This is a genomic window from Ferruginibacter lapsinanis (assembly GCF_020783315.1).
In the GTDB taxonomy this organism is placed as follows: domain Bacteria; phylum Bacteroidota; class Bacteroidia; order Chitinophagales; family Chitinophagaceae; genus Ferruginibacter; species Ferruginibacter lapsinanis.
The window spans coordinates 1,441,785-1,499,455 of the sequence record NZ_CP086063.1 but is presented as its reverse complement, the minus strand read 5'-3'; the positions used below and the strand labels follow the sequence as shown (position 1 = coordinate 1,499,455).

Sequence of the window (57,671 nt, the reverse complement as noted above, 5' to 3'; positions counted from 1 at the left end):
GTGGTTTCCAGATAGCGATGAGAGATCTGGATATCCGTGGCGCCGGTAATATGTTGGGTGGAGAACAAAGTGGTTTTATTGCAGAGATCGGTTTCGAAATGTATCAAAAGATCTTGGATGAAGCCATCAGAGAATTGAAACGCACCGAATTTAAAGACTTATACAAGGAAGAAATATCACAACAAGATGATTTTGTAAGTGATTGCTCAATCGATACAGACCTGGAAATATTGATCCCTGATAGTTATGTGGAAAGTATCACAGAAAGATTAAGTTTATACAGCCGGTTAGACAATTGTGAAACAGAACAGGAGTTAACCGACTTTCATACAGAAATGAAGGATCGATTTGGTCCGATACCAGCTCCTGTGGAAGACCTCTTTACCACAGTTCGATGCAGAAAAATGGCGGTTGAACTGGGCTTTGAAAAAATATTATTGAAAGACGCCACACTCAGATGCTTTTTTGTGAGCAATCCCGATAGCCCTTATTTCCAAAGCGAAACATTTACAGGCATTTTGCAATTTTTGCAAAAGGGAACAAATAAAGCAAAGCTGAAACAAGTAGGCAAAAACGGGATATTGGTTGTAGAAAGTATGTTGAGCATGGAAATGCTACATAAATTTTTGACCAGAATGTTACAGAGTATAAAAACTGTTACCTAACGTTGATATATCACCGATGTTTCATTTCCTGGTAACAGTCCTGATTTTTTTTAATAAAATATCAGGAAATTTCTCCTTCCTCAAATACAGATTTTGTTTATTTTATATATAACAGCTGCACAAAATTCCTTTTTTAGATTTTTTTAAAATTAAAGTTGAAATTTTGATTTTAATGTGTATTTTAGACACAGTATTCTTTAGACGAATTGCTTGAATTGAAAAATTCTACACTGACTTTTTTTATTGAACAGAAATAAGATAGCTTATAATTCAGCTCCACGAAATGCTGTATTCATAAGCATTTCAGAAGATACGAGGTAATTTAAAAAGCATTGAGAGGTTTTCTTTTTTGTAGAAAATCAATTAAAAAAAATCTATATTAAAGTGTATTATTTACACATTAATACAGATTAAAAAGCGTGAAGAATACGTGGAAATTTGATCTCATTTTAAAAATAAAACCAGACTTTTTTTATATAACGCTTGACCATTTTTTAAACCTCAAATGATGAAAAAAACATTACCCACAATCCCATCTTTTAAAACAAAGATGACTTTTTCAATTTTCTTTGTTCTGTTATTATTACTATTAAGCTTTCTATCGGCATCCGCTCAAAACCTGATCACTAACGGCAATTTTGAGAGCGGTGGAGCCGGTACAGGCTTTACAACCAATTATAATCTTACCGCAGGACCTTCCAGTGTTCAAAGGAACTATGCTATTGTAAGCAACCCCAGCACAATTAATGGCAGTTGGAGCGCTTCATGTGTTGACCACACCACCGGTACAGGTAAAATGATGGTAGTAGATGGCTCTTCCGGTTCGGGAGATAAGATATGGGAACAATCCCCAGGTGGTGGTATCACCATCAGTTCAGGTACTGAATATACTTTCAGCTATTGGATACAATCTATTTCTACTACCAATGCAGTAGGTAATCTGGCCAATATCGAAGTTAGAATAAATGGCACAGTTGTTACACCAACTACCGGCAGCACTGTTTGTCCTGAAACATTATGCGGATGGGCCCAGGTAACCTATAAGTGGACTGCAACAACCAACTACGCTCAGATATGGTTATATGATAAAACTACCGGTGCAACAGGAAATGACTTTGCTTTAGATGACCTGTCGCTTACCGCTTCGCCACTTCCACTGGCAGTAAGTTATTCCATTTTCAATCCATCTTGCCCGGGCTCGGCTGATGGCGCCATTGCAGTATATGCCTCAGGCGGAGTTCCTCCTTATACCTACAGTTTGAATGGTGGAGCATTTGGTTCAGATTCTATTTTTACCGGCCTATCAGCATCTATAGGAAATTATGTTTCTGTAAAAGATGCTTCTTCGCCTACACCAACATCTGTAAGCAGCGCTGCAACAATAGCCATAACAGATCCGGCAAACCCACTTGTTGTTAGAACTGATACAACCATTACACAGATAGGCGACGCCGTTATATTATCTGCCAACGGTAGCAGTGGAGGATATAGTTGGGTAGCGGTTCCACCAGATGCAAGTTTAACGGCTCCCAACACAGCAAACCCTACTGTAACCCCGGCTGTAACCACAGTGTATACAGTAACCACTCCTAATACCAATACACCCAATCTGATATTTAATCCGGGTTTTGAAAGTGGCAATACCGGGTTTACATCTGATTATAAATATTATGTAAGCACCCTGAATCAAAAAGCATACGGTATAGTTACAGATCCTAATTCTTTTGATGCCAATTTTGTTTCAACAACTGACCATAGTGGTACGGGCAACATGATGGTGTTTGACGGATCTACTCAAAACCTGGGCAATGACAGAATGTGGTGTCAAACAATTCCTGTAACAACCAACACAGATTATACTTTCAGTTTCTGGCTGCAAACTGTGGCTACACCTAGTCCTGCTCAAATTGAGACACAAGTGAACGGCTTACCTATCAGCGGAAATCAACTAACCAGTATAGCCAATGCAAGCGCTACTCCGGACGGCTGGAGCCAGCATACATTCGTTTGGAATTCAGGATCAAATACCCTTGCACAAATATGTATGTATGACAGAACCACTGATGCAACCGGTAATGATTTTGCCATAGATGATCTTGTATTCAGCAAAAACAATGTGTGCAGTTTGTCAAGATCTGTAACCGTTACTGTAAATGATATTACTCCCGTTACACTTCTTTCTTTTACTGCCGAATGGAGTGATAATAAACAACAGGATGCGATCGTAAGATGGCATACTGTAACAGAGATCAATAGCAAATATTTTGAAGTACAACGTAGTATCGATGGAGTTCATTTCTCTGCAGTAGGAAGTTTACCCGGATCAGGTAACAGCAGTATTCCATTACAATATAATATGCTGGATAACAGACTTACAGGAATCAACGCCGATATATTTTATTACAGACTCAAAGAAGTTGGCACCAATGGCAATGTTTCTTATAGCCCAATTGCATCCATCAGACGCAATAAGTCGATCCAAAGTATTGTGATCTCTCCAAATCCTACAAGTGGAACCATCAATTTATCCGGCAACCAAACAATTAAATCGTTTAGTTTATATGATGCAATAGGCAGATTGATATTTAAAGCAAAAGAAGAGATCAACAATACAAGAAAAGTTGACTTAAGTGTATTGCCGGTTGGTATGTATGCGTATGAGGTAATTTTTAAGAATGAGCAGGTAGAAAGAGGTAAGATTCTTGTTAAGAGAAATAATTAAAAGATAAACCCAACAATATCAGCAGTAATTAAGTATTACTGCTGATATTGTTTATACTGCATTTTCCCAGATCACAGCATCATAGTAGTTAATTATAGGCGACACATAATCATATTATGAATAAAAATTTTATCGATTGTTGATTAATGTGTATTTTACACACAATATTTAACGATCAATAGCTTGTATTTAATAAACCCGTACGAAAAATGTATTACGTACAATTTCATCGTACTTCAACCGACAGGATTTACCTTAAAACCCACAAACTAATTCTAACTAATTAGGTAAAAATTAATATTTATTTTCTGATGAAAAGATTTCCGAAGCGTATTTGCAATGCCATGACAAGAGTTTTGTCCAGGTTTTTTTTACTATCCATAGTTTCACTTATCAGTATACAGGCTTCTGCTCAAATACCTTACTATTGTGATTTTGACACCAACCTTGGCAATTTTGATGGCACTGGTAATAACAATTCTTCCAATTATTCTGTAGGAACTGGTTCAGGAAACTTTCAAATATTAACTGATCCGTATACAATGAATACGGCAAACTTTATTCATTCTACAGACCATACAACCGGAACAGGTAAAATGATGGTAGTAGATGGAGGGAGCTCTGCTGGCAATAAAGTTTGGGCAGCTAACAACAGTAACAGTATCACCGGATTGATCGTTGGCAGTCAATATGTTTTTACTTATTGGATCAAAAATGTAAATACAAATACCACAGCCCCTCAAGCCAATATACAAATTGTAAAAGAAGATGGTAGTGGCCAATCCACTGTACAAACAAATTTATGTCCGGCAGACAACAACTGGACCAAGGTTACTTATACATGGACCGCCGTTGGCACCTGGGTTAAATTCTGGTTATTAGATGCAGAAACAAACACCACAAGAAATGATTTTGCTTTAGACGATCTGTCAATTATTAAAGTGCCTCCACCATTAGCATTAACGTATGCAGCAATTAATCCTACCTGTACAGGTGGCTCCGATGGCTTCATTGTTGGTTATGCAACAGGAGGCACCACTCCTTATACCTATACATTAAATGGAACGATAGTAAATGGCACCGGAATTTTTTCGAGTATGCCTGCTTCTACAAATAATACAATATCTGTTACAGATGCAGCCTCCACACCGGCAACAATAACAAAGACCGGCATTACACTAACTGATCCGGCAAATAATTTAGCCGTAACTGCCAGTAGTCCTATTTGTTCCGGCGCATCCGCTAATCTATCCGCAACTGGTGGTTCCAGCGGTGTATATTCATGGACAGCCTCACCAGCGGACCCAACTTTAGTTACATCCGGAGCCACACCGGCAGCCAATCCTACACAAACTACCACCTATACTGTTTCAACATCTACCAGTGCAACAAAAGAATTGATCTATAATGGCGATTTTTCGGGTGGTAATGTGGGCTTTAATTCTGATTACACAAATATTCAACTGAACACCAGCCTGGCTCAGCAAACATATGGTATACAACCAAACCCTAAAACCTTCGAAACCGGTTTTTCAATTTGCGGAGATCATACTTCCGGAACAGGTAATATGATGGTAGTAGATGGATCAACAGTTGCCAATGACAGAATATGGTATCAAACAATACCGGTAATACCAGGCACTGCTTACACATTTTCTTATTCATTGCAAAGTGTTACAGCTACCAGTCCGGCAATCATAGAAACACAGGTAAATGGCTCCCCTATAACCGGCGTAACTGCTACAAGCAGAAACAATGCGCCGGCAGGCACCTGCCCAAGTCCGGGAGGATGGAACCAGGTTACATACACATGGAATTCGGGTGCAGCTACAACCGCAACAATTGCATTGATAGATAGAAATGTTGCTGCAGGTGGTAACGATTTTGCTATAGATGATCTGTCTTTTTATACAACTACAACTTGCCCGATAACAAAAAGTGTAACGGTAACTGTAAACAACCAGGTATCTCCCACAATCAGTTGCGGAACAGCTACTACAAGTTCTGTTCAATTTACATGGCCTGCTGTTAGCGGCGCAACCGGCTACACTGTTTCTTATAAGATAAATAGTAACCCTGTAGTAAATGTTGGTGCTATTGGTAATGTATTAACCTATTCAGTAAACAGCCTAACGGCTGGGGATAACGTATTAATTACTGTAACCCCAACCGGTGCCGGTGGTTGTTTCACTTCCAATACACAAACCTGTACAGCTGATCCTTGTTATACGATCACAAGTCCAACTGGTGGTCAATCGCTTTGTGCAGGAGGAGATCCATCTGCGCTATCAGTAAATACAACATTCACAGGAGCCAATGCAATCTCATTTGTATATTTCACCACACAACAAACCGGTACGGCAATGTATACCGGCGGAACTTTATTAGGCAATGTAACACCTGCTGCAGGTGTAGCCAGTTATAATCCTCCGGTATTAGGCAATGCAGGATCATTACCAAATACTGCAAATACTTATTATGTATATGCCATCGCCAATCCTACTCCGGCGGGTGCAGGCTGCAGACCATTCCAGGAAATACAGGTGATTGTAAAAGCAAATAATACAGCAGGAGCTGCATCAAGCACACCAACAATTTGTATCAATACTGCATTAACAAGCATCACACATACAACAACCGGTGCTACAGGAATTAATACTGCTGCAACAGGATTGCCTGCTGGTGTAACAGCTTCATGGGCTGCTAACACAATTACCATCAGTGGTACACCTACTGCATCTGGCACTTTTAATTACAGCATTCCTCTAACAGGTGGTTGCGGTACAGTAAATGCTACGGGAACAATTAATGTAACAGCTGCGAATACTGTAACTGCTGCATCAAGTACGCCAACGCTTTGTATCAATACTGCTCTGACAAATATCACACATACAACTACCGGGGCAACAGGAATCAATACTGCTGTAACAGGATTACCTGCAGGGGTTACTGCTTCATGGGCTGCTAATACAATTACCATCAGTGGCACTCCAACAGTGTCTGGCACATTTAATTACAGCATACCATTAACAGGTGGTTGCGGTACAGTAAACGCAACTGGAACAATTAATGTAACGGCTGCGAATACTGTAACGGCTGCATCAAGCACACCAACAATTTGTATCAATACTGCATTAACAAGCATCACACATACAACTACCGGTGCTACAGGAATCAATACTGCTGTAACAGGTTTACCTGCTGGTGTTACAGCTTCATGGGCTGCAAATACAATCACCATCAGTGGTACACCTACTGCATCTGGCACTTTCAATTACAGCATTCCTCTAACAGGCGGTTGCGGTACAGTAAACGCTACAGGAACAATTAATGTAACTGCTGCGAATACAGTAACTGCCGCTTCAAGCACACCAACAATTTGTATCAATACTGCATTAACAAGCATCACACATACGACAACCGGGGCAACTGGAATTAATACAACTGCAACAGGATTACCTGCAGGTGTAACGGCTGCTTGGGCTGCTAACACAATTACCATCAGTGGTACACCAACTGCATCCGGAACTTTCAATTACAGCATTCCTCTAACAGGCGGTTGCGGTACCGTAAATGCTACAGGAACAATTAATGTAACTGCAGCCAATACAGTAACTGCTGCATCAAGCACACCGACACTTTGTATCAATACTGCATTAACAAGCATCACACATACAACAACCGGCGCTACAGGAATCAATACTGCTGTAACAGGATTGCCTGCTGGTGTAACAGCTTCATGGGCTGCTAACACAATTACCATCAGTGGTACACCAACTGCATCCGGCACTTTCAATTACAGCATTCCTCTAACAGGCGGTTGCGGTACAGTAAATGCTACAGGAACAATTAATGTAACAGCTGCTAATACAGTAACTGCTGCATCAAGTACGCCAACACTTTGTATCAATACTGCTCTGACTAATATCACACATAATACAACCGGGGCAACAGGAATCAATACTGCTGCAACTGGATTGCCGGCTGGTGTCACAGCCACATGGGCTGCTAACAAAATCACCATCAGTGGTACTCCAACAGTGTCTGGAACATTTAATTACAGTATTCCTTTAACAGGTGGTTGTGGTACAGTTAACGCAACAGGAACAATTAATGTAACGGCTGCTAATACAGTAACTGCTGCGTCAAGCACACCAACGCTTTGTATCAATACTGCATTAACAAACATCACCCATACAACTACCGGGGCAACAGGAATCAATACAACGACAACTGGTTTACCTGCAGGGGTTACTGCTTCATGGGCCGCTAACACAATTACCATCAGTGGTACACCAACTGCATCCGGCACTTTCAATTACAGCATTCCTCTAACAGGCGGTTGCGGTACCGTAAATGCTACAGGAACAATTAATGTAACAGCTGCTAATACAGTAACTGCCGCTTCAAGCACACCAACAATTTGTATCAATACTGCATTAACAAACATCACACATACAACAACCGGTGCAACAGGAATTAATACTGCTGTAACTGGTTTACCTGCAGGTGTAACAGCTTCATGGGCTGCAAACAAAATAACGATCAGTGGTACGCCTACTGCATCAGGAACTTTCAATTACAGTATACCATTAACAGGCGGTTGCGGTACAGTAAACGCTACAGGAACAATAACAGTGACTGCCGCAAATACTGTAACGGCTGCATCAAGCACACCAACAATTTGTATCAATACTGCATTAACAAGCATCGCACATACAACTACCGGGGCAACAGGAATTAATACTGCTGCAACAGGATTACCTGCAGGTGTAACAGCTACATGGGCTGCTAATACAATTACCATCAGTGGCACACCAACTGCATCCGGCACTTTCAATTACAGCATTCCTCTAACAGGCGGTTGCGGTACAGTAAACGCTACAGGAACAATTAATGTAACTGCTGCTAATACTGTAACGGCCGCATCAAGCACACCAACACTTTGTATCAATACTGCACTAACAAATATCACACATACAACAACCGGTGCAACAGGAATTAATACTGCTGTAACTGGTTTACCTGCAGGTGTAACAGCTTCATGGGCTGCAAACACAATCACCATCAGTGGTACACCTACTGCATCAGGAACTTTCAATTACAGCATACCATTAACAGGTGGTTGCGGTACAGTAAACGCTACAGGAACAATAACAGTAACTGCTGCTAATACTGTAACTGCTGCATCAAGCACACCAACTCTTTGTATCAATACTGCATTAACAAATATCACCCATACAACAACCGGTGCAACAGGAATTAATACTGCTGCAACTGGTTTACCTGCTGGTGTAACAGCCGCTTGGGCCGCAAACAAAATAACGATCAGTGGTACGCCTACTGCATCAGGAACTTTCAATTACAGTATACCATTAACAGGTGGTTGCGGTACTGTAAATGCTACAGGAACAATAACAGTGACTGCCGCTAATACTGTAACGGCTGCATCAAGCACACCAACAGTTTGTATCAATACCGCTTTAACTAATATCACCCACACAACAACCGGAGCAACGGGAATAAACACAACCACAACAGGGTTGCCTGCAGGTGTAACAGCTTCATGGGCTGCTAATACAATTACTATCAGTGGCACACCTACTGCATCCGGAACATTCAATTATAGTATCCCTCTAACCGGAGGTTGTGGCACGGCGAATGCAACAGGAACAATCACTGTAAATCCATCACCAACAGCAACCATCAGCGGCACTACTACAATTTGTTCAGGATCTACTGCATCAATAACTTTTAACGGAACTGCCAACGCAACAGTTACCTATACCATTAATAACGGGGCAAATCAAACCGTTACTTTAAATGGCGCAGGGACTGCTTCTGTTACAACAGCTGCTTTAACAGCAGATGCAACTTACACGATCGTTAGTGTTGCAACAGCGGGATCGCCAAGTTGTTCACAAACTGTTTCCGGACAATCTGCAACGGTTACCGTAAAAGCATTGCCGACAGCTACTATCAGCGGCAGCACTGCAATTTGTACAGGCACTACAACTGTGATCAGTTTTGATGGCACACCAAATGCAACTGTAACTTATACGATCAATGGAGGTGCCAATCAAACAATAGTATTAAATGGTGCAGGCTCTGCAACACTTACTACAGCACCGTTAACCTCCACAACTACTTATGACCTGGTAAGTGTGCAAACAAACGGTACACCTAATTGCTCTCAGGCTCTTAGCGGATCGGCTGTAGTGACCATCGCCACAAACATTACTCCGAAAACAATTTTCAGTTATACCACACCGATCTGTTCTAATGCAATAACTGCATCGCCTGTTACAGAAGCAGGATTCACCTACGGAGGTGTCTTCTCTTCAACAGCAGGATTAAGCATCAATGCTTCTACAGGAGTAATTGATGTAACAGCCAGCACGCCGAATACATATACGATCAATTATGATATCGCTGCCAATGGTTGCCTGGCTGCCGGCAATCATGCTGCTTCCATTACCATCAATCCAACAACAACACCTGTTACAGATTTCAGTTATACACCAGCAGCTGTTTGTTTGAACGGAACCAACCCTACTTTAAACACTGCTGCAGGGTTTACATCAGGAGGTGTTTATTCTGCTACTCCATCCGGATTAAGTATTGATCCATCTACCGGTGCTATCAATGTAGCAAGTAGCTCAGCCAATGTATACACTGTAAAATACAGCGTAGCGGCTTCGGGTTGTATGCTGGCAAAAAGCAGTACAACAACAATTACATTAAATGCCGTTCCGGGAGTTATCACAGTCAATGTTACAGAACCAACCTGTGCAACACCTACCGGTACTGTTACTGTTACATCGTCTAAAACAGGATTGACATTTAGTAACGACGGAATCAATTATACCAACACAACAGGTGTATTTGCTGGCCTGGCACCGGGCAGCAGTTACAGCATCACATCAAAAAATACGGCGGGCTGTATTTCAGCAGCAACAACCGGAAGCATTGGTAGTGTGCCGGGCTCTCCTGCTCAACCGCAAGTAAATATTACAGAGCCAAATTGTACAGTTGCCACTGCTACTATTTCAGTTACTTCGGGCACTGCTGGTTTAACTTTCAGCAATGACGGAATCAATTACACAAATACAAACGGCATCTTCACAGGCATAGCAGCAGGAAGCAACTATAGCATTACAGCAAGAAACAACCTGGGTTGTACTTCTGCTCCTAAAACAGGTGCCATTAACCTGCAACCGCAAACACCTGCAAAACCAACAGTAGCCATCACACAGCCAACCTGTACCAACGCTACAGGAATTATTACAGTTACCTCCAGCACCGCCGGTTTAACTTTCAGTGATGATGGTGCTGATTACTCTAATGCGTCAGGGATCTTCAATGGTGTTATCGCCGGATCTGCATATAGTATCACTGCAAAAAACACAGCCGGTTGTATCTCTCCTGCTGCTATAGGAAATATCAACCCACAACCACAAACACCAACTGCATATGCAGGACCCGACAAACAAATTTCTTTGGGAGAAACGGTTCAACTTGACGGAGTTGCCACTGGTAATAATGTTTCAATTGTATGGACACCAAACAGCACCATTACAAACAGAACCTCTCCTACACCGTTAGTATCACCCATCACAGATCAGATCTATACCATCACAGTAAAATCAATCGAAGGTTGTACAGCAACAGATGATGTAACCGTTAAGATCCTGAAAGAGGTCATTATACCGAATGTTTTTTCTCCTAACAATGACGGCATAAATGATACCTGGAAGATCACTAACATAGAAGATTACCCGAATGCTACGGTGGATGTATTCAACAGGTACGGGCAATTTATTTTCGGCTCTGTTGGTTATCCTGTTCAATGGGACGGAAAATATAAAGGCCAACCGGTACCTATTGGCCCTTATTACTGGATCATTAAATTAAGGTCTGACAAAAAACCAATGACCGGTACTATTTCAGTAGTTAGATAAAAACTTGTTGATTTAAAAATATTCAAATGAAACGGATTGCTTTATTTCTTTTTGTAATGATTGCAGCAAATAGTTTGTATGCTCAGCAGAAGCCTCATTACACCCAATACATCCTGAATAATTATATACTCAATCCGGCATTATCGGGTATAGAGAATTATACTGATGTAAAGTTCAGCCATCGTCATCAATGGACAGGCATCAGGGATGCACCGGTAACCACGTACTTTACCATCCAGGGGCCGATCGGGAAAAAAGATTACAAGACCAATGCTACTACGCAGTTTGATATGTATGGAGAAAACCCTATCGGTCAGCAATACTGGGATGATTATGTAGCATCAGCGCCTCACCATGGTATCGGGTTGCAGATAATTAATGACGATGCCGGACCATTCAATAATTTTTCGGCAATGGGTACATATGCGTATCATTTAGGTATCAATGCCAAAACAAATTTATCAGCAGGCATTGGTTTAGGGGTAAGTAAATTGTCATTGAATTCGAGCAAACTGTTTTTTGGCCCCGATTATCCTGTCGATCCATCGGTATACACCAGCGGAGAATTAGGCAAAACACAAATGGATATGAATGCAGGTTTGTGGTTATACTCTGATAAATATTTTGTAGGACTGGCTGCCAATCAATTGATCCCACACAAGATCGATTTTTCGGATGAAACAGTGACCACAGTTACCAGGGGAAAACTGGTTCCTCATATTTTTGCCACTGCCGGGTATCGCATTTTGTTGAATGAAGACATCAATGTCATTCCTTCCATCATGGTAAAAAAAGTATCTCCCGTTCCTTTACAGATAGACCTGAATGGAAAGTTTCAGTATAGAGACCTGTTTTGGCTGGGAGGAAGCTACCGTTCTAAATACGGATTTGCTGCAATGGCAGGCTTGAATATATTGAACCGGTTCACTGTATCTTATTCATACGATTATTCTACAACAGCCATTCATACGGTAAGCAGTGGTACACATGAGATATTGGTAGGCTTTATCCTGGGTAATAATTATTCAGGCGATACCTGTCCTAAGAACGTGTGGTAAGCCGGCAAAAGCTATACGTAATAAAAAAGCTGCTTTTATCAAGCAGCTTTTTTATTTAATTCGTTCTTCATATTACCAAGCTTTTTTAGCAACACCGTCTTTAACGGCTTCAAGGGCTTTTGCTTCAGCAAGCATGGTGGTCATTTTATTCCCTTTACCATCATGTCCCTGGGCCATATACCCTCCACGGGATGTTTTGGTTATCACCGCATCTTGCATTGGAACATTTTTCTCTTTTGTTTTCATGCAATAAGCTGTTAACATTTTACTCATTTTTTTTATAATTTATGGTTAGTAAATATGGGGTGAAGCCATGCTTCATAGTACAAGCTACTAAAATTATTGGTTTTGCCAAAAAAATGATAGTCACGAAACACCGATAGTTTCCCACAGTTGCGGCGGAATTGGGGATTGAATGATCCATAATACAATTCCGGGGGCTGTGCGCCTGATACCAATAACGGGCATTGGTAAGGGCTGTTCGCTTGTAGTCCTCTCCCAACTTACGTTGGGATCCGGGCTACCGCTTCCATCCCTCAGCCCTTCAGCAGATGAATAACTATCATCCATAATTGTTACCGTTTTACTGCCTGCAACCCCTTTATTGTTGGAAAGATATATTAGTGATAAAAATGTCATTGATGCTATAAACAATACAAAATGTATACAACTAAAAGACTGATTTTTAACTTAGTACATTTTTTGAGAGTGGTGAGGAATATCATATATTTATGTGTTATGCGTAATTAGGATTAACAGCACTATGACAACAACTAGAATATATTATGAAGAGTTGCTTGAATTGTTTTCAAAAATGACAAAAATTCAATCTGATGAATGGCGACTTTTTTTCGACACAAAAGCGGAAATCTTTAATCTTGTCACTCGGATTAAAAATTTCAATTTAATTGGATTGTCATTTACAAGCCACTTTTATGACTTAATTTCCAACGATAAATCTTCCGACTTAATTAATGATAAAATCCTTCTTTGCAACGAACTTCGATATGAGTTATCAGAGTGTCTTTGGGTAACTCGGTTACATTACGGCGGAGAGTTGGGATACTACTCTTATAAAATTAACCATGCGCTATTAAACCTTTCTATATCTGAATTGACTGCGCTAAAAATGATAATTAAAACAACCCAAGATAGTTTTTTACTACCCAATTTAGATTTTGCAACCGTTCAACAAAAGGACGATCAGCAACATACATTTTTGATTAAACAAAAGAAAAATAGCAAGAAGAAAGCTAAACCAACAAGTGAGCAGTATAAGCATATAGAAACAATATTTAATCATAAACTTGAACTATATAAGAGCTATATTTTCGCAAACTACAGTTTTTTAGCTGACAATTTTCAGTTCTATAATAAACGCATTCAAGTCTATATAACCGACGCAATTTCCTCTGATGATTATGAAATCAGAATTCATACATATCCATCACCTAATGGAGATGGTTCAATCACAATAGAACATAAATTTTACGACTTTGTACCATCTTATGGATTTAATCTTGAGGAAATTTCAGAAAAGCCATTAAGTTTTTATGTAACTGGTTATGAATATAAAAATGACAATTTGGAATCAATAACCGAATCTGTATTTGGACAGGTTGCCATACACCATGAATTGAAGAACATTTATATTTCTAATGCAAATAATTATGAAATTAATGAGTTGGTGAGGTTTTTTTATAATATTAAGGGCTTCAAATTATTTAGTAGTTCTAAATCAGAAAATCTAAATCTACTTACAGGTTGGAAAGGGTCAGATCATTACGTTTTACTAGTGCTTCATCAGTATACGTCAGACCTTGATTCAATGGATGAGTATATCAACAGAATTCTTGCGGAAGAAAAAAAATATTTAGAGTTAAAGAATTGGCATAAGCACTATAAATTGGTTGTCTTTTCTACACGAGCTGAAAAAACTATTGAAGTCTTATTTCAAAACAACGGGTTTGATATAGTTTATGTCAATGAAATTATCGAAGAGCAATTTAAAGTAGATAACTCTAAAGTTTTCAGTTGGTATGTAAAATCTATGCTTGCTACTTTCAAAGTAAACAATAAGCAGATTGAAGCATTAAATAAAGGGGAAGCCCTGATTGAACGACTTGCCAAATGTGAAACGGGCGAGAAGCATTGGTCTGACTATGAAGATATATGTATAGAAATTTTTGAGTTTCTGTTTTCAGAGCATTTTGTAAATTATACCTATGATATTCAAGTTGAAACACAACTAAAGAACCACAGACGAGATTTAATTGTACATAATAACTTTAAACATACAACATCTTTTTGGTCTAAAATATATACAGCATATAATGCTAGAATAATTACAATTGAATTCAAAAATTACTCAGATAATATAAAAGCAAATACAGTATTTAATTCCACCAAATACACAAAAAAACAAACTGGGAGTGCAATTATATTGTTATCTAGAAAAGGAGTTGACGAATATTCATTTCAAGAAATAATCGAATTGATTAGAAAGGATGTGCTTGTAATAAGTTTAAATGACTCCGACATAAAAGATATGATTCGAGAGAAAATAGTAGGGAAAGACTGTCTTTATCGTTTGGATTTTAAAATGTTTGAGATATTAAAGAAAATATAAACTACGCATAACATTGGCATTACCAAAAGTTTGGCAGACGGAATAACAATGTGCAGTTTGTGCGCTATTCATCTTCGGTTCGGGCAGACACAGCAACAATCGACGGTAGTTGTTATCTTCAACAAAATAATTCAAATCGGCATTTGTACCGGGGCTGACGGAATACTAATTCCAAACCTTCGGTAATACCTGGTCGTTGTATGCCATTTTAAACAGACACTTTATGAGTAGAAAATCAGACATAGAAGCATTGCTTGCAAGAGCAGAAAAAGCTCTGCCGAAAATAATCGAAGAGTATGAAAAATCACTTCATAGTCAAACGATTCATGCGGACTTACGAATAGACATAAAAGACTTTTTTGGAAATCTTCGTTCCGTACTTGATTACATTGCTCACGATATTGTAGATAAGTATTGTCCAAGAGCCAATAAAGGTGATATTCTTTATTTCCCTATTAGGTCTGACAAGAACTCGTTTGAAGGTGTTATGAAAAAGTCTTACCCAGAGTTGGATATAAACAATAAGAAAGTGTATGACATTTTAGAACAGGAACAACCTTATATTAAAGCAGAAAATCAATGGTTGACACAGTTCAACAAGTTAAATAATGAAAACAAACATGACAATTTAGTCCCGCAAACACGACAAGAAACCAAGAGAGTTAATGTAGAAATAAAAGGAGGCGGAAATGTTAATTGGAATCCTTCAGGCGTTCGTTTTGGTCCTGGTGTTTTCATTGGCGGTGTTCCTGTAGACCCCAATACACAAATGCCAGTACCATCGTCATCACAAACAGTAACAGTTCAGACATGGGTTGACTTTCATTTTGATGACATAAATGTTTCAGCAATTTGGCTAACACAGGAAAGTATGAAACGAATCAAACAGATTTATGAATTAGTAAAATCGGAACTATAAAAACGGCATACAACATGTTGTTTAGCAAAATTGGGGCTGGACAATCTTAGCTTCAACATTTTATCATTATCATCATTGGTTCCGGGCCGACACAACATCACCGGGCAGTTGTACGCAACTTCAAATTTTTAATTATAAATTCAGCATCGGTTCCGGGCGGACAGTTATAAAATCCCCAACTTCGCTAAGCCCCGGCACGTTAGCTGTTATTTTAACCCTCGAATATGAAACTCTCTACAAAATTTTTAGTGACAATTTTAGGACTTGGACTTTTGTATTCCATTTACAAATTGTTTACAGGTCATGGGGGCAGCGGACTTGGTGATTTTTTTGACGGGCTTGGTTACACTTCCCTCATTCTATTTCTTGTCTCTTTGACAATAATTCTTTTTCATATTCGACAAATCAAAAAATACGCAGACACTTTTCTATTCTTACTTCTTGGACTTCCAATGACAATTATGGCAACAGAGGGACTTGTTCATCATATTAATTACAATCGGACGCCAGACTTAACTGCAAAGTATCCAAGACCCTTCAGCCAAAATATTTTTGTAGCGGACAGTTTACGCATTGCAGTACAAATTGACTCTCTCATCGCATTAAGAAACAGAGAGACAGGTGGGATCAAAGTTGTTTCTGCGTTTATTGACACAATAATATATTCACAATCAGGCAGAGAAATCTTTGTTGTTTATGCAGAACAATTTGAACCAAATCATTTAGGCAATGACTTAGACCCAGCATATCTATCTGCGGACGAGAAAGACAGTGTTTATTGGCATTTACAAGAAGGGACACCGAATGCTGTACAAATGGGTGGCAGCTACCATAACATTGCAGATTTAAAAAAAGCTGTACGGAAATTTTACTTTAATCAATATAGCTTTTTAGAAACAGACAGCTTAAAAGAAAATTATTTTTGGAAACAAAAGTCCAAACGGTAAACAAAACAACAGCTAACATCAGGTTTTTGTGCCGTTGTCGGTGTTCCTATTTCGAATGTAAAAACATTTTCTTAATTAGATGGCCCCTGTCTGGCCTCCGGCCAACAGGAACCATTAGCCAAGTATTCAACGGCATGGTTTCACAGAAATGTGTTTAATTTGAAGTATCAATTGTGAAAACCCCGCCGGGACAAACTAAATAATTTTAAGTGAATTATATTCAGAAAATAAAAAGATTTAACGGAATAGTATATTTAATAGTATTTGTCTGTCTAATTCTAAATGTAATCGACGATGCCTTTCATACAAGACTTTTTACAATAATCTCTCAAAGTCATTTTTGGAATTTCGCTTTGTATACTTTTCTGTTTTTCTTACTACTTTCTATTATTTCACTAATCAATAAAAACTTAATTTTTGAGAAGGTTCCTTACATTCTTTATATAATTTATGTGCTATCAACAGTTTTAGCTTTTGTCTTGAATATGAATGAAGACTTAAGGTAAGAGTAAGGCCGTGTAAAACAAAAATATTGTTGCAAGTGGTATTGTCCCGTCGAGGTTTCCACATAAATAAACCGACAAATTAAAAAGCGTTCAGCCTCATTCATCCCCCAACAAACCTACCGCACCAATATTACACTCCCTTTTTTCACTACACTATAGCCTCGATAGTTAGTAGCTTTTACCAACCATACATAAGCACCTTCGTATTGAGGAGTGCCATTAAAATTTCCATCCCAGCCAGCATTGGCATCATGCGTCTGGAAAACAAGTTTTCCATGACGGTCGTATACCGCAAAATAGTTTACCGTATACCCCGGAGCAATAGCATGTAAAACATCATTCAATCCGTCATGATTAGGGGTGAATGCATTGGGAACATAAACGGCAACACTATCATACACTTTTATACGGATGGTATCTGATGCGATACAACCAGCACTGTTTGTTATTGTAAGATAATAGGCCTGATCATGATCGAGTTTTACCACAGGATCTGCTATGGCAACATTACTTAATCCTTCTGAAGGAGACCATGAATAAGTGCCCCCACCCAACGCATGTAATTGAAATGGCTGACCTACAGCTATGATCGTATCATTTCCTGCAAATGGATAGATCTTATTAATAAGGATCGGTTTTGTGATGGTGTCAGATACACAACCCTTATCAGATACTGCAAATAATGCTGTTTGATAAATACCGTTCCTGAAGAAGAAATGCGATGGGTCTTTATCAAAAGAACCGGTATGATCATTAAAATCCCAGTGCCATGCATCAATTGGCAGATTGTTTTGAACCAATGAAGTGAATTGAACATTTCCTTCGCAATCTTTCTGATAACTGAAATTTACAGAAGGCCTTTCGGCAACAGTAATGGTTTTAGTAATGGTTGCTTCACAACCATATTCTGTACGGATCTTAACCGAAACAGCTCTTGTTCCTGACCGGCTGTAAACAGTATTGTCATTCATCTTATTTCCCTTCATCCCATTATTATCAAAATCCCATTCCCATACCACCGGCGCCCCTACCATAGAGGTAGACATATCTAAAAAACTCGTTACCGAATTGGAACAGGCCGGTGTATTGCTGAAATCTGCAACAGGCGGAGAGCCAAGTGTGATCAGTCTATGAAAAGTATCGGAAGTGCACCCTATCTGATTGGTAACTGTATATTGAAATTTGTATGATCCGGGGCCGGGGTAATAATGAGGCGGCGGATCTTTTCCATTGAACTTTGTGCCATCACCAAAATCCCAATACCACTTGAATTGATCTGTATTACTATAAATATTTTCTGAAAAATAAGTAGAGTTGTCTGAAAAAGTAATGGGCTTACCAAAACAAGTATCGGGTTCGGGAGATGCGCTATATTTTGGAACAACGGTGCCAAAAGAAAAACGGATATAACCAAATTCTATCTCGGCCCGGGGTGGAAAATATTGCAACTGCGTATTGGAGGCAGTAAATCCAAAATAAACATTTGGGTTACCATCAAATATTTTTTGAATAAGATCATATTGAGCAGAAACATACTTTACGCCTTCTATGTAAGCAGTCAGTGATCTTGCCACCGGATCCCAACTGATCTTTATAATATGACTAAAGCGTCTTACTCCTGAAATATTTTGATACAGGCTTTCAAAAGAAACCGGGCCGGCAAGATTATTAATGCTACTATGATTCACATCTCCATTGGCCTGGATGGCAATATGTACAAATGAAGGATCATTGTCTTCGCTGTTTATCACAGGATCGAATGTTACTGCAACAGATTTGTTGATACCCTCAAAACCAAGTCCGTCATTACTGTTCCCTACGCTTGCCGAATCTGCTGTTAAAACAAAAGCGCCTCCGTCAGTTCCGATCAGTGAATTAAATTCCGTTACAAAACTTATATCAAAAGGCTGCCGGAGGTCAATTGGTTTTTTTATCCATACAGCACCGGCTCCTTTTGTTGTTCTGTTTTCTGCGGTGGTAAGTGGCGCAAAAATCATCTCACCACAAGTAACCGATGCAATATTGTTGCCATGACGAACAAAAAAATCTCTTGATTGCGAAAAGCAATTTGATGCAATGATGATACAATTGAAGATAAGAAAGAGATGAATACCAAATTTAGCTTTGCCATAACTGCTTATCGCAGAAAACAAATTCCCGATCAATAAATCATTATTTTTTTCGGTTACTGTCACAGAGCAAAATTTTGGTTTACGCTTTATACCCGGGATAAAAATACACAATGTAATTTACCTCATTTTTTTTGTTTGATAAACGGCTTAACGTTTAAGCCACTTCAGTTTGGCTCATATCCTCACAAACAAAAACGGAGAAATCAAGCTTCCCGCCACAGCCATTATTTTGAGTAGTGGATCAATTTTAAAACTTACCTACTACTTTATTTCGCAACGCTTCATTAGTTGGCGGTAATCTTTTATCTTCGATTGATATAACTAACACAACAAAATGAATTTTTATGAATGGAAATGAGCAGAATTTTTTAGAAGACTTTGAGTATCCTGATCATATATACGCCACATTTATGCAACGTGTTTGGGGCAGTGTAATTGATATGCTTGTGCTAAGTCCGATCGTTATTCTAAATATGTTTAATAATAATTATTGGAAAAGCCTGCCGCTCATGTTCATTGTTGGCATTATCGGTATAGTATACAAACCGCTCTTAGAATTTAAATATGGCGCAACAGTAGGAAAGATGGCGATGAAAATTTCTGTGCTGAATTATGAATTTCAAAAAATACAACTTAGCCATTCCCTGATGAGAAATATCTTTCACATATTGCCCGGAATATATTCATTGATCGTAGCATATCTTGTCTTTCAGATGCCGGAGTTTGCAACAACCCGCTCTTTAGATGGATACTCCAAACTTTCAAGCAGTATCATTGATATGAATTTTTATTCAGTGGCTATTTCAATCGTTTATATTACCGATATCATATTCCTGTTCAGTGATTCAAAACGACGAACACTTCACGACAGGATCGGACAAACGTTCGTTGTTCGAAAAAACTCACCAACTACATAAAACAACCACCACCAAACAATCCAAAATACCTAACAGTTAAAACAATACAGTATGAAAAAAAGCACCTTAGTATGTATGCTTATTATGAGCATTTTGAGCAATACCCTTTATGGCCAGAATTTTGAAGTACCGCAACACTATGAATTTAAAACGGCAGCGGATTATACCAAATTTGAAAAAGATGTTATAGATGGCGCAAAATGGCTGAAAGAAACGCCATTGAATGAGCAAACCGATAAACGAAAAATGGTAGCTGCATTTCTTTTGACATGGATCAACGGAAGCCCTACTGTAAATGTTGAGATCAATCCAACCATTATGGATTTTGAGAAAAAGAATGAGGGCATGTTGGTATTGTATATGTCTGCCTCAGCAAGATATGTTCTTGAAAATAATTACTCCAAAGATATGAGAGCAAAGCACAGAGCTGCTTTACGTGATATGATAGCCGTTTACAAAACCGGCAAAGGAATTAAAAGAGATAAGAAAATGGAAAAGCTGATCAAAAGTGATGAAGAAGGAAAGATAGATGAATGGCTGGCAGAAAATTTAAAGATCAATCAATAGTAGTTTCGAGATAAAGGAAAGGTTCTAAACACTCATGGAATTTAATATTACCAAAGAATACATAGTTACGTCCCGGCGGGAATTCCACAGAAACGTTTTTTAACTATAAGTACCCATTGTAGAAACCCCACCGGGACAGTACCATTACAAATCATTAAACCTCATCCTGTTCAAATTTTTATTGTAAAACAATTAAAATCTAACAGTATGTCTTTTTTAATCCCTTCGTTACCTGTAAACACCCGGTGCTTTACCGCTCTGTTACCGGAGGAGGAAGTTTTATCAGGTAGAAAGCTTCCTGCAACTCAAAGCAACACATCCGCCTATAGCGGAAAGCTTCCCACAACTCAAAGCAACACATCCGCCTATAGCGGAAAGCTTCCCACAACTCAAAGCAACACATCCGCTTATAGCGGAAAGCTTCCCACAACCCAAAGCAACACATCCGCCTATAGCGGAAAGCTTCCCACAACTCAAAGCAACACATCCGCCTATAGCGGAAAGCTTCCCACAACCCAAAGCAACACATCCGCTAATGGCGGAAAGCTTCCCACAACTCAAAGCAACATATCCGCCTATAGCGGAAAGCTTCCCACAACTCAAAGCAACACATCCGCTAATGGCGGAAAGCTTCTTTTAACCTAAAGTAACATATCCGCTACAAGCGGATACGATCTTTTATTTTCAAACAGCAGTTAATCCATAATAATATATGATCAAGGGTATACCACTATATAATCTTCGCAATACCGAATGCGCTCAATTTTTTCAGGACACCATAAACATCGTTCATCAAAACAACCCCGCCACCTTACAGGTAGAAAAGGAATACAATGCATTGGTATTGGCAGGCAGCGAGCTGGAAGCACTGTTCAAAATACCAACCGCCAGTACTATTACGGCTGAACTCGAAAATTTCGACCTGCTGCGTGGCAAGGCTTTGAGAGGTATTTCGGCTATAGCACGAGGCTACACTCATAGCCAAAACCCTGTTATAGAACACCATGCCACTGTTTTAGTTTCGCACCTTGCTTTGTTTGGCAATGTTGTTGCCGATAACTACCAAAGCGAAACAGCCAGCATCCGCAATATTATTGAAGACTGGAAGAATGTCCCCGAACTTTCAGCAGCAATAGCAGCACTCAACCTCGGCTCCTGGCAAACAGACCTGGAAAATGCCAATAATAGTTTTGCAGATAAATACCTGCAACGTGCCATAGAACAGAGCAATAAAAATCCGGCTAGTTTTAAAGAAAAACGCCTTCAGGCAAACAGTGCTTATTATAAATTACGGGATGCTATAAATGCTCATTATATAATTAATACGGATGCTGAGCCTTTTGTTACGGTGGTTGCATCGCTGAATGGCCTTATTGATGAATATAACGAGATGCTTGCACGAAAGAACAAAAGTTGAAGGGCTTCACCGGGGGATCATGTTGCAGGAAAACATACTCCATGATCTTCTTAATGTAATGTGCAGGTTTTTACAGACTGCCCTTATTTATACAAAAAACCAATAAATTGCATTGACACAATAACAATACAAATTTTGTAGATTGTTTTTGGGTAATAGTATAAATGCAAATGTTAAGTACCATCTAATGAAACAACTTTTAACAATAGTATTCCTCCATTGTTTCTGTCCTGGTTTCGGACAAAATTTTAGTTATCCCATTATTGCGTCACACGGAAAAAATATAGCGGATCTTATTCCCAAAAACTGGGTGCTGTTAGACTCTGCCAAAGGCGACCTCAATAATGACCACATGAATGATCTATGCCTTGTGATAAAATATAAAGACACCATCACGCTGGTAAAGCAATCTGAAAATTACTCAGATACGATTTTATCTCAACCCAGGATATTGATCATTTCCTTTTATAATGCCTCTTCAAAGCAATATGATTTTGTTGCACAAAGCAATACATTCATTCTAAGCCATGACGACCCATATATGGAAGAACCTTACCAGGGAATTTCAATTTCACATCAAGTTTTAAAAATAGATTTCCAAATTTTCATGAATATGGGTGGTTGGGGAGCATCCAATAATTCATACAAATTCCGGTATCAAGGCAATCAATTTATCCTCATTGGTGCCGATTGCAATGCTATTCAGCGCAATACCGGAGAAATGGAAAACAGAAGCTATAACTTCCTTACAAAAAAAGTCAAGATCGAAGTCGGCAATGTTTCGTCAGATAAATCAAAAGTTAAATGGAGGAGTTTTAAAATAACAAAGTTAAAAAAGCTCACTACTTTTATTGAACCCTTTACATGGGAAGTTGAAAAAGATTATTATTTATAAGTCCTCGCCTTGGCTCGTGTCCTCAGATAACTATTATACCTGTTAGACCATTATGATTAAAAAAATAGATAAATTATTTTTTGTCTTTTTCAACATACCCTAATATTATTGCAATAATAGAAAGAGAAAATATTATAATAACCATTATCCTATAGAATGGCCACATATTTACGATACCTGCAATCCATCCAATAATTGCCACTATAATTGTTATTATTGCAGCCCATATTGCTAATCGTTGGAATAGTCCTGTCATTTCTTTTCTACCTTTATCGGTGTTCCTATTTCAAATTTAGATACATTTTTTAAATTAGATGCTCCCTGTGATTATATATATCCATCTGCCCAATACTTTGAACAGGATAAAAATGATTTTATTTTTTGAAAGATATGATTATGGAGTTTTAACTTAGCGAATGATTCTTGAGGGCACGAACCAAGGCAAAGATTCGCAAACAACTTAAAATAACTACCCCTTGACAAAAGAAAAAATAAAATACTATTTAGACTTTATTCCACTCATTATTTTGACAATCTCTGCCATCAATTTAATTTGGACAGTTTCAACAACTGATACAATATTTTCATGGCAGCATATCGTCGGTCTTATTTTTTTGCCAATCAATTATTTTTTACTTTTCAAAAATCATACGGTAGGTGTTGTTGCTTTAGGGGTAACACTTCTGATTGGAATGTTCAGTTTACTTTCATTTAGCCCGGCCATATCAACAACAACATTTAGAATTGGGAAAAGCGAAGACTCACAAATTCCTATATTTTACGGACAAGCAATTTTTTTACTTTGGTTATTCATTCACTTTATAGTATCAGGACGGTTTTATGTTGGTGTATTGACAAAAAAATATTGGCAGGACTTACTGTTAGAATTAAAAAACAAATAATAATGGTACTTACCGGTAACGTGGGTTTGCTTGCAATGGCAGTTTAACACCCTTGCAAACATTAACAAACAAAAAATTATACAGTAAAAATTATACTAAATGAGAAAGTTAATTTTCTTTATGCACACAACACTTGATGGTTTTGTTGCAGGACCTAACGGAGAACTGAGTTGGGTTAAATTAGATACTGATCTGTTTGACTTTGTTGCTACAATGACAGCCCAGGCAGACACCGCACTCTATGGACGGGTAACGTATGAAATGATGCAAAGTTATTGGCCAACAGCAGGCGAAAAACCAAACGCAAGCAAACACGACATTGAGCACTCAACCTGGTACAACAAAGTTTCAAAAGTTGTATTATCAACAACAATTACTGAGGCCGGGCTTACCAACACTACAATTATCAGCAACCAACTTACAGACAACATTAATAAAATAAAAAACCGGGAAGGAAAAAATATTTTAATATTCGGCAGTCCAAGTGCTTCGCAGTCCTTATTAAATGAAGGACTGATCGATGAGTTCTGGCTTTTTGTAAATCCTATTATATTAGGAAAAGGGATGCCGCTATTTAAAAATGTAACCGAAACCACTAAATTAAAACTGGTAGAATCTAAAACTTTTCCGTGTGGTGTAATTGCACTTCACTATGAAAAATTGTAACCAAATTGACCGTTAAGAAATTCTCTACCTTTGTTGAAATAAAAACGAGTACATAATGTTTGAACTGGCATCAATTAAAGAAGCACATTCTAAAGTTAAGAGTGGAGCCGATTTTCCCTTATATATACAGGAAATTAAAAAATTAGGCGTTAAAAAATACCACACATATGTGAGAGACGGGCACACCGTTTTTTTGGGCGACAACGATTATCAAGTTAAAACCAAACGCAAGTATGCTGCATTAAAAATAGCCAACATCAGTGATAAAGAGCGTTTCAAACATTATTTAAAAAGCCATCAACGGGGCCAAACAGATTATGCAGCATTTTGTAATCACTCTGCACAAACCGGCGTTGAAAAATGGACGGTAGATATGGATCTGATGACCTGCACGTACTACGATAAATTGAATAATAAAATGCTGGAAGAACAGATACCTACTCCGGGGTAGTTTTTTCAACAACAGTAGCTCCCCTTAGTTTGTAACAGCATAAGAGAACATTGCCCGAAAGAAATTACCAACTTGTTCTTTTTATTTTATAACTTGGTTGTAATAGATCATTGCAACAATCAACACAAGTTAACCACTTTGTACGCATCAGGAAAAGGTAAACAAAATAAACAACCAACCTTATGCAGGCTACTACCGAAAATAAATTCTGGCAATTTGATACCGGCTATTGGTTCAAACAATTAAATAGTACTGAAAAAGGTATATCTCAAACAACCGCTGAAGCCACACTACTCAGATCGGGCAATCACACAAAACCGCAATCGCATTTATCAAAAGATATAAAATTATTTATCGGGCAATTTAAAAGCCCTTTAATGCTTTTGCTGATTGGCGCAGTAATTCTGTCTGCATTCCTTGGTGATACTTCCGATGTCTTTATCATACTGTTCATCGTTCTTTCTACCGGCTTACTCAGCTTTTTCCAGGAGAGAAATGCAGGCAGAGTTGTGGAGAAACTGCAATCGCTGATATCTTTAAAAACTAATGTTATAAGAGATGGCCAAACGATTGAGATCAATTCTTCAAAAATAGTAACCGGCGATGTGCTTGTATTCAAAGCAGGCGATATGATACCCGCCGATTGTTTACTGATAGAGAGCAATGAGCTGCATGCCAATGAGGCCAGTTTAACGGGTGAGTCTTATCCGGTAAGAAAACAAGTTGGTATACTGGATGAGAACACTGAACTCTCAAAAAGAACCAATTGCCTCTGGGAAGGAACAAATATTGTAAGCGGCAATGCAAAAGCATTGGTGATTCAAACAGGCGACAATACAATTTTTGGCAGCATTGCTCAAAGTGCATCCAAAACAGTAGAAACCACTTTTGAAAAAGGCATCAAAGACTTTGGTTTTTTTCTGATGAAGATCACCCTGGTGCTTTCTGTTTTTATCTTGGTCATTAACCTGGTCAACCACAAAAGCCCTATAGAGTCTGCACTGTTTGCACTGGCATTGGCTATAGGTATGGCTCCCGAATTATTGCCCGCCATTACTACTATTGCCATGAGTGCCGGCGCAAAAAGACTGTTGGAGAAAAAAGTGATCGTAAAAAAATTATCCTCTATTCAAAATCTTGGAGAAGTAAATTTATTATGTACCGACAAAACCGGAACCATTACAGAAGGAAGTATCAACATTACCGGCATCACCGATGGTTTCGGACAAGAAAATGAAAATGTAAAACAACTTGCTTTTTGGAATGCAACATTCGAAAGCGGATACGCCAACCCGATTGATGAAGCATTGAAGCAATTAAAAATAACCTCCACCACCACGCCTGAAAAGATCGGGGAGATCCCCTATGACTTTCTCCGAAAGAGATTGAGCATAGCCGTTAAAACCGGCAACGAAAAATTACTGATCACCAAGGGGGCTTTTGATCAGATAATAGAGATCTGTTCTTCAATACGATCTGGTAATGATAACATTGAAGACATTGAATTACACAAAGCAGCCGTTGCAAAAAGATTTGAGCTATTTGGTATAGACGGGCTCCGGGCAATTGCCATTTGTTACAAAACGATGACCAACGACAGTATCAGCATTACCGATGAAACAGCTATGATATTTGCCGGCTTCATTTTATTGCAAGACCCTGTAAAAGAAGGTATGCCCGAAACCATCAATGAACTGCATAAATTACATGTTGGTTTAAAAATAATTACGGGTGATAATAAAAATGTTGCCCGATCTATAGCGCTGAAGATCGGTATTGTAAATCCGACGATCCTTACCGGTGAGCAGGTTTTAAAGACCAGCCCTGAAGCATTGATTCACCAGGTAAGACATACGCATATTTTTGCAGAAGTAGAACCACAGCAAAAAGAACGCATTATTATCGCATTAAGAAAATCATATACTGTTGCTTATATTGGCGATGGCATCAATGATGTTGCTGCTATCAACGCGGCTGATGTAGGTATCTCTGTAGAAAATGCTGTAGACGTGGCCAGGGAAGCGGCTGATTTTGTATTAATGGAAAAGAGTGTAATGGTTTTGGTAGATGGCATTAAAGAGGGCAGAAAAACTTTTGCCAATACTTTAAAATATATATTCATTAATACAGGGTCAACATTTGGTAATATGTTCAGTGTGGCTGTTGCTTCATTGCTGTTGCCGTTTTTGCCGATGTTGCCCAAACAAATTTTATTGATGAATTTTATTACAGACTTCCCCTACCTTACCGTTGCTTCTGATAATGTTGACCAGGAGCAATTGAACCGACCCGGTAAGTGGAACCTGAAATTTATCCGCAACTACATGGTAATATTCGGCATCCATAGTTCTGTATTTGATGTGATCACTTTTCTCACACTTTTATATGTGTTAAAAGTAAAAGAATCTGCATTTCAAACCGGCTGGTTCATTGAATCTATCCTGACAGAGTTGTTTATTTTATTCATCATCCGCACACATAAAAATTTCTTCAAAAGCAAACCGGGAAAATATTTGTTCAGCTTAAGTGTTATGGGATTAGTGCTAACACTTGTTTTACCCTACTTACCATTTGCCGTTGATATTGGTTTAGCTCCTTTACCATTGATCAATTTGGGAGCAATGCTGTTCATTGTTGCTGTGTATATTATTACTGCTGACCTGTTAAAGGTTTGGTTCTTTAAAAAATATCGAAACACTTAGGGGAGACTGACATAGAAGTAATCTGGCCGTATACTACTTGTTCAGATTACCGTCTTACAAGATCGGCATAAAGCACAGGTGAAAATGTTCACCGGAAGAAAAACAATTACTGAAAACAATTTAAAAGTTTAATTTTTGTAATTCAAAATCTGTTTAATTTAACCGGCAACTATATTCACCATGAAACAATTTAAAGATAAATGGGTTCCGTTAATTATTATGGCCATATTGGTATCCCTGATCATTTGGGGTATCGATCTGTACAGACAAACCTTTATTAACTGGAAGATATTAGGAGCGTTAACTTTAATTATACCGTTGATAATTTTACCAATCACACTAAAAGTATTTAACTCAACAAAAGAATCAACTATTGAAATTAGTGTAATGAACTTCATTTATCTATCGCCAATCACCTATTTTTCAATATTGGCATTGAACTATTACATAAGTGCAGGCACAACCCAAACAACAACATTAGCGATTTTAAAAAAATCAGCAATGTATAATCGGAGTAAAAATAATAAGCCGCAGTCTATAAGGGTCTCTTATAAAAACCTCAACAAACAATTAGTTTTTGCAAATAGTGAAAAGGTAAATATCAGGCTCGCAGACAGTATTGAAATAGTTACAATCAAAGGAATACTCGGTTATGAAATAGTGGATAGCTATTCTTTTAAATAAAAAAATCCTCTCACCATCTGAAATGTAAGCGGCATTTTACCTGCAATCAAGGCAACTTAAAACATCTTAAGGTCTGCCTTGCTTTTATCCTGATAACCAAATTCGTCTTTATCTAATTTTTTCCCATTGTATTTACCATGCTTTAAAACCGTATATACCATCCAACAGATCAACAACGGAGAAAACAACAACATCAGCGTTGCATAGTGAAGAGTGTTTTCAAATTGCAACAACAGGTTATATACAAACAAGTAAAAAGTTACCCCAATAACTAAAAAAATATCTCTGTGCGCCATCATTGATATTTATATAAAAACAGCCGAAAATACTATGCCAGATTTGATCGCATAAAAAAGGGGGTAACAAATGTTACCCCCTTATATCATTCTAATAAAATGAGATAATTAAACGTCGATCTTAGCGTATTTCGCATGTGTTTCGATGAACTCTCTACGTGGAGGAACTTCATCACCCATCAGCATACTAAATACTCTGTCAGCTTCTGCAGCACTTTCGATAGTAACTTGTTTCAAGGTTCTGGTAGCAGGGTTCATGGTAGTTTCCCATAATTGTTCTGCATTCATTTCACCCAAACCTTTATAACGTTGCGTTGTAACGCTGTCATCCTTACCTTGTCCGAATTTAGCGATCAATGCTTTACGTTCTTCATCTGTCCATGCATAATCCTGATCCTTTCCTTTTTTAACAAGGTATAAAGGCGGCTGGGCAATATATACAAAGCCTTGCTCTACCATTGCCTGCATATAACGGAAAATAAAGGTCAATATCAATGTGGCAATATGACTACCATCCACATCGGCATCCGTCATGATGATCAGTTTATGATAACGCAGTTTGGAGGTATCTAGTGCTTTCGGATCTTCCGGTGTGCCAATTTTTACACCCAGTGCAGTGAACATATTTCTGATCTCTTCATTGTCGTAGATCTTATGTTCCATTGCTTTTTCTACGTTCAGAATTTTACCACGTAAAGGAAGAATGGCCTGGTAACTTCTGTCTCTGCCTTGCTTGGCCGTACCACCTGCCGAATCCCCTTCCACCAGGTATAACTCACAACGATGTGGATCTTTATCACTGCAATCTGCCAGTTTACCCGGTAAACCGCCGCCGGTAAGTACACTCTTACGTTGTACCATTTCACGGGCCTTTTTAGCAGCTGCTCTTGCCTGTGCGGCTAATATTACTTTTTGGATGATGGTTTTAGCATCTTTTGGATTTTCTTCCAAAAATGCGGTCAATACACGGCTTAATGTGGTATCTACCACACCCATCACCTCACTGTTACCTAATTTTGTTTTTGTTTGTCCTTCAAATTGCGGCTCAGGTACTTTCACAGAAATGATCGCACTCAATCCTTCTCTGAAATCATCTCCTTCAATTTCTACTTTGGCTTTTTCAAACATGCCTTCTTTTTCACCATAGCTTTTAAATACCCTGGTAATAGAACGACGGAAGCCCGCCACATGCGTACCACCTTCAATGGTGTTGATATTATTTACATAGCTGAACAGATGTTCCTGATAGCCCGTGTTGTACAACATCGCCACTTCCACTGCAACATTGGTTGCTTCATCTCTTCCTTCGCAATAAATTACGGTAGGTAATAAGGTTTGACGATTGGCATTTTTATCCAGCATTTCTACAAACTCAACGATACCGCCTTCGCTGTAAAAAGTTTTGCTGTATGTTTTACCATCATCATCTTTTTCTCTCAGATCACTGATATGAATGGTTATCTTTCTGTTTAAGAAAGATAACTCACGTAAACGACCTTCTAAAATTTCACGATTGTATACCCCCGAGGTGAAGATGGTCAAATCAGGCCAGAACTGCACCCTGGTACCATGTGTATCAGAATTACCTATTTCTCTTACCGGATATTGAGGTACGCCGATAGCATACTCCTGTTCAAATCTTTTACCGTCTCTGTTTACGGTTACATGCAGTTTAGAGCTTAATGCATTTACGCAACTTACCCCCACACCATGCAAACCACCCGATACTTTGTAAGAATCTTTATCGAATTTACCACCGGCATGCAACACGGTCATTACCACCTCTAATGCACTCTTTTTTTCTTTGGTGTGCATGGCGGTAGGTATACCACGACCATCATCTTCTACCGTGATGGAATTGTCTTCATTGATGGTAACTGAAATATTTTTACAATGGCCGGCTAATGCCTCATCGATCGAGTTATCTACCACTTCATATACCAGGTGATGCAACCCTTTTACACCGATATCTCCGATATACATTGCAGGACGTTTCCGTACTGCTTCTAAACCTTCTAAAACCTGGATACTGTCTGCTCCATAACTACCATTTGACGGAGCTATTACTTCTTCAATTTCTGTACTCATAATTAAGGTAAATTCTCTTTACTATTATTAAAATCTATATTCACGCAAATATAAGGAAAATCAAGGGGTTTAGGGAATTTAATACGGCTTATTTGAAAGTGTTTTTTCCCAAAGATTTCCACAAAAAAAATATCCTTATTTTGCAGTATACTAAAACAGTTTATAATGAAAAAAAAATGGCTTAAACCCCTGTTATTCAGCATGACTTTTTTAGTATCTGCAGGCATATCCTCCGCCCAAAATGTGGGTATAGGAACTACCATTCCTTCTGCACTCCTGGAAGTAGCCGGCGGCGATGCCAAAATAAACGGAGTAATGATAGGAAAAGGGGGCGGAAATATCTCATCGAATGTGATCGCTGGCGATAGTGCCCTACATAATAATACAACGGGTATACGAAATACCGCCATAGGTTTAAGAGCATTATACAGCAATAAAGGAGGAAGTTTTAATGTGGCCAACGGAAATGCGGCGTTGTTCAGCAATATTGCAGGAATAGATAACACGGCAATTGGCAATGAAGCGCTCTTTTCAAACGATTCCGGTGCCATAAATACAGCCCTGGGAGATTGGACCATGTTTTATAACACAAAAGGGAATTTTAACACAGGAATTGGCGGAAGAGCCCTTTATAACAATACTATTGGCACCGGCAATAGCGCCACCGGGCTATCATCCTTATTCAACTCTACAATAGGTAGCTATAACTCAGCATTGGGATTTAACAGTGGCACTGTTAATGTAACTGGGAGCAAAAACACACTGATCGGTGCTTTTACTGATGTCACAGCTGATGATCTTACCAATGCCGGAGCTATTGGTTATAATGCTAAAGTTGCGGCCAGCAATAGTTTTGTAATTGGAGGAACGGGAGCAGATGCAGTAAATGTTGGTATAGGCATCATTGCTCCGGTAGAAAAAATGGATATTAATGGTGCTGTCCGAATCAATAGCGCCCAATACACCAACGTAGTTCACAATGCCACTACACCGGTACCCTCAGGCGGAGCCGGTACGATCGTGTATTATGATACTCACTTCTTTGGCTGGAATGGCACTGTTTGGAAGCAACTCGATAATTAACCAAACACCGCATTGCATAACGTAAAGTTTGTCAAGCTTTTACCAAACTGTGACAATCCCCCTACAGGTGCATAGCATTTTTTGGAGATTCTTACGTATCTTTGCATCGAAGTTTATCAATGTATCTGACTAAAGACATATCACCGGTTTCTCCGCAACATTCGTTCAAATTAGATGAATTGGATGTTTTGCAGGATATCAATCGTGCTGTTCCCGGCTCGGTTCATTATTCTATTAAACGGTACAGGCAACAATCTGACTGGAATATGGAAGATACCGGAATGTTGGTTTACCATTACGAAAAGAATAATCCGGATGCTAATTTCTTAGAACTAAGGTTTTGTGTATCTGGGAATATTTACTGTAAACAAAAACAGGCAGAATGTGATTTTTGTAAATTCAACGAATCAAAAACCTGTATAGAAAAAGTAACCAGCGTGGATGTATTGAGCTTTAGTTTCAAGCCCTCCTATCTTACCCAGTTTGTAAAGGGTAAAAAGCAAATGAACATTTCGGATGATGTGCTGGCTTTTGAACACAGAACATCTTTCAGCAAACAATTGCCTTTGTGTGGTAAAACAAGAATGGCAATAGAAGCTTTGTTGAATCACAACTACACAGACACCTTAGAAAATATCTTTGTAAATGCTCAAACGCAGATCCTGTTGTTATACAGCATGGATTGTATGTTGGGTGATAAAGCGGAAGTATTCTCCTGCAAATTTTTGGCGAATGAAGCCGACAGGGAAAAGATCACCAAAGCAAGAGAAGTTTTACTGCAACATATCGGCGAACCCTTAACCATTAAGGAATTGAGCCGAAAAGTTGCCATCAACGAATGTTATTTAAAGAAAGGTTTCAAAGAAATGTTTGGCACTACCATCTTTGATTTTTACCAAAGCCAACGGATGGAGCATGCTAAATATTTATTGTATGATAAAGGCTTAAGTGTAACAGAAGTTTCTGCAATGCTCGGGTATTCTTCTATCTCTCATTTCAGCACCGCTTTTAAAAAGCACACGGGTATTAAACCTTGTGAATTGTTGCTGCACTAATCGAATTATTTTAAAGTATACCTTACTCCCATAAAACCTCGTATCCCTTGGTTGGGTGCAAACATGTATGTTGGATCAAAAGTGAGCGCATAAGGATTGGATGGCGTTGCCATCACTTGCCCATTAGAGTCATATTGCACATGCTTATCAAAGGGGTCATCGGTACGAGCTATGATGAATGGATTATTTTTAGCCGGTGTAAAATTCAATAGATTTTTTACACCGCCATATATTTCACATTTTTTAAACCCTGAATATAGCAATTGTATATTTTGTATACTCCACACCGGTGAATTAGCCAGCCTTGGATCAAGCTTACCGAGTAAGGGTAAACGCATTGGACCATAGATATTTCCTGTGTAGTCAAAAGCCAGATCGATCTTTTTTATTTTATAAGAAACAGCCCATGTGCCCGTGAATTTTTCTGTAAGGATTTGCTGTTCTTTAACGCCATTCTCTGTTGTGGTCACATGCATGTAAGTGGCGCCTGCCAATATTTTCAGCCCGTTCCTCCAACTGATATCAAGATTGGCACTCATTCCTTTACTTTCTGCAAAACCATTGATATTATCGTAAATTATTTTATTAGGATCTGTATCATAGTCTGCAATGATACGGTTATTAAAATAGGTATACCAGCCCGTTAGTTCTATGCCAATAAACATTCCGTTGCGGCCATATATTTTTTTAATGTAGTTGATATTGGCATTGTAACTTTTTTCTGGTTTCAGTTCATTTTTAACTTCTACAAATCTTGCTCCCGTCAAAGCTGCATGATCTTCGGTAAACAAATTAACTACCCTGAAACCTGTACCTGCATTCAATCTTACAATATTGGTACTGTTTATACTCCACTTATATGCAATACGTGGGGTAAAAATATTACCATGCCTTGAGTTGTGGTCATACCTGAATCCGGCTAAAAATTTATGATCATGTGACAATGTAATTTCATCCTGCAAAAAAATACCGGGCAGCCATATTTTGTCGGGCTTGTTGATTGAATTAATTGCTGTAGCCGCAGTATTGTCATCATAAAAAGTATATCGCAAAGCTGCGCCTGCTAACAGGTCGTGTCGTTTGATCGTCTTATCCCAGGTAAGCTGTGTAAAAGCAATTCTTTGTGCCGCATCATAGATTATTTTACCGTATCGGCTATCCTGATCATGATCATTATAGCTCAACGAAAGCATTAATTTTTCTTTAGTAGGCAACTGATAATTCCCCAACAACTCCCAACGTTTTGTATAAATACTTTCGCCATAAATACTATCCCCACCTCTGAAAGCTTTTGTCCAACGCACATCTCCGCCCCATCGGTCTTCACCAAAATATCTTGCAGCCAGATTCAATGCCCTTCCCTCTTTACGCTGAAAATTCCATTTTTGAAAAAGAGAGAATCTATCCTGTAAGGTTACATCGGTAAAGTTGTCGTTATTGATATCGACTATATTATCATACTTAAAATAATTGGCGCCGGTTAGTACCGATGCGTTTTTACCTGCGTTAAATTTAAATCCAAGGTCTGCATTAAATTCTTTCCAGCTTGTAGCCATTACATCGGCAGAAACTATCGGGGCTGTTGTAGGAGATTTAGTGATGATATTGATCAACCCTCCTACTGCTTCACTTCCATACAGTGAAGAAGCCGGGCCCTTTACTATTTCAATTCTTTCTACAATACAGTTAGGGATACCCGATAATCCGTACACCGTTGCCAGGCTACTTACTATCGGCATGCCATCAATCAACACCATTGTGTAAGGACCTTCCAATCCATTGATATGAATGTCGCCGGTATTACACACATTGCAATTTAACTGCGGTCTTACGCCATTTACATTTTGTAATGCATCAAAAATAGAAGGCGTTGGATTCTTTTTAAAAAAAGCAGGACTGTATACTTCTACCGGCACAGGACTTTCAATTCTTTTTACTTCCTTCAGGGTTCCTGTTATTACTACCTCATCTAATTGATGTTGATGTTTTGTAAGCACCAGATCAGTAACAACATTTTCTCCCTCTGTTACTGTTATCGTTTTAACTGATGACAAATACCCTTGTGCACTACTTCTCAATTTATATATACCCGCTTTCAGGTTTTTAAAACTATAATTTCCAAGACTATCGGTAAGCACTCCGTCATTGACTCCGATCATTACAACGCTGGCAAATTGTACAACTTCGTTTGCAGCTTTTACTCTACCGGATATGGTGCCCGTTTGTGCCATCAGCAGCATATTTACCAATGTCAACATTCCCGTTAAAGTAAAAGATAATCTCATAATAGCTGTTTGAATTGTGAAATTATAAAAGTTAGGCTAGCCTAACAAATAAAGTTCATATTTTTTTCTACTTTTGAGGGATGCTATCGTTTACAGAAGAGAATTATTTAAAGGCGTTATTGAAATTATTATTGGAAAATAAGGCCAAAGAAGGGGTTGGAACAAACGAATTGGCCGGTCATTTAAATGTAAAACCTGCTACAGCCAATGATATGCTTAAAAAGCTAAAGGAGAAATCATTGGTTGATTATGAAAAATATGGAAGAATCTCTCTGACAGAATCCGGAAAAAAAATAGCCATTGAAGTATTAAGAAAGCACCGCCTCTGGGAAACCTTTTTATATGAAAAGCTGGAATTTACCTGGGATGAAGTACATGAAGTAGCCGAACAATTAGAACATATTCAATCACAGAAACTGATAGATAAACTGGAAAAATTCCTCAATTTCCCTGAATTTGACCCACACGGAGATATTATTCCAAACGCAAAAGGAGAATTTAAAGTTCAGTTTAAGCGGACACTGGCGGATATAAAAGTGGGGGAATCCTGTAAAATGGTTGCTGTAAAAGATAACTCTGTTGAGTTTTTACGATATGTTGTAAAAGTGGGATTGGGCATTAACAACCTGATAAAAGTTATTTCACAGGAAAATTATGATGCCTTGATCGAAATTGAGGTGAATGGCAAAAGATCCAGCGTTAGCCAACGGTTTGCACAAAATATTTTCGTAATATGTGAAAATTGCGAACTAGGCAAGCCTTGCCCTGAAGGAAAATGTGATATAAAATAACAATTCATCTATCCCACCTCAAATACATGGCATTTTTTTGCCATACCATTAACAAAAAAGACCCGTTTTTTCCTTTTCCGTAAACAGTTTTCCCGATACGGCACTCATACAATAAATATCTGCCGCACTTTTGCATCTCAAAAAACAAGAAATGCAAAAAATTATAACGACACTATTATTAAGTATTACAGTTCAATCTGCCCTATTAGCACAAAACGTTACAAATTCAACTACAGATACATCCGTACACTATAAAAACCTTCCTGACATCAGTGTTGTTGGTCGAAACAGCAAGAGAGACATTCAACAGATGCCGGAAGTGGTGGGCACATCAATTTATGCAGGCAAAAAAAGTTCCCTGATCGTTTTAGATAACGTTCAGGGAAATGTTGCTACCAACACCATGCGTCAGGTAATAGCAAAAGTTCCGGGTATTCAGATCTGGGAAAGTGATGGCAGCGGTATACAAATTGGTATTGCAGCAAGAGGATTGAGTCCTAACCGCAGCTGGGAATTCAATGTTCGTCAAAATGGATATGATATTGCTGCTGATCCTTTTGGTTATCCTGAAGCGTATTACAATCCTCAATTACAGGCTGTACAAAGATTAGAGATCGTTAGAGGGCAAGGCGCTTTACAATACGGCCCGCAATTTGGTGGTCTGGTAAATTATATTTTGAGAAACGGCAGTGAAATAAAAAAACCGATCCAGTTTGAAACACAACAAACAGCCGGCAGCAATGGATTGATAAATACCTACAACGCCATCGGTGGTGACACCAAAAAATTCCATTATTATACTTTTTTTGATCATAGAAGCGCAGAAGGTTACAGACAAAACAGCCGTTACTACACCAATGCAGGCTTCGGTTCATTCACGTATAAATTCACTGATAAATTTTCTGTAACTGCAGAAGTGATGCGATCAAATATCCGCAGTCAGCAACCGGGAGGATTAACAGATGCACAAATGTCTGGCGATATTACAAAAAGTTTCCGCAACAGAAACTGGTTTGATATTACCTGGACCACCCTTGCTTTGATCAGTAATTATCAGATCAATGATAGATCTAAATTGAATGTAAAACTATTTGGAGTATTGGGTGACAGAAGTAGTATTGGATTTGTTGCTTCGGGTGGAATCATCGTGGCAGATACTATCAATAAAACCACCAACCAATACAATCCGAGAAATTTAAATACCGACAATTACCGCAATTACGGACTTGAAGTAAGGTACCTGACAGATTACAACCTGTTCAACACAAAGTCTACGGTTTCTGTTGGAGCACGTTTGTATAAAGGAAATACCTATCGTTATGTAGCAGATGGTAAAGGTTCTACCGGAACAGATTATGACATGACAGTTACCGGCGGAATATGGACTAGAGACCTGGATTTTGGCGCAACCAATACTGCATTATTTGCCGAAAATATTTTCAGAATTACCGACAAATTATTAGTGATCCCAGGTATTCGTTACGAATATATCAGTGGTCATGCAAGCGGAAGAAATGGTTTTAACGGCAATACACCAATCATTTTACAGGATCAATCAAAAAAACGCAGTTTTATTTTAGCGGGTGTAGGTGCAGAATACCATGTTAACTCAACTACTGAGATCTATGCTAACATCTCACAAGCTTATCGTCCGGTTCAATTTGCTGATCTTACTGCTCCTCCAACAACGGATGTGATCGATCAGAATCTAAAAGATGCAAAAGGATATAATGCAGACTTTGGCTACCGTGGAAAAATAAGAGATTATCTATTTTTCGATGCAAGTGCTTATTACTTACAATACAACAACCGTATTGGTGTAATTGTACAACAAAGAACAGATGGCAGCTTTTATAACTACCGTACAAACGTAGGAAACAGCACCAGTAAAGGGTTTGAAGGTTTGGTGGAATTTAGTCCGATCAAAGCTTTTACAAAGAACAGATTGTTTGATATCAGTGTTTTTGCTTCTTATTCGTTCACTGATGCCCGTTACGGAAATTTCCAGGTGATAACTAAAAACAGCAATAATGATCTGGTAGAAAGCAATTTGAAAAACAAAAAGATTGAAAATGCACCTGAAAACATTCTACGTAGTGGTTTATCGGTAAGTTATAAATCATTGATGTTAACCGGTCAGTTAAGTTACACTGATGATGCCTTTGCTGATGCCAACAACACTATTGCTCCTTCTGCTAATGCACAAAACGGTGTTATCCCTTCATATACTGTTGCGGATCTAACAGCTTCATACAAATTCTCGGATATGCTGAATGTAAAAGCCGGAATCAATAATATCGGGAATGAAAAATATTTTACTCGTCGTTCTGGTGGTTTCCCAGGACCAGGCGCATTACCTTCTGATGGAAGAACATTCTTTATCAGTATAGGTGCCAAATTTTAACAAGCAGTCTCAGGCTGGTTTTTAGTATAAATGGTGAAATGTAAAAAGCTGTCTCGAAATGAGGCAGTTTTTTTTATTTTATCCGATATGGATTGTTAGCAATAATTAAATCTTTAAATTACTTTTGTAAATTCTTATATTTGAAAAATATATAAATGATTCATCCGCATACTTACATACACCCGAACGCAAAGCTTGCCCCCAATGTAAAAGTTGATCCTTTTAGTGTGATTCACCAAAATGTAGAAATTGGCGAAGGAACATGGATAGGAAGTAATGTAACCATTATGGAAGGAGCAAGGATTGGAAAGAACTGTCGTATTTTTCCAGGTGCTGTTATTGCAGCTGTCCCCCAGGACCTGAAATTTGATGGCGAATCCACCACAGTTGAAATTGGCGACAATACAACTATTCGTGAATTTGTAACCATCAACCGTGGAAGTAAAGACAGATGGACCACCAAAGTGGGAAACAATTGTCTTATTATGGCCTATAGCCATATTGCACATGATTGCATTGTAGGTAATAATTGTATTATGAGCAACAATACCCAAATGGCCGGTCACGTTGTTGTAGGCGACTTTTCTATACTAGGTGGTATGTGTGCTGTTCATCAATTTGTTCAGATAGGACAACATGCTTTCGTAAGTGGAGGCTCATTGGTTAGTAAAGATGTTCCGCCATACATTAAAGCCGGCCGTACACCATTGAGCTATGCCGGAGTTAATTCTATAGGCCTTAAACGCAGAGGCTTCTCTTTAGATAGGATCAATCAAATACTCGATATCTACAGAATTATTTATAATAAAGGGATGAATACCTCACAGGCGCTTAATTATATCGAAGAAGAATTACAGGCTACAGATGAACGTGACGAAATTGTAACCTTTATCAGAGATAGTGGCAGAGGTATTATAAAAAGATTTACAAAAGGCAGTATGGATGATGAGTAGTGCTTACTACCTCTAAAAAATAAAGCACGATCTTCTGCCGCCGGTTAAAGTAAATTACCCTTACTCCATGCCAGTTTTAGCTTTTATCAAAGCGTATATTTACAATCAATAATTTGCCCGAAATATATGAGGCTTTTACTAACCAATACCGGCAAGCGCTATAACAGAGAGTGGATCTTCAGGCATGTTGATTATACATTTGATCCCGGAGGAAGATATGCCATTACAGGCCCCAACGGCTCAGGAAAGTCAACACTGTTGCAGGTTATCAGCGGAGCCATTACACACAGCGAAGGCTCCATACAATATGAAATCAATGGCGCTATAGTAAAACCCAATGAAGAATACAAGCAGGTCTCAATTGCTGCACCCTACCTGGAATTGATAGAAGAAATGACCGCCAATGAATTTTTACAGTTTCACACCAAGTTTAAACCGCTCACTACGCCTCTCAGTAAAATATTACAAATTATAGGATTAGAAAAAGCTGCAGATAAGCAGATACGCTATTACAGTAGCGGTATGAAGCAGCGATTAAAACTGGCGCAGGCTTTTTTTACTGATGCCTCCGTTTTATTATTAGATGAACCTACAACAAATTTAGATAAAGAAGGTATTGCATTATACCATCAACTGATAGCTAATTACACTGCCAACAAATTAATAATTGTTAGCAGTAATGATACGCAGGAATATGATTTTTGCGAACAGGTCATTAAGATCAACGATTACAAATCCTGATCATCGTTTACTAGCCATCAATAAGCCCAGATCTGTATATTTCAGATTGAATCTTTCACTTAAATAGAAATTGGTAAGCGCTCCTTTAAACATATAGATACCGGCACGAATATTTTCTTTCCGCCATATAAGGTTCTCAATACCACCATTATCAGCCGTTTCCAGTAATAAAGGCATCAATACATTACTGATTGCCTGGGAAGCAGTACGGGCAAAGCCACTGGGAATATTAGGCACACAATAATGTATTACATCATACTTTTTAAATATAGGATTCTCATGTGTAGTGATCTCACTTGTTTCAAAACAACCACCACGATCAATACTAACATCAACGATCACCGTGCCAGGCCGCATATTGCTTACCATGTCTTCTGTTACAACGATGGGTGTACGTCCGCCAGTGCTGTTTAAAGCTCCTACAGCAACATCACAGGTCTTTAATTGCTTGGCCAATATTTTCGGCTCAATAACAGAAGTCCATAATCTGCCGCCAATATTATTTTGCAATCGTTTTAAACGATAGATACTATTGTCAAATATTTTCACACTTGCTCCCATCGCCAAAGCTGTACGAGCTGCATATTCACCTACTATCCCCGCCCCGATAATGATAACTTTTGTAGGTGGTATACCGCTGATACCTCCTACCAATACGCCTTTTCCATGATTGGCATTACTAAGGTACCGGCCTGCTATCAACATCACCGCACTACCGGCAATCTCACTCATACTACGAACAATAGGATTATGACCACTGGCATCTTTAAGATTTTCAAAACTCAATGCTGTGATCTTTTTATCCATCATCTTTTGTAATATCTCCCTCTTCATAACAGTAATGTGTATGGGAGAAATGATGTATTGATTCGGCTTGAGCAACTCACATTCTTCCTCACATACAGGTGCACTCTTTACTAAAATATCACATTCAAAAACGGCTTTTTTATCATAGGCAATCTGGGCTCCGGCTTCGCTGTAATCTCTGTCGCTATAGCTGGCACCATCCCCTGCCTTGGTTTCAATGATTACCCGGTGACCATTGGCTACCAACACGCCTACTGCTTCGGGAGCTAACGTGATGCGATTTTCGTTATATGAACTTTCCCTGGGAATACCGATGAACAGATTAGTGCCTTTTGGCTTTATATCCAATGTCTCTTCCAGCGTTTCGTAAGTAAAGGAATGAGAGATAAAAGGTTTTGATGTAGCCATAAAATAATTAAGAATGAAAAATTAATAATTAAAAACGAATACTCAACGTTTACCATTCAATTTTTCTGCTATTATTTTCCCCAATAGAAATTTTTACATGTAAAGTATCATCAGGGAAGATACCGGCAGCTCTGTCAGGCCATTCTACAAAGCAGGTATTGCCCGAATACAAACAATCTTCAATACCGGCCTGTATAGCTTCTTCTTCATCTTTCAGTCGATACAGGTCGATATGATAAATTACTTTTTCATCATCAGCCTTATATTGATTAACGATGGAAAAGGTTGGACTGGATATAGCATCCTTCACTCCCAACGCTTCACATAATGCATGTACAAAAGTTGTTTTGCCCGCCCCCATCTCACCATGCATGGCAAACACTTTATGGTTAACAGTTGCCGCAATAAATGCCTTTGCAACCTCGTGTATCTCATCTAGCAAAAAATTTACCTCCATGTTGCAAAGATATTTTACCCAAATGGTAAAGTATACACTTGCGTACAAACTAATTTTGCAATATGGAAAAAGTAGACTGGAAAGTAGAGGGTATGGATTGCACCAATTGTGCACTCACCATTACCAAATACCTGAAAAAAGAAGGGCTGGATGATGTAAAAGTTAATTTCATCGGTGGCGATGTAAGTTTTGTACTCAACAAAGATCAATCTAAAGAAAAATTAGCCAAAGGAATTGAAGACTTAGGTTATCATGTGGCTAGTGAACTTCCAACATCCAATTCAAAGCCTCCAACCAAATTCTTTACCAATCATTTCCAACGCTTCTTGTTCTGTCTCCCTTTCACGGCCACATTGATGCTGCACATGTTGCCCTGGCATATTCATTTTTTAATGAACCCATGGATACAATTGTTTATCTGTTTACCTGTGTTTATTGTAGGCATGGGGTATTTCGGAGTAAGTGCTTTTAAAAGTTTACGCAGAGGCATCCCCAATATGAATGTATTGATCGCCATTGGTTCGTTGGCTGCTTTTGTGTACAGCTTAATCGGTACAATAGGCAACATGGGACCCGAATATGTTTTTTATGAAACAACGGCCACCATTATTACATTGGTTTTTTTGGGTGAATGGATAGAAAACAAATCAGTATCAACTACACAAAAGGAATTAAACAAATTAGCCCGTCAGCAAAAAGTAATGGCTAATATGATCGCTTTTGATGATGAACATAAAGAACAGATCTTTCCTGTTGAAAACTCTCAACTACGTGTAGGCGACCTGGTATTAATAAAGAACGGCGAGCAGGTTCCGGCTGATTGTAAAATCTTATGGGGTGATGCTCATGTAAATGAAGCATTGCTGACAGGAGAAAGCAAACCGGTTTATAAACAAAAAAAAGACAATTTAATTGGCGGCAGTATTGTTACAGATGGCACACTAAAAGCACAGGTAACAGCAGTTGGTAAAGACACCGTATTGAGTAATATTTTAAACCTGGTAAAACAGGCCCAGGGAGAAAAACCTCCTATACAACAATTGGCCGATAAGATCAGCGCTGTATTTGTGCCCGTTGTTATCGGTATTTCGATACTTACTTTTTTACTGAATTATTTTGCTTTCAGCGTTACTGCCACTGATTCTTTAATGAGGAGCATTGCTGTATTAGTGATCAGTTGCCCATGCGCCATGGGACTGGCAACTCCTGCAGCTATTGCCGTGGGGTTAGGCAGAGCCACAAAAAAGGGTATTCTTTTCCGTAATGCAAAGAGTCTTGAATTATTTAAAAATATCACTACTGTGGTATTTGACAAAACCGGCACACTCACTAAAGGGCAATTTATCATTGCCAATTTCGAAACAACGATAGCGGAAAACGAATTCAAACAAATTGTTTTTTCGTTAGAAAAATATTCTACCCACCCAATCGCAAAAGCAATTTCAGAACAATGGAAAATAAATAATCCTATCAACTGGAAAAAAATTGATGAGATCAAAGGAATCGGTATCAAAGCAGAAGACACAGAGGGTAATATTTATTTTTTAGGAAAAAACGACACTCATAATGAGCACACCGCCTATCTCTCCAAAAACAATGAACAGATCGGTTGGTTTGATATGGATGATGAGATCAGAGAAGAAGCAAAGGCAGTGATCGATTATCTGCATTCAAAAAATATACAAACGATCTTATTAAGCGGAGACAGTAAAGAAAGATCTCAAAAGATAGCGGATGCGGTAGGTATTACAAAAGTATATGCAGAAACATCTCCGGAGGAAAAATTAAAGATCATAGAACAACTAAATAATGCAAGTCCGACTGCAATGGTAGGTGATGGCATAAATGATGCGCCGGCTTTAGCCAAAGCCACTATTGGAATTTCTATGAGTGATGCATCGCATTTAGCCATGCAAAGTGCCCAGGTAGTGTTGATGAATAACGGTATACAACATTTACCGCTGGCATTAGGATTAGGGAAACATACATTTACCACTATCAAAGAAAATCTTTTCTGGGCATTCATTTACAATGTGGTTGCTATACCCATTGCGGCGATGGGATTTTTACAACCTGGCATTGCCGCACTGGCAATGGGTTTCAGTGATGTGGTTTTAGCGATCAACTCTATTCGTTTAAATTACAAGAAAGTAATTTAATTTCAGGGCTCAATTCACACTGTTGACAACAAAGGAAATCTTACAAGAATATTGGGGATACGATTCTTTTCGCCCTTTACAGGAAGACATCATCAACGCTGTATTAGATGGCAAAGATGTATTGGCTTTACTGCCTACCGGCGGAGGTAAATCTATTTGCTTTCAGGTACCGGCCCTGGTAAAAGATGGAATATGCCTTGTTATCAGTCCATTGATCGCATTGATGAAAGACCAGGTGCAAAATTTAAAGAACAGAGGCATACTGGCTTTATCTATCTATTCCGGCATGAGCTTTCCTGAAGTAAAAAAAACTTTGCAGAATGCCGCTTACGGCAACTATAAATTTTTATACGTTTCTCCGGAAAGATTAGAAACAAATCTGTTTTTAGAAATGTTGCCTTCGATGAATATCAGCATGATCGCAGTGGATGAAGCTCATTGTATCAGTCAGTGGGGGTATGATTTCAGGCCACCCTATATGCGTATTGCCAGCCTGAGAGAATATCTGCCTGATGTACCTGTGCTGGCATTAACTGCGTCTGCCACAAAGAATGTGCAGGATGATATCTGTGAAAAATTATTATTTCAGCAAACGCATAAACGTTTTCAGCAATCATTTGAAAGAGCAAACCTTTCTTACAGTGTTTTCAATATAGCATCAAAGCAAAATAAATTATTAGAGATATTAAATAATGTAAAAGGAAGTGCTATTGTTTATTGTAAGAGCAGAAAGCAGACAAAAGATATTGCAGACCTGCTTTTACTAAATAAGATCAATGCCGATTATTATCATGCCGGACTTTCTAACGAGGAAAGAAATAACCGACAGGAAAAGTGGATAAATAATACCACAAGGGTAATTGCTTGTACCAATGCATTTGGTATGGGCATAGACAAACCTGATGTAAGAGTTGTGGTACATTATGGCGTACCGGATTGCCTGGAAAATTATTATCAGGAAGCCGGCCGTGCCGGCAGGGATGGCAAAAGAGCTTATGCTGTTTTACTATACAACGACAGAGAGCTGGCAGACCTGGAACAACTGAGTACTATTCGCTATCCATCTAAAGAAGAAATCAAGCATGTGTATGTTTCACTAATGAACTCATTGCAAATAGCAGCAGGCGGCGGCGAAGGAATGAGCCTTGATTTTGATATCGCAACGTTTAGTGCAGCTTTTAAAATAAATATTCTCACTGCTACCTATGCTATTAAAGCATTGGAACAGGAAGATATACTAAGTTTCAATGAAGTTTTTTTTAAACCATCAACCATCGTATTCAATTGCAATAAAGATGAATTGAATGATTTTGAAAAACAACATCCACAGCTTGAAAATATGATCAAAGGTCTGTTGCGTAGTTACGAAGGTATCTTCGATTACCCGGCCACCATTTATGAAAAGCAATTAGCAAAATTCTTACAGAAAAAATTATCTGATGTAGAAAAAGAATTGAAGGAATTAAAACGCTTTGGCATCATCGATTACTCACCGCAAAAAGACACACCACAAATTACGCTGTTGCAAAACAGGATGTATAACGACAGTTTTACCATTAACCTGCAGGAACAAAAAGAAAGAAAATTACATTTTGAAAAGCGGGTGAAAGCAATGGTTGACTATATCAACAACAAAATAAATTGCCGTAGTATTGAAATTGCCGATTACTTTAACGACCACACTGTAAAGAAATGTGGCATCTGCGACAACTGTATCAATCAACATGACCTGGTGATCAGCAAAGAAGAGTTTGACAATATTGCCAGGCAAATCAAAGAAGTCGTTTCATCACAAGGTGTTTCTCTGAAAGAAATATTAACCCATCTGCCGGGAATCAAAAAAGAAAAGATATGGAAAGTCATCGACTACTTACAATCTGAAAATGAATTGATGGTTAGCAAAGAGGGAAAGATATCCTGATCACAGATACAACACACCAAATTGATTTTCAGTGTTTAAACACCAAAAGGGGGCGGCATAAAAAAAAGGGACCAAGATAGAAATCTAGTCCCGCTTTAAAATCCAATATCCTATGAAAAACCAAGACGAAGATAGTGCGGAAATTACTATCATGCAAGTTTTTTCTAAACTATTTTGTAAAATGTTTTTATAATGTGTAACAATTACACAGTACAAACAATCAAACAGATGGTTTACAATGTGTTGTAAAAATATTGCCCATGCTATAATTGGGAGTTATAATAATAGGTTTAGAATAAAACCAGTTGTCAGCTAGTAAAAACACTAGTAACGGGTAACCATAAAAGACATTTTTATGCCTATAAAAGACATCTCACAATTAAAACCAACCGCTTTTTTTCCTCGTAGTTCTACCTCCTAATCCCAACGCTCCTAAAAGGGATCGTACGATGGTTGTACCGGCTGTTCTCACCATACTTTTCACGATCGTATTATTGGCAACCTTCTCAAAAGTTGATGGCTCTTCCTTTTGCCCCGGTTTTGGAGTATTATCTTCTGCAGATTTTTCTGCAGCCTCTGTTAATTTAGCTGTCAGTATCTCGTAGGCACTTTGGCTGTCAATTACCTGATTGTATTTAGCAACCAATTTAGACCTGGTCACAATACCGTCAATTTCTGCATCGGTTAACACATCCATTCTGCTTCGTGGAGAGCATAGCATTACATGAGCCAAAGGTGTGGGAATCCCCTTTTCGTTCAGCATGGTTATCAGCGCCTCCCCAATTCCCAATTGAGTGATCAGGTCTTCGGTCTTGTAATAAGTTGTTTCAGGATAATTTTCCGCTGTTTGTTTGATCACTTTTCTATCTGCAGCGGTAAAAGCCCTCAACGCATGTTGTACTTTTAACCCTAATTGTGCCAATACACTTGGCGGAATGTCCATCGGATTCTGTGTACAGAAGAAAATGCCAATGCCTTTTGACCGGATCAGTTTAATGATCGTTTCAATTTGTTGTAATAACGCCTCGCTTGCTTCCTGAAAAATAAGATGTGCTTCATCAATGAACATTATCAACTTTGGCTTATCCAGGTCACCTTCTTCGGGGCATGATGCATATAACTCCGCCAGCATTTGCAACATAAACGTAGAAAACAGTTTGGGCCTGTCTTGCAAATCTGTTACCCGTAAAACACTGATCACCCCACAACCCTTATCGTCAATACGCATCAGGTCATCTACCTCAAAACTTTTCTCCCCAAAGAAAATATCAGCTCCCTGTTGTTGCAGTTCTATTACCTTTCGCAAAATAGTGCCGGTGCTGGTGGTAGAAATTTTTCCATACGTTTTTTCTATTTCGGCTTTACCCTCATCGCCGATATATTGTAATACTTTTATAAAGTCCTTTAAATCCAGCAAAGGCATTTTATTGTCATCGCAATATTTAAATATCATTGCCACTACTCCACCCTGTGTATCGTTCAATCCCAGAATCTTACTCAACAGCACAGGACCAAATTCACTAACGGTAGCTCGTAAACGAACGCCTTTCTGGTCGCTTAGGGTTAACAGCTCTGTAGTGAATTGTGCTGGCTTATATTCCATTGCTATCTTTTGATAGCGGTCTGTCACTTTATCATTCACTGCCCCCATAGCGGCAATACCACTCAGATCCCCTTTAATATCCATCAATAGAACAGGTACACTGGCATCGCTCAAATACTCGCTGATCATTTGTAAGGTCTTGGTCTTTCCGGTACCTGTTGCCCCCGCTATCAGACCATGCCTGTTCATGGTTTTTAAGGGGAGATAGATCCCTGCATCGGCCACCACTTCGCCATCAAGCATAGCTGCCCCGATCTTAACTGATTCTCCCTTAAAAGTATATCCGTCTTTTATTGCCTGTATAAATGTTTCTTTTGCAGCCATTGGTAATTAATTTACTGAAAGATACAAATGCTTATTGAAAACCAAGCAAGGAAATGCCGTATTTTAAACTCAGTTAACAAGTGAAAAATGCTCATTTCAAGACAAAAATTAGATTTCTGTCAAATGAGGTTTAACAAAAAATTAGGTGGTATATTCGTATTGTTAAAAACGAATTAATGTTATTTGCTTATAACTTATAAACTAACAAACATGGAAGTGATAAAACCCAAACTACTATTATGCGAAGATGATACCAATCTGGGCATGGTATTGAAAAACTATCTGGAACTAAATGATTATGATATTACACTGGAAAGAGATGGCAGACTGGGCCTGGCAGCTTTTCAAAGAGAAAAATTTGACCTTTGTCTTTTAGACGTGATGATGCCTAATATGGATGGCTTCACATTAGCAGAAGAGATCAGAGATATTAATCCTGATGTGCCTTTATTTTTCCTATCAGCAAAAACAATGAAAGATGATATCATACAAGGCTATAAACTAGGTGCGGATGATTATATCACCAAACCATTTGATAGTGAAGTTTTATTACATAAAATAAAAGCCATTTTAAAGCGCAACGAAGAATTACACAAAGAAGAAGTGAATGCAGAATTTGATATGGGTAAATACCATTTCAATCCACGTCTTCGTGAATTAGGCTATGAAGGGAAAGTGCAAACATTATCTCCTAAAGAAAGTGAATTACTAAAAATGCTTTGTGAGTATAAGAATGACCTGTTACCAAGAGAAGCTGCACTGAAAAAGATATGGGGCAGTGATACTTATTTTAATGGCAGAAGTATGGATGTGTACATTGCCAAACTGCGTAAATATTTAAAAGATGATCCAACGATTGAGATAGTGAATATTCATGGTAATGGATTCAGGTTGGTTGCTTCATAAATATAGAAACACGGATAGAACAGATTTGTACAGATGCCGCTGATAATATCAGCGGCATCTGCTTTTATCAGTCAAATCAGCGTGTATATTTTTATGAAAACAACTCCCCCGGTCCGCCAAATTTAGGCATCACTCTGCCCAAATGCCTGTATGCTTTTTCTGTAGCCTCTCTTCCTCTTGCGGTGCGTTGTAAAAATCCTTCCTGTATTAAGAATGGCTCATACACTTCTTCCAATGTTCCGGCTTCTTCACCTACTGCAGTAGCTATGGTAGTGATACCAACCGGTCCGCCTTTGAATTTATCAATAATAGTGGCTAATATCCTGTTGTCCATATCATCCAACCCATGCTCATCTACATTCAATGCTTTTAAAGAATGTTGTGTGATACCAATATCAATTGCACCATCATTCAGCACCTGGGCAAAGTCTCTTACTCTTCTTAATAAACCATTTGCTATACGTGGTGTACCCCTGCTACGACCGGCAATTTCTTTTGCGGCTTCGTTGGTAATACTTGTATTTAATATTCCTGCAGAACGAAGAATGATCTTCTGCAGCGTTTCTGCATTGTAATATTCTAATCTTGATTTGATCCCAAAACGAGAAAGCAATGGCGCCGTCAACAAACCGCTTCTTGTAGTGGCACCAACCAATGTAAAAGGATTCAAATTGATTTGTACACTCCTTGCGTTAGGACCACTATCGATCATAATATCGATCCTGAAATCTTCCATGGCAGCATATAAATATTCTTCCACCACATTACTCAATCGATGTATCTCATCAATGAATAATACATCATTAGGTTCGAGGTTAGTTAATAAGCCTGCCAGATCTCCGGGCTTCTCTATTACCGGACCACTTGTTTCTTTGATGCTTACGCCCAATTCGTTGGCAATAATTCTGCTCAGTGTGGTTTTTCCCAAACCCGGAGGGCCATGAAACAAAATATGATCCAATGCTTCGCCTCTTATTTTAGCCGCTTTAATAAAAACTTTCAGATTTTCAATGGTTTGCGTCTGGCCTGTAAAATCAGCCATTTCGCCTGGCCGTATATTATTCTCAAACTCCTTATCGGCAGCACTTAAAGATTCTCCTTCTGTATTCAAATTGGGATTGGCCATGAACAATTTTTTATCTACTTTGTAAAACTAAACATTAATCACTAAATAAATAATTTATGCAAGTAGGAATCATAGGATCCGGGATCGTTGGACGAGTGCTGGCTACCGGATTATTAAAAGAAGGGCATCAGGTAATGCTTGGTACCAGGGATATTGCTAAAGAAGAAGTAGTGAAATGGAAAGAAGAAAATTCCGGTGGACTTACGGGTACATTTTCGGAGACAGCAATATTTGGAGACCTCATTATTATTGCAACTGGTGGTTTGGTTACAGAAGCCGCCATTAAATTAGCCGGAATAGAAAACTTTAAAGGAAAAACTGTTATTGATACTACCAACCCGATAGCAGCAGCCCCTCCGGTGAATGGTGTTTTACAATATTTCACTTCGATGAATGAATCACTGATGGAAAGAATTCAACAACTTATTCCAAATGCAAATGTTGTTAAAGCATTTAATAGTGTAGGGAATGCGTTTATGTATAAACCTGATTTTGGCGGCATTACGCCTACCATGTTCATTTGTGGGTATAATGATGAGGCAAAAAAAACTGTTACAGAAATACTGCATTCGTTTGGTTGGGAAACAGAAGACATGGGCAAAGCGGAAGCTGCAAGAGCTATTGAGCCGTTATGTATTTTATGGTGCATCCCCGGTTTTATCAATAACCAATGGTCGCATGCTTTTAAATTGTTGAAAAAATAAAAAGGGCCCCATATAAAATGGGGCCTTTTTATCACCATCAAAACATAAAAAAATTATTTTGCTTTCACATTTACTGCAACCCTTCTGTTTTGTGCTCTGCCTTCCGGAGTTGCATTGTCTGCCAAAGGCCACTGAGGACCATATCCTTTTGCTCCTGCAATAGAAGCAGCAGCCGCACCTGATTTTTTTAACTGGTCAACTACCGCTTCGGCTCTTTTTTGAGAAAGTATAACATTTGCTGCTGAATCACCGGTATTATCTGTATATCCTCCAAACTTAAATTCAGCTTTTGGAAAAGCCCTGGTAATAGCTACCATATTTTTTAGTTGGGTCATTGAAGTTGAATCAAGTACTGCGCCTCCTGTTTTAAAATGCAGGTTCGTACATTCAAACCAATTGCCTTTTACTGTATCCAATTGTTCGTTACCGGATAAAAATTGATACAATTTATTTTCTGTAGAATTTTCCCCTACTATCAATTTGCCGGCATTGTTTGGCAGATCGATCACTATATTACTTCCAGAATTATACAACCAATCTCCTGTTAAAGGATCTACTTTACCCAAATCCTCAACTTCTGCATTATTATCTCCATACGAATTTGCAATGATCGCATTCAGAGAATCCCGTCCATCTATTAAGGTATCAATTTCACTACAACCATTACAAAAAAAATAAAATACAGCAGCCGCACCAATTACCATTATCAATAAAGACAATGATCGTTTAAATACTCCCCCGGTTATTTCCTCAGTAGATGCAGTGGCGGTTGAAGCAATCGAATTTGGAACAAACCGCATTTTGCCGCTGAAAATATTAAATATGTTACTCGGATCCAGTTCTCCCGGCATTGCTTTCAAAACACTATTTTTTTGTTCTGCCAACAATAACGCTACCCCTGCATTATTTAAATTATTTGATGACGCATATCTACCTAATACACTTAATAAAATGGGGGTAGCAAGGCTTAGTAAAGACGCTGCAGAAGCAGGTTTAATACCTGAAAATTTTGAAATCAGCCCAGCTAGTGCTCCTGTTTTATTTTCTCCAAATAAGGCAGGCACTATCGCTGCCCCTTTATTTAATATGATGCTACCTTTATCACTTACGTATACGCTACCCAGATCTTCCAAAAAACCTGATCTACTTGCAGAATGGGCCAGATCGACAATTGTACTCACTCCTTCCGCTGTGGCTCCCTTGTCAACCATACCAGCAACGATTGAAGGCAATATCCCTCCGATCGCTTTTGATACATTGCTTTGGTTTTCTCCTAAAAAAAAGCTGGCTTTCGCTATCAATTCCCTGGTAATTAGCCCTTTAGAAGAATCTAATAAATTCAATGACATTTTTTAACTTGTTTGATTGTTTGCTAATAGGTTTTATCAAATCATTAAGATAAAATATCGGGCTTAAGGGTTGCACACCAGAAAAATTCTTTTTACACCAAAGCACCTTTCACCACATCATTTCGCCACTAATCATTAGCAAATGCTTAATTTAATGGCACGGAATGTAAATTTGTATACGATGATGAAACGCTTATCCACATATTGGCTTTGCCAGTTGGCAGGATGGGGCTTATATGCCGCCATTACCATATTTTTTTATGAAAAACTTTCTGTAAAAAAGATCGAGCAATTTTATTTTCTGATATTCATCAGTATTGCACTGGGATTATTATTCACCCACCTGATGAGGACAATCATCAAGAAAAGTGAGTTTTTAGAAAAACCGATCAAAAGGCAGATCATTTCTTTCATTATTGTTACCATCATTTTTTCAATTGCTTATGCCAGCCTGGATGTTGCTATTGAAAAGATGCTGAACTTAAGCGGATACCTTGATCCGAAGATCTCTGCATTGAATGAGATCATACGAAGTTCTATTAACAGCTTTTTTATCTTCTTTATCTGGAACCTCATTTATTATACCTATCACTATGTAGAGCGTAACCGAAAACAACAGGTAGATACATTAAAATTACAATCGCTTGTAAAAGAGCTGGAACTTAAAACGATCAAATCTCATATCAACCCTCATTTTATTTTTAACGCACTAAATAGCATCCGTGCACTGGTAGATGAAAACCCTAACCGTGCCAGAACTGCTATTACAGAGCTGAGCAATATCTTACGCAGCAGTATGCATGCAGAACAACTGGAAACCGTTCCATTGGTAAGAGAAATGAATATCGTAAAAGATTACCTGGCATTGGAGAAAATGCGTTTTGAAGAAAGACTGACCGTTGAAATAGATATCAATGAAAGTACATGGGAATTGCCTGTGCCGCCAATGATGTTACAAACACTGGTTGAAAATGCTATTAAACATGGCATCAGCAAAAAAATAAATGGAGGTAGTATTAAAGTGATCTCCGACTTTGTGGATGGCCATCACGAACTGGTGGTGCAAAACTCCGGACAACTGAACGGCTTTACAAACGGCGATGGATTTGGTGTACGCAGCACACAGGACAGATTAAATCTTTTATACCAGGGCAAAGCCACTTTTGATATTAAAAACTTAGGCAACGATATGGTAGAATCCAGGATTATTATGCCATTAAATAATTTGTAAAAATTTATAGTATGCAAAAAGCAATTATTATTGATGATGAAAGATTGGCAAGAAATGAGTTAAGAAAATTATTACAGGATTTTCCGGATGTGGAAGTAATTGATGAAGCTGCCAATGCTACAGAAGGCATTGAAAAAATTGATGCATTAAACCCTGATATTATTTTTTTAGATATACAGATGCCTGGCAAGACCGGCTTTGACATGTTGCAGGAGCTTGACAAAGCACCACATGTGATCTTTACTACTGCGTATGATGATTATGCATTAAAAGCGTTTGAAGTGAATGCATTGGATTACCTGATGAAACCGATTGAACCTAAACGCCTGGCAGATGCGTTGCAAAAAGTACAGCTGGCAGATGAAAAAGAGCTGGCTGCTCAACAGGCTTTTGGTCGTGGTATGCTGAGTGAAAACGATCAGGTGTTTGTAAAAGATGGTGAACGTTGCTGGTTTGTGAAATTGTCTGAAGTGCGTTTATTCGAAAGCGTGGGCAATTATGCTAAAGTGTTTTTTGCCGGCAACAAACCGCTCATCTTAAAATCGCTGAATGCATTGGAAGAAAGACTGGATGAAAAAATATTCTTTCGTGCCAACCGCAAGCACATTGTAAACATGCGGATGATCGAAAAGATAGAACCTTATTTTAATGGTGGCTTATTACTGGATATACAGGGTGGAGAAAAAGTAGAAGTTAGTCGCAGGCAGGCGGTGAAGTTTAAGGAGATGATGAGTCTTTGATTTGGAGATTTGGGGATTTGGAGATTTGATGATTTGGATATTTGGTGATTTGCTGAGGGCGGAATCTTTTTATCGGCATTCCATTAGGGAACTTTTATTATAGTGTATTTTTTGCTGCTGGTCTTTGCCGTAGTTGAACAGTCTGCCAACTACGGCGAAAAATTTCCAACAACGGCAACAACGGTTCTGCAATAGGCAGAAATCTTATTTCAACCTCTGTCAGCTTCCCCTTATTCAAAGGCGGAATAGCCTGAAAATCGACGATTTTAGCATTAAAAACAGCTTTTTTTGACCAAAAATGGGGGAAAAACTCATTTTTTACCCGAAAACCTCCCTGGGTTTCCGGCAAGCTTTCGGGTGTTCCCGAAAGTCTCCCTGAGTTTCCGGCAAGCCGTCGGGTGTTCCCGAAAGCTTCCCCGGGTTTCCGGCAGCCTTTCGGTACAATACCGGAAGCTTCCCCGGATTTCCGGCAGCCTTTCGGTACGATACCGGAAGCTTCCCGGAAGTTCCGGCAAGGTACCGGTATCATACCGCCTGGTTAAATGATAAATGGGCCGTCTTCGACAAGCTCAGACTGACAGTTGTAAATTTTGTTAGAGCAGCTATCCAAAATACAAAGTAGCTTATTAAATAAAATACTTTCAACCTCACCATACTTATACTGTCAGTCTGAGCTTGTCGAAGACGGGTTATTATCTGATGTTTTCTTTGTCCCAGCGGAGGGGCAAGGATAGAATAATACTATTGAAAGGATGGCTGTAAAAACCCCGACGGGGGGAAAGGCGACTAACGACGGTGCTAATTAATTACAATAGTATCCTTTTTATGATCTAGTAAATGAACATTTTTTGTCTTATCTGTTTCGATAATTATTTCGGGAGATGATGCCTGCCAATTCTTAATAACAAACTGCATATTTGAATAAACATTAAACCCTGCATTAAACTTTATCACACCAAAACATATTTTTTTTGTTGAGTCGTATGATAACCTTGTAATTCTGCCTACAAGTTTGTCATTTAAACTAACAGGCATTTTTGTTGATATTTCTATAAACTTATTACATTCAAATTGATACTCTTTCCCCTTTTTATAACTTGAGAATGATAGCAGAGAAAACAAAAGTAAGCAGCTGAATAGTATCAATTTCATATATCAAATGTAACAAAATTGTCCCAGCGGGGGGTTCACGGATAGAATAACACTATTGAAAGGATAGGCTGTGAAAACTCCGACAGGGCGAAAGTTTTTATAGACCCTCCGTTAATGCTTCCGCTATCTCATCATACCTTCTTAGTAGTTGGTTATCCGGAAATTTTAAATAATATATTAAGTTTATTGAAATTCTGTTGTAGAGATTTCCAACTTTATACTCCAAGAGATATTCTGTTTGATGACCACCGAATAGCTCAGTAAAATGTTCCTTTTGCCAGCCTGTGGAAGAATAAAGTGTTGCTGTGTCACTAAGGAAATTCGATACTTGAAATTGTTCTAAACTAAAAATGGCATTTTTTATAAGTTTATCATAAACAACATCTGCTTTAAGATTTATACTTAATTCAGTTCCATTTTGTAAAAATCGTTTTATTTTAAAAGAACTATCAACGTACAGAATTGTACAAGTATAGGGACTCCTTGAATAGATTGACCCTGTTCTCAATCTTATTTCAATAGGGTTATTACTTTTTGTTATTGGTGATAAAAATTTCCAATACATAGAATCATATTGATCTCTATACATTGAATCGTACTGAACCGCATTAATTCCAACTACTTTTCCAGCATAGACAATACGAGGACTGTCAGAATAATGATATCGATAATAATTGAACAGCGAAGGAGATTGTGCATTTAAATTTATTATAGTAATCGAAAATATTACTGTACTAAAAATAAGTTTGTAATACTTTTCAATATTCATATAGCCTGATTTAAATTTTGCTCAATACAAATATATACGACAGTTATTGTAGCATAGGAATAATACGCTTAGGAAAAAGTTAAATAGTAATTCTTCCGATGAAAGGATTGCGACGCAACGATGATGCCATGAAAAACTGAAGCTGGTAACCCCGAAATAATCGGGGCAAGCAAAAAAAATTACCCCACGTTTACGGGTACACTATGTACTGCAGCAGCCATTTCTTTTATGAGAGATGCATTTTTTTCGATGGCGTTACCTACAACGATCACATCGGCACCGGCCTTGCAGTTGAGGTAAGCTTTTTCGGGTTCTACAATGCCACCTCCTATTATTAAAGGCACATCGATGGATTGTGCAACTTTTTCTATCATGCTTTCGGGGATAGCACGTTTGGCGCCGCTGCCGGCATCCATATAAATTAATTTCATGCCCAGCATTTCGCCGGCCATGGCTGTACACATCGCTATTTCGTTTTTATCTGCCGGCAATGGGCTGGCATTGCTGATATAAGAAACAGTGGTGGGTGCGCCACCATCTACTACCATATAGCCGGTAGGCATAATTTCCAGTCCGCTTTGCTTTACATAAGGCGCTGATACCACATGCTGACCAATCAATAATTCAGGGTTGCGTCCGCTGATAAGAGACAGGTACAACAATGCATCGGCATATTTGCTCACCTGCGATGGGCTTCCGGGAAATAATACAGTGGGGATATTGCAACTACGTTTGATCAATTGCAGACATTCATCCAGATAATTGGAGATAACCAAACTTCCTCCCACAAGGAAGTAATCTACTTTGGCTGATACGGACAAATCGATCAATTGCTCCATATTGCTGTTGTTCACCTTATCGGGGTCAATCAATACAGCAAATGACTTTTTACCTGATCTTTTACGCTCAACTAATGAATTATGTATACCTTTTATCATCAATACTTTTTCGTTACCTGCAAAAATGTAGATTTTTTTGCTTTTATTAAAATTAAAGATACTAAACCTATGGCTTTTAATGCAATGAAATGATGAATAATACTAAATTTGATAATGGATATCTCGGTAGAAATAAAATTTAAAACGGCTAGAAGCGGCGGAAAAGGTGGTCAAAATGTAAATAAAGTAGAGACCATGGTGGAAGGCTATTGGGATATCAACACATCTGACCTGGTTACTGATGAACAAAAACTTCGCTTACAGGAAAAATTAGCCAATAAAATCAACGCAGATGGCTGTTTATTGGTCAAAAGCCAGACAGAAAGGAGCCAATTGGGAAATAAAGAAGAAGTAATAAAAAAAATGAATGAGTTAGTGACCCAGGCACTCATCATCCCTAAAAAAAGAAAAAAGACCAAAGTACCCAGGGCCGTAAAAGAAAAAATATTGCTGGGTAAAAAGAAAAAAGGAGAAACAAAGCAAAACCGTAAAAAGATCAAATTATAATAATAAACCTGTTCTTATTGAAATAAAAAAGCGCAACCTGCCGGTTGCGCTTTTGGTTTATACAAATAGTTTTTTACGATTTACGTTTACCCTTCAGGGTTTCCAGTATCTGGCGTTGAGCCTCCGCTTCACTC

General features: G+C 38.4%; 46 protein-coding genes (2 of these 46 cut by a window edge). 30 read left to right on the top strand and 16 right to left on the bottom strand.

Annotation, left to right across the window (positions count from 1 at the left end; genetic code table 11):
• The 4 genes from mfd to LK994_RS06530 form a co-directional block, all read left to right on the top strand.
• Positions 1-665, top strand: the 3' end of a protein-coding gene (mfd, locus tag LK994_RS06545; protein WP_229762094.1) for a transcription-repair coupling factor. It extends 2,803 nt beyond the left edge of the window; the window shows 665 of its 3,468 coding nt (coding positions 2,804-3,468); its start codon lies off the left edge, out of view; its stop codon occupies positions 663-665.
• 508 nt (positions 666-1,173) lie between these two features.
• Positions 1,174-3,387, top strand: a complete 2,214-nt coding sequence (locus LK994_RS06540) for a T9SS type A sorting domain-containing protein (RefSeq protein WP_229762093.1) — start codon at positions 1,174-1,176, stop codon at positions 3,385-3,387.
• Between the two features lie 311 nt (positions 3,388-3,698).
• On the top strand, positions 3,699-11,348 hold the full coding sequence (locus LK994_RS06535) for a T9SS type B sorting domain-containing protein (RefSeq protein ID WP_229762092.1): 7,650 nt from the start codon (positions 3,699-3,701) through the stop codon (positions 11,346-11,348).
• Between the two features lie 26 nt (positions 11,349-11,374).
• Complete coding sequence (locus LK994_RS06530) at positions 11,375-12,406, top strand: PorP/SprF family type IX secretion system membrane protein (RefSeq protein WP_229762091.1); 1,032 nt, start codon at positions 11,375-11,377, stop codon at positions 12,404-12,406.
• A 72-nt stretch (positions 12,407-12,478) separates the two neighbouring features.
• Here LK994_RS06530 and LK994_RS06525 read toward each other — a convergent pair whose 3' ends face one another.
• Both LK994_RS06525 and LK994_RS06520 read right to left on the bottom strand, forming a co-directional pair.
• Positions 12,479-12,679 (bottom strand): hypothetical protein, encoded by a 201-nt coding sequence (locus tag LK994_RS06525; RefSeq protein ID WP_229762090.1) that lies wholly within the window; start codon positions 12,677-12,679, stop codon positions 12,479-12,481.
• A gap of 93 nt (positions 12,680-12,772) precedes the next feature.
• A complete protein-coding gene (locus LK994_RS06520; RefSeq protein WP_229762089.1) occupies positions 12,773-13,045 on the bottom strand; it encodes a hypothetical protein in 273 nt (90 codons plus the stop codon).
• Between the two features lie 124 nt (positions 13,046-13,169).
• On the opposite strand from LK994_RS06520, the gene LK994_RS06515 reads away from it, so the two are divergent.
• From LK994_RS06515 to LK994_RS06505, 3 genes are all read left to right on the top strand, one after another.
• Positions 13,170-15,035 carry a hypothetical protein gene (locus LK994_RS06515; protein WP_229762088.1) on the top strand — a complete coding sequence of 622 codons (1,866 nt, stop codon included), beginning with the start codon at positions 13,170-13,172 and terminating at the stop codon, positions 15,033-15,035.
• Between the two features lie 223 nt (positions 15,036-15,258).
• Positions 15,259-15,954 (top strand): hypothetical protein, encoded by a 696-nt coding sequence (locus LK994_RS06510; RefSeq protein ID WP_229762087.1) that lies wholly within the window; start codon positions 15,259-15,261, stop codon positions 15,952-15,954.
• A gap of 224 nt (positions 15,955-16,178) precedes the next feature.
• On the top strand, positions 16,179-16,901 hold the full coding sequence (locus tag LK994_RS06505; RefSeq protein WP_229762086.1) for a hypothetical protein: 723 nt from the start codon (positions 16,179-16,181) through the stop codon (positions 16,899-16,901).
• A gap of 622 nt (positions 16,902-17,523) precedes the next feature.
• On the opposite strand, the gene LK994_RS06500 is transcribed toward LK994_RS06505, so the two are convergent.
• Positions 17,524-19,602 (bottom strand): PKD domain-containing protein, encoded by a 2,079-nt coding sequence (locus tag LK994_RS06500; protein ID WP_229762085.1) that lies wholly within the window; start codon positions 19,600-19,602, stop codon positions 17,524-17,526.
• 281 nt (positions 19,603-19,883) lie between these two features.
• Here LK994_RS06500 and LK994_RS06495 point away from each other — a divergent pair, with 281 nt between their 5' ends.
• The 10 genes from LK994_RS06495 to LK994_RS06450 all read left to right on the top strand — a co-directional run bounded on the left by LK994_RS06495 (position 19,884) and on the right by LK994_RS06450 (position 28,740).
• Positions 19,884-20,456 (top strand): RDD family protein, encoded by a 573-nt coding sequence (locus LK994_RS06495; protein ID WP_229762084.1) that lies wholly within the window; start codon positions 19,884-19,886, stop codon positions 20,454-20,456.
• A 51-nt stretch (positions 20,457-20,507) separates the two neighbouring features.
• Positions 20,508-21,023 carry a hypothetical protein gene (locus LK994_RS06490; RefSeq protein WP_229762083.1) on the top strand — a complete coding sequence of 172 codons (516 nt, stop codon included), beginning with the start codon at positions 20,508-20,510 and terminating at the stop codon, positions 21,021-21,023.
• Between the two features lie 207 nt (positions 21,024-21,230).
• Positions 21,231-21,668 carry a hypothetical protein gene (locus tag LK994_RS06485; RefSeq protein ID WP_229762082.1) on the top strand — a complete coding sequence of 146 codons (438 nt, stop codon included), beginning with the start codon at positions 21,231-21,233 and terminating at the stop codon, positions 21,666-21,668.
• Positions 21,669-21,735: 67 nt separating this feature from the next.
• Entirely contained in the window at positions 21,736-22,440 is a 705-nt protein-coding gene (locus tag LK994_RS06480; protein WP_229762081.1) for a DUF6261 family protein, read from the top strand.
• Between the two features lie 187 nt (positions 22,441-22,627).
• Entirely contained in the window at positions 22,628-23,335 is a 708-nt protein-coding gene (locus tag LK994_RS06475; protein ID WP_229762080.1) for a hypothetical protein, read from the top strand.
• 476 nt (positions 23,336-23,811) lie between these two features.
• On the top strand, positions 23,812-24,237 hold the full coding sequence (locus LK994_RS06470; protein ID WP_229762079.1) for a hypothetical protein: 426 nt from the start codon (positions 23,812-23,814) through the stop codon (positions 24,235-24,237).
• Between the two features lie 99 nt (positions 24,238-24,336).
• Positions 24,337-24,903: a dihydrofolate reductase family protein gene (locus LK994_RS06465; protein ID WP_229762078.1), complete on the top strand. Its 567-nt coding sequence runs from the start codon at positions 24,337-24,339 to the stop codon at positions 24,901-24,903.
• A 55-nt stretch (positions 24,904-24,958) separates the two neighbouring features.
• The gene (locus LK994_RS06460; RefSeq protein ID WP_229762077.1) at positions 24,959-25,354 is read left to right on the top strand and encodes a DUF1398 domain-containing protein; all 396 of its coding nucleotides are present in this window, start codon (positions 24,959-24,961) and stop codon (positions 25,352-25,354) included.
• A gap of 182 nt (positions 25,355-25,536) precedes the next feature.
• Complete coding sequence (gene mgtA, locus LK994_RS06455; RefSeq protein WP_229762076.1) at positions 25,537-28,056, top strand: magnesium-translocating P-type ATPase; 2,520 nt, start codon at positions 25,537-25,539, stop codon at positions 28,054-28,056.
• Between the two features lie 180 nt (positions 28,057-28,236).
• Positions 28,237-28,740, top strand: coding sequence for a hypothetical protein (locus LK994_RS06450; RefSeq protein ID WP_229762075.1), 504 nt, complete (start codon positions 28,237-28,239; stop codon positions 28,738-28,740).
• Between the two features lie 56 nt (positions 28,741-28,796).
• On the opposite strand, the gene LK994_RS06445 is transcribed toward LK994_RS06450, so the two are convergent.
• Entirely contained in the window at positions 28,797-29,039 is a 243-nt protein-coding gene (locus tag LK994_RS06445) for a hypothetical protein (RefSeq protein WP_229762074.1), read from the bottom strand.
• Between the two features lie 105 nt (positions 29,040-29,144).
• Positions 29,145-31,124 carry a DNA topoisomerase (ATP-hydrolyzing) subunit B gene (gene gyrB / locus LK994_RS06440; RefSeq protein WP_229762073.1) on the bottom strand — a complete coding sequence of 660 codons (1,980 nt, stop codon included), beginning with the start codon at positions 31,122-31,124 and terminating at the stop codon, positions 29,145-29,147.
• Between the two features lie 165 nt (positions 31,125-31,289).
• On the opposite strand from gyrB, the gene LK994_RS06435 reads away from it, so the two are divergent.
• Both LK994_RS06435 and LK994_RS06430 read left to right on the top strand, forming a co-directional pair.
• The gene (locus LK994_RS06435; protein ID WP_229762072.1) at positions 31,290-32,207 is read left to right on the top strand and encodes a hypothetical protein; all 918 of its coding nucleotides are present in this window, start codon (positions 31,290-31,292) and stop codon (positions 32,205-32,207) included.
• A 119-nt stretch (positions 32,208-32,326) separates the two neighbouring features.
• On the top strand, positions 32,327-33,262 hold the full coding sequence (locus LK994_RS06430; protein ID WP_229762071.1) for a helix-turn-helix domain-containing protein: 936 nt from the start codon (positions 32,327-32,329) through the stop codon (positions 33,260-33,262).
• A gap of 5 nt (positions 33,263-33,267) precedes the next feature.
• On the opposite strand, the gene LK994_RS06425 is transcribed toward LK994_RS06430, so the two are convergent.
• Positions 33,268-35,547, bottom strand: coding sequence for a TonB-dependent receptor (locus LK994_RS06425; protein ID WP_317206746.1), 2,280 nt, complete (start codon positions 35,545-35,547; stop codon positions 33,268-33,270).
• 80 nt (positions 35,548-35,627) lie between these two features.
• On the opposite strand from LK994_RS06425, the gene LK994_RS06410 reads away from it, so the two are divergent.
• From LK994_RS06410 to LK994_RS06395, 4 genes are all read left to right on the top strand, one after another.
• Positions 35,628-36,338: a metal-dependent transcriptional regulator gene (locus LK994_RS06410; RefSeq protein ID WP_229762070.1), complete on the top strand. Its 711-nt coding sequence runs from the start codon at positions 35,628-35,630 to the stop codon at positions 36,336-36,338.
• Positions 36,339-36,489: 151 nt separating this feature from the next.
• The gene (locus LK994_RS06405; RefSeq protein WP_229762069.1) at positions 36,490-38,742 is read left to right on the top strand and encodes a TonB-dependent receptor family protein; all 2,253 of its coding nucleotides are present in this window, start codon (positions 36,490-36,492) and stop codon (positions 38,740-38,742) included.
• A gap of 155 nt (positions 38,743-38,897) precedes the next feature.
• On the top strand, positions 38,898-39,695 hold the full coding sequence (gene lpxA / locus LK994_RS06400) for an acyl-ACP--UDP-N-acetylglucosamine O-acyltransferase (protein WP_229762068.1): 798 nt from the start codon (positions 38,898-38,900) through the stop codon (positions 39,693-39,695).
• Positions 39,696-39,821: 126 nt separating this feature from the next.
• Entirely contained in the window at positions 39,822-40,436 is a 615-nt protein-coding gene (locus tag LK994_RS06395; protein ID WP_229762067.1) for an ABC transporter ATP-binding protein, read from the top strand.
• On the opposite strand, the gene LK994_RS06390 is transcribed toward LK994_RS06395, so the two are convergent.
• Both LK994_RS06390 and tsaE read right to left on the bottom strand, forming a co-directional pair.
• Positions 40,437-41,651, bottom strand: coding sequence for an alanine dehydrogenase (locus LK994_RS06390; protein ID WP_229762066.1), 1,215 nt, complete (start codon positions 41,649-41,651; stop codon positions 40,437-40,439).
• A gap of 49 nt (positions 41,652-41,700) precedes the next feature.
• Positions 41,701-42,108, bottom strand: coding sequence for a tRNA (adenosine(37)-N6)-threonylcarbamoyltransferase complex ATPase subunit type 1 TsaE (tsaE, locus tag LK994_RS06385; RefSeq protein ID WP_229762065.1), 408 nt, complete (start codon positions 42,106-42,108; stop codon positions 41,701-41,703).
• 62 nt (positions 42,109-42,170) lie between these two features.
• On the opposite strand from tsaE, the gene LK994_RS06380 reads away from it, so the two are divergent.
• Positions 42,171-44,267 (top strand): heavy metal translocating P-type ATPase, encoded by a 2,097-nt coding sequence (locus LK994_RS06380; protein WP_229762064.1) that lies wholly within the window; start codon positions 42,171-42,173, stop codon positions 44,265-44,267.
• A gap of 22 nt (positions 44,268-44,289) precedes the next feature.
• Positions 44,290-46,188, top strand: coding sequence for a RecQ family ATP-dependent DNA helicase (locus LK994_RS06375; RefSeq protein WP_229762063.1), 1,899 nt, complete (start codon positions 44,290-44,292; stop codon positions 46,186-46,188).
• Positions 46,189-46,567: 379 nt separating this feature from the next.
• Here LK994_RS06375 and LK994_RS06370 read toward each other — a convergent pair whose 3' ends face one another.
• A complete protein-coding gene (locus LK994_RS06370; RefSeq protein ID WP_229762062.1) occupies positions 46,568-48,115 on the bottom strand; it encodes a helicase HerA-like domain-containing protein in 1,548 nt (515 codons plus the stop codon).
• A gap of 210 nt (positions 48,116-48,325) precedes the next feature.
• On the opposite strand from LK994_RS06370, the gene LK994_RS06365 reads away from it, so the two are divergent.
• Positions 48,326-49,021, top strand: a complete 696-nt coding sequence (locus tag LK994_RS06365) for a response regulator transcription factor (RefSeq protein ID WP_229762061.1) — start codon at positions 48,326-48,328, stop codon at positions 49,019-49,021.
• Positions 49,022-49,112: 91 nt separating this feature from the next.
• Here LK994_RS06365 and ruvB read toward each other — a convergent pair whose 3' ends face one another.
• Positions 49,113-50,147 carry a Holliday junction branch migration DNA helicase RuvB gene (gene ruvB / locus LK994_RS06360; RefSeq protein ID WP_229762060.1) on the bottom strand — a complete coding sequence of 345 codons (1,035 nt, stop codon included), beginning with the start codon at positions 50,145-50,147 and terminating at the stop codon, positions 49,113-49,115.
• A gap of 56 nt (positions 50,148-50,203) precedes the next feature.
• Here ruvB and LK994_RS06355 point away from each other — a divergent pair, with 56 nt between their 5' ends.
• Complete coding sequence (locus LK994_RS06355) at positions 50,204-50,851, top strand: NADPH-dependent F420 reductase (RefSeq protein ID WP_229762059.1); 648 nt, start codon at positions 50,204-50,206, stop codon at positions 50,849-50,851.
• A gap of 53 nt (positions 50,852-50,904) precedes the next feature.
• Here the strand turns inward: LK994_RS06355 and LK994_RS06350 are convergent, their stop codons facing one another.
• Positions 50,905-52,200, bottom strand: coding sequence for an OmpA family protein (locus tag LK994_RS06350; protein ID WP_229762058.1), 1,296 nt, complete (start codon positions 52,198-52,200; stop codon positions 50,905-50,907).
• Positions 52,201-52,354: 154 nt separating this feature from the next.
• On the opposite strand from LK994_RS06350, the gene LK994_RS06345 reads away from it, so the two are divergent.
• Positions 52,355-53,431, top strand: coding sequence for a sensor histidine kinase (locus LK994_RS06345; RefSeq protein ID WP_229762057.1), 1,077 nt, complete (start codon positions 52,355-52,357; stop codon positions 53,429-53,431).
• Positions 53,432-53,442: 11 nt separating this feature from the next.
• A complete protein-coding gene (locus tag LK994_RS06340; RefSeq protein ID WP_229762056.1) occupies positions 53,443-54,171 on the top strand; it encodes a LytR/AlgR family response regulator transcription factor in 729 nt (242 codons plus the stop codon).
• 97 nt (positions 54,172-54,268) lie between these two features.
• On the opposite strand, the gene LK994_RS06335 is transcribed toward LK994_RS06340, so the two are convergent.
• The 4 genes from LK994_RS06335 to LK994_RS06320 form a co-directional block, all read right to left on the bottom strand.
• Positions 54,269-54,700 carry a hypothetical protein gene (locus LK994_RS06335; RefSeq protein ID WP_229762055.1) on the bottom strand — a complete coding sequence of 144 codons (432 nt, stop codon included), beginning with the start codon at positions 54,698-54,700 and terminating at the stop codon, positions 54,269-54,271.
• Positions 54,701-54,969: 269 nt separating this feature from the next.
• Complete coding sequence (locus LK994_RS06330; protein WP_229762054.1) at positions 54,970-55,206, bottom strand: hypothetical protein; 237 nt, start codon at positions 55,204-55,206, stop codon at positions 54,970-54,972.
• 214 nt (positions 55,207-55,420) lie between these two features.
• Positions 55,421-56,092 carry a hypothetical protein gene (locus tag LK994_RS06325; protein WP_229762053.1) on the bottom strand — a complete coding sequence of 224 codons (672 nt, stop codon included), beginning with the start codon at positions 56,090-56,092 and terminating at the stop codon, positions 55,421-55,423.
• 179 nt (positions 56,093-56,271) lie between these two features.
• Entirely contained in the window at positions 56,272-57,030 is a 759-nt protein-coding gene (locus LK994_RS06320) for a geranylgeranylglyceryl/heptaprenylglyceryl phosphate synthase (RefSeq protein ID WP_229762052.1), read from the bottom strand.
• Between the two features lie 114 nt (positions 57,031-57,144).
• On the opposite strand from LK994_RS06320, the gene arfB reads away from it, so the two are divergent.
• Positions 57,145-57,537: an alternative ribosome rescue aminoacyl-tRNA hydrolase ArfB gene (arfB, locus tag LK994_RS06315; protein WP_229762051.1), complete on the top strand. Its 393-nt coding sequence runs from the start codon at positions 57,145-57,147 to the stop codon at positions 57,535-57,537.
• A 73-nt stretch (positions 57,538-57,610) separates the two neighbouring features.
• On the opposite strand, the gene LK994_RS06310 is transcribed toward arfB, so the two are convergent.
• Positions 57,611-57,671, bottom strand: partial view of a hypothetical protein gene (locus LK994_RS06310; protein WP_229762050.1) — the end only. Its footprint extends 581 nt past the window's final position; only the last 61 of its 642 coding nucleotides appear in the window; its start codon lies off the right edge, out of view; it ends in the stop codon at positions 57,611-57,613.

Excerpts from the sequence above, each read along its gene's own strand:
- LK994_RS06425 (WP_317206746.1), bottom strand. The coding sequence starts at position 35,547 with ATGAGATTATCTTTTACTTTAACGGGAATGTTGACATTGGTAAATATG.
- LK994_RS06320 (WP_229762052.1), bottom strand. The coding sequence starts at position 57,030 with ATGATAAAAGGTATACATAATTCATTAGTTGAGCGTAAAAGATCAGGT.
- LK994_RS06515 (WP_229762088.1), top strand. The coding sequence starts at position 13,170 with ATGACAACAACTAGAATATATTATGAAGAGTTGCTTGAATTGTTTTCA.
- LK994_RS06345 (WP_229762057.1), top strand. The coding sequence starts at position 52,355 with ATGGCACGGAATGTAAATTTGTATACGATGATGAAACGCTTATCCACA.
- LK994_RS06380 (WP_229762064.1), top strand. The coding sequence starts at position 42,171 with ATGGAAAAAGTAGACTGGAAAGTAGAGGGTATGGATTGCACCAATTGT.
- LK994_RS06480 (WP_229762081.1), top strand. The coding sequence starts at position 21,736 with ATGATCAAGGGTATACCACTATATAATCTTCGCAATACCGAATGCGCT.
- LK994_RS06530 (WP_229762091.1), top strand. The coding sequence starts at position 11,375 with ATGAAACGGATTGCTTTATTTCTTTTTGTAATGATTGCAGCAAATAGT.
- LK994_RS06325 (WP_229762053.1), bottom strand. The coding sequence starts at position 56,092 with ATGAATATTGAAAAGTATTACAAACTTATTTTTAGTACAGTAATATTT.
- LK994_RS06540 (WP_229762093.1), top strand. The coding sequence starts at position 1,174 with ATGAAAAAAACATTACCCACAATCCCATCTTTTAAAACAAAGATGACT.
- LK994_RS06370 (WP_229762062.1), bottom strand. The coding sequence starts at position 48,115 with ATGGCTGCAAAAGAAACATTTATACAGGCAATAAAAGACGGATATACT.
- LK994_RS06485 (WP_229762082.1), top strand. The coding sequence starts at position 21,231 with ATGTCTTTTTTAATCCCTTCGTTACCTGTAAACACCCGGTGCTTTACC.
- LK994_RS06465 (WP_229762078.1), top strand. The coding sequence starts at position 24,337 with ATGAGAAAGTTAATTTTCTTTATGCACACAACACTTGATGGTTTTGTT.
- arfB (WP_229762051.1), top strand. The coding sequence starts at position 57,145 with ATGGATATCTCGGTAGAAATAAAATTTAAAACGGCTAGAAGCGGCGGA.
- LK994_RS06410 (WP_229762070.1), top strand. The coding sequence starts at position 35,628 with ATGCTATCGTTTACAGAAGAGAATTATTTAAAGGCGTTATTGAAATTA.
- tsaE (WP_229762065.1), bottom strand. The coding sequence starts at position 42,108 with ATGGAGGTAAATTTTTTGCTAGATGAGATACACGAGGTTGCAAAGGCA.
- LK994_RS06390 (WP_229762066.1), bottom strand. The coding sequence starts at position 41,651 with ATGGCTACATCAAAACCTTTTATCTCTCATTCCTTTACTTACGAAACG.
- LK994_RS06405 (WP_229762069.1), top strand. The coding sequence starts at position 36,490 with ATGCAAAAAATTATAACGACACTATTATTAAGTATTACAGTTCAATCT.
- LK994_RS06460 (WP_229762077.1), top strand. The coding sequence starts at position 24,959 with ATGTTTGAACTGGCATCAATTAAAGAAGCACATTCTAAAGTTAAGAGT.
- LK994_RS06450 (WP_229762075.1), top strand. The coding sequence starts at position 28,237 with ATGAAACAATTTAAAGATAAATGGGTTCCGTTAATTATTATGGCCATA.
- LK994_RS06475 (WP_229762080.1), top strand. The coding sequence starts at position 22,628 with ATGAAACAACTTTTAACAATAGTATTCCTCCATTGTTTCTGTCCTGGT.
- LK994_RS06535 (WP_229762092.1), top strand. The coding sequence starts at position 3,699 with ATGAAAAGATTTCCGAAGCGTATTTGCAATGCCATGACAAGAGTTTTG.
- LK994_RS06395 (WP_229762067.1), top strand. The coding sequence starts at position 39,822 with ATGAGGCTTTTACTAACCAATACCGGCAAGCGCTATAACAGAGAGTGG.
- LK994_RS06495 (WP_229762084.1), top strand. The coding sequence starts at position 19,884 with ATGAATGGAAATGAGCAGAATTTTTTAGAAGACTTTGAGTATCCTGAT.
- LK994_RS06520 (WP_229762089.1), bottom strand. The coding sequence starts at position 13,045 with ATGACATTTTTATCACTAATATATCTTTCCAACAATAAAGGGGTTGCA.
- LK994_RS06335 (WP_229762055.1), bottom strand. The coding sequence starts at position 54,700 with ATGATACCGGTACCTTGCCGGAACTTCCGGGAAGCTTCCGGTATCGTA.
- gyrB (WP_229762073.1), bottom strand. The coding sequence starts at position 31,124 with ATGAGTACAGAAATTGAAGAAGTAATAGCTCCGTCAAATGGTAGTTAT.
- LK994_RS06430 (WP_229762071.1), top strand. The coding sequence starts at position 32,327 with ATGTATCTGACTAAAGACATATCACCGGTTTCTCCGCAACATTCGTTC.
- LK994_RS06505 (WP_229762086.1), top strand. The coding sequence starts at position 16,179 with ATGAAACTCTCTACAAAATTTTTAGTGACAATTTTAGGACTTGGACTT.
- LK994_RS06510 (WP_229762087.1), top strand. The coding sequence starts at position 15,259 with ATGAGTAGAAAATCAGACATAGAAGCATTGCTTGCAAGAGCAGAAAAA.
- LK994_RS06350 (WP_229762058.1), bottom strand. The coding sequence starts at position 52,200 with ATGTCATTGAATTTATTAGATTCTTCTAAAGGGCTAATTACCAGGGAA.
- LK994_RS06355 (WP_229762059.1), top strand. The coding sequence starts at position 50,204 with ATGCAAGTAGGAATCATAGGATCCGGGATCGTTGGACGAGTGCTGGCT.
- LK994_RS06445 (WP_229762074.1), bottom strand. The coding sequence starts at position 29,039 with ATGATGGCGCACAGAGATATTTTTTTAGTTATTGGGGTAACTTTTTAC.
- LK994_RS06365 (WP_229762061.1), top strand. The coding sequence starts at position 48,326 with ATGGAAGTGATAAAACCCAAACTACTATTATGCGAAGATGATACCAAT.
- ruvB (WP_229762060.1), bottom strand. The coding sequence starts at position 50,147 with ATGGCCAATCCCAATTTGAATACAGAAGGAGAATCTTTAAGTGCTGCC.
- LK994_RS06490 (WP_229762083.1), top strand. The coding sequence starts at position 20,508 with ATGAAAAAAAGCACCTTAGTATGTATGCTTATTATGAGCATTTTGAGC.
- LK994_RS06525 (WP_229762090.1), bottom strand. The coding sequence starts at position 12,679 with ATGAGTAAAATGTTAACAGCTTATTGCATGAAAACAAAAGAGAAAAAT.
- LK994_RS06435 (WP_229762072.1), top strand. The coding sequence starts at position 31,290 with ATGAAAAAAAAATGGCTTAAACCCCTGTTATTCAGCATGACTTTTTTA.
- lpxA (WP_229762068.1), top strand. The coding sequence starts at position 38,898 with ATGATTCATCCGCATACTTACATACACCCGAACGCAAAGCTTGCCCCC.
- LK994_RS06340 (WP_229762056.1), top strand. The coding sequence starts at position 53,443 with ATGCAAAAAGCAATTATTATTGATGATGAAAGATTGGCAAGAAATGAG.
- mgtA (WP_229762076.1), top strand. The coding sequence starts at position 25,537 with ATGCAGGCTACTACCGAAAATAAATTCTGGCAATTTGATACCGGCTAT.
- LK994_RS06330 (WP_229762054.1), bottom strand. The coding sequence starts at position 55,206 with ATGCCTGTTAGTTTAAATGACAAACTTGTAGGCAGAATTACAAGGTTA.